Origin of the sequence: Pseudonocardia sp. P1 (assembly GCF_000178675.2) — a bacterium.
GTDB lineage: Bacteria > Actinomycetota > Actinomycetes > Mycobacteriales > Pseudonocardiaceae > Pseudonocardia.
On record NZ_ADUJ02000001.1, the window covers coordinates 4,186,187 to 4,243,857 of the forward strand.

The 57,671-nt window shown below is 74.5% G+C and carries 48 protein-coding genes and 1 riboswitch (2 of these 49 running past the window's edge); of the genes, 26 read left to right on the top strand and 22 right to left on the bottom strand.

The features are described from left to right. A protein-coding gene (locus PP1_RS19265) for a non-ribosomal peptide synthetase (protein ID WP_249266056.1) crosses the window boundary here: on the top strand, positions 1-2,105 show its 3' portion. Its footprint begins 6,946 nt before the window's first position; only the last 2,105 of its 9,051 coding nucleotides appear in the window; the start codon falls outside the window, past its left edge; its stop codon occupies positions 2,103-2,105. Beyond that, the gene (locus tag PP1_RS19270) at positions 2,102-3,505 is read left to right on the top strand and encodes a DHA2 family efflux MFS transporter permease subunit (RefSeq protein WP_010235504.1); all 1,404 of its coding nucleotides are present in this window, start codon (positions 2,102-2,104) and stop codon (positions 3,503-3,505) included. Before PP1_RS19265 ends, PP1_RS19270 begins: the two co-directional genes overlap by 4 nt. Here the strand turns inward: PP1_RS19270 and PP1_RS19275 are convergent. Continuing rightward, positions 3,489-4,472 (bottom strand): ABC transporter substrate-binding protein, encoded by a 984-nt coding sequence (locus PP1_RS19275; protein ID WP_075314774.1) that lies wholly within the window; start codon positions 4,470-4,472, stop codon positions 3,489-3,491. The genes PP1_RS19270 and PP1_RS19275 overlap by 17 nt on opposite strands. Before the next feature lie 153 nt (positions 4,473-4,625). Between PP1_RS19275 and PP1_RS19280 the strand changes: the two genes are divergently transcribed. From PP1_RS19280 to PP1_RS19295, 4 genes are read left to right on the top strand one after another with little or no spacing between them, the layout of a single operon-like run. Then, positions 4,626-5,666 (top strand): ABC transporter substrate-binding protein, encoded by a 1,041-nt coding sequence (locus PP1_RS19280; protein WP_010226770.1) that lies wholly within the window; start codon positions 4,626-4,628, stop codon positions 5,664-5,666. Next, positions 5,663-6,691 carry a FecCD family ABC transporter permease gene (locus PP1_RS19285; RefSeq protein ID WP_010226772.1) on the top strand — a complete coding sequence of 343 codons (1,029 nt, stop codon included), beginning with the start codon at positions 5,663-5,665 and terminating at the stop codon, positions 6,689-6,691. Before PP1_RS19280 ends, PP1_RS19285 begins: the two co-directional genes overlap by 4 nt. Next, on the top strand, positions 6,688-7,731 hold the full coding sequence (locus PP1_RS19290; RefSeq protein ID WP_010226774.1) for a FecCD family ABC transporter permease: 1,044 nt from the start codon (positions 6,688-6,690) through the stop codon (positions 7,729-7,731). Before PP1_RS19285 ends, PP1_RS19290 begins: the two co-directional genes overlap by 4 nt. Beyond that, positions 7,728-8,507: an ABC transporter ATP-binding protein gene (locus PP1_RS19295; RefSeq protein WP_010226777.1), complete on the top strand. Its 780-nt coding sequence runs from the start codon at positions 7,728-7,730 to the stop codon at positions 8,505-8,507. The genes PP1_RS19290 and PP1_RS19295 overlap by 4 nt, the downstream gene beginning before the upstream one ends. Positions 8,508-8,509: 2 nt before the next feature. Here PP1_RS19295 and PP1_RS19300 read toward each other — a convergent pair whose 3' ends face one another. Continuing rightward, entirely contained in the window at positions 8,510-9,931 is a 1,422-nt protein-coding gene (locus PP1_RS19300) for a short-chain fatty acyl-CoA regulator family protein (RefSeq protein ID WP_029239335.1), read from the bottom strand. 207 nt (positions 9,932-10,138) lie between these two features. On the opposite strand from PP1_RS19300, the gene aceA reads away from it, so the two are divergent. Continuing rightward, entirely contained in the window at positions 10,139-11,437 is a 1,299-nt protein-coding gene (gene aceA / locus PP1_RS19305) for an isocitrate lyase (RefSeq protein ID WP_010226781.1), read from the top strand. Beyond that, positions 11,434-12,558: a bifunctional 2-methylcitrate synthase/citrate synthase gene (locus PP1_RS19310; protein WP_010226783.1), complete on the top strand. Its 1,125-nt coding sequence runs from the start codon at positions 11,434-11,436 to the stop codon at positions 12,556-12,558. Before aceA ends, PP1_RS19310 begins: the two co-directional genes overlap by 4 nt. A 24-nt stretch (positions 12,559-12,582) precedes the next feature. Here the strand turns inward: PP1_RS19310 and PP1_RS19315 are convergent, their stop codons facing one another. Genes PP1_RS19315 through PP1_RS19325 form a run of 3 tightly spaced genes read right to left on the bottom strand, consistent with a single transcriptional unit; the run spans position 12,583 to position 15,460 of the window. Continuing rightward, positions 12,583-13,347 (bottom strand): ABC transporter ATP-binding protein, encoded by a 765-nt coding sequence (locus tag PP1_RS19315; RefSeq protein ID WP_010226785.1) that lies wholly within the window; start codon positions 13,345-13,347, stop codon positions 12,583-12,585. Next, positions 13,344-14,474: a FecCD family ABC transporter permease gene (locus tag PP1_RS19320; protein ID WP_010226787.1), complete on the bottom strand. Its 1,131-nt coding sequence runs from the start codon at positions 14,472-14,474 to the stop codon at positions 13,344-13,346. Before PP1_RS19320 ends, PP1_RS19315 begins: the two co-directional genes overlap by 4 nt. Then, the gene (locus PP1_RS19325; protein WP_029239336.1) at positions 14,471-15,460 is read right to left on the bottom strand and encodes an ABC transporter substrate-binding protein; all 990 of its coding nucleotides are present in this window, start codon (positions 15,458-15,460) and stop codon (positions 14,471-14,473) included. Before PP1_RS19325 ends, PP1_RS19320 begins: the two co-directional genes overlap by 4 nt. Positions 15,461-15,487: 27 nt before the next feature. Here PP1_RS19325 and PP1_RS19330 point away from each other — a divergent pair, with 27 nt between their 5' ends. Further along, positions 15,488-16,480: an LLM class flavin-dependent oxidoreductase gene (locus PP1_RS19330; protein WP_227012761.1), complete on the top strand. Its 993-nt coding sequence runs from the start codon at positions 15,488-15,490 to the stop codon at positions 16,478-16,480. Here the strand turns inward: PP1_RS19330 and PP1_RS19335 are convergent. From PP1_RS19335 to PP1_RS19355, 5 genes are all read right to left on the bottom strand, one after another. Further along, positions 16,438-17,565: a bifunctional 2-methylcitrate synthase/citrate synthase gene (locus PP1_RS19335; protein WP_010226793.1), complete on the bottom strand. Its 1,128-nt coding sequence runs from the start codon at positions 17,563-17,565 to the stop codon at positions 16,438-16,440. The genes PP1_RS19330 and PP1_RS19335 overlap by 43 nt on opposite strands. Further along, the gene (gene prpB, locus PP1_RS19340) at positions 17,562-18,470 is read right to left on the bottom strand and encodes a methylisocitrate lyase (RefSeq protein WP_010226795.1); all 909 of its coding nucleotides are present in this window, start codon (positions 18,468-18,470) and stop codon (positions 17,562-17,564) included. The genes PP1_RS19335 and prpB overlap by 4 nt, the downstream gene beginning before the upstream one ends. Next, on the bottom strand, positions 18,470-19,981 hold the full coding sequence (locus tag PP1_RS19345) for an MmgE/PrpD family protein (protein ID WP_010226797.1): 1,512 nt from the start codon (positions 19,979-19,981) through the stop codon (positions 18,470-18,472). The genes prpB and PP1_RS19345 overlap by 1 nt, the downstream gene beginning before the upstream one ends. A 253-nt stretch (positions 19,982-20,234) precedes the next feature. Further along, positions 20,235-21,311, bottom strand: coding sequence for a ribonucleotide-diphosphate reductase subunit beta (locus PP1_RS19350; protein WP_010226799.1), 1,077 nt, complete (start codon positions 21,309-21,311; stop codon positions 20,235-20,237). Next, on the bottom strand, positions 21,308-24,298 hold the full coding sequence (locus PP1_RS19355) for a ribonucleoside-diphosphate reductase subunit alpha (RefSeq protein WP_083697257.1): 2,991 nt from the start codon (positions 24,296-24,298) through the stop codon (positions 21,308-21,310). Before PP1_RS19355 ends, PP1_RS19350 begins: the two co-directional genes overlap by 4 nt. A gap of 114 nt (positions 24,299-24,412) precedes the next feature. Next, positions 24,413-24,683: riboswitch (cobalamin riboswitch) on the bottom strand. Between the two features lie 213 nt (positions 24,684-24,896). Here PP1_RS19355 and PP1_RS19360 point away from each other — a divergent pair. Beyond that, positions 24,897-25,643: a class I SAM-dependent methyltransferase gene (locus PP1_RS19360; protein WP_010234636.1), complete on the top strand. Its 747-nt coding sequence runs from the start codon at positions 24,897-24,899 to the stop codon at positions 25,641-25,643. A gap of 512 nt (positions 25,644-26,155) precedes the next feature. Here the strand turns inward: PP1_RS19360 and PP1_RS19365 are convergent. Both PP1_RS19365 and PP1_RS19370 read right to left on the bottom strand, forming a co-directional pair. Further along, positions 26,156-27,676 (bottom strand): ABC transporter substrate-binding protein, encoded by a 1,521-nt coding sequence (locus PP1_RS19365; RefSeq protein ID WP_010234639.1) that lies wholly within the window; start codon positions 27,674-27,676, stop codon positions 26,156-26,158. Then, positions 27,673-28,032: a hypothetical protein gene (locus tag PP1_RS19370; RefSeq protein WP_010234641.1), complete on the bottom strand. Its 360-nt coding sequence runs from the start codon at positions 28,030-28,032 to the stop codon at positions 27,673-27,675. Before PP1_RS19370 ends, PP1_RS19365 begins: the two co-directional genes overlap by 4 nt. Positions 28,033-28,147: 115 nt before the next feature. Here PP1_RS19370 and PP1_RS19375 point away from each other — a divergent pair, with 115 nt between their 5' ends. After that, entirely contained in the window at positions 28,148-28,510 is a 363-nt protein-coding gene (locus PP1_RS19375; protein WP_075297908.1) for a hypothetical protein, read from the top strand. Positions 28,511-28,513: 3 nt separating this feature from the next. On the opposite strand, the gene PP1_RS19380 is transcribed toward PP1_RS19375, so the two are convergent. The 4 genes from PP1_RS19380 to PP1_RS19395 all read right to left on the bottom strand — a co-directional run bounded on the left by PP1_RS19380 (position 28,514) and on the right by PP1_RS19395 (position 33,434). Further along, complete coding sequence (locus PP1_RS19380) at positions 28,514-29,950, bottom strand: ABC transporter ATP-binding protein (RefSeq protein WP_075314772.1); 1,437 nt, start codon at positions 29,948-29,950, stop codon at positions 28,514-28,516. Further along, entirely contained in the window at positions 29,947-30,741 is a 795-nt protein-coding gene (locus tag PP1_RS19385) for an ABC transporter permease subunit (protein ID WP_010227896.1), read from the bottom strand. Before PP1_RS19385 ends, PP1_RS19380 begins: the two co-directional genes overlap by 4 nt. Further along, entirely contained in the window at positions 30,738-31,703 is a 966-nt protein-coding gene (locus PP1_RS19390) for an ABC transporter permease (protein WP_010227895.1), read from the bottom strand. Before PP1_RS19390 ends, PP1_RS19385 begins: the two co-directional genes overlap by 4 nt. A 120-nt stretch (positions 31,704-31,823) precedes the next feature. Continuing rightward, positions 31,824-33,434, bottom strand: a complete 1,611-nt coding sequence (locus tag PP1_RS19395) for an ABC transporter substrate-binding protein (RefSeq protein WP_075314770.1) — start codon at positions 33,432-33,434, stop codon at positions 31,824-31,826. Positions 33,435-33,476: 42 nt separating this feature from the next. Here PP1_RS19395 and PP1_RS19400 point away from each other — a divergent pair, with 42 nt between their 5' ends. After that, on the top strand, positions 33,477-34,064 hold the full coding sequence (locus tag PP1_RS19400) for an NADPH-dependent FMN reductase (RefSeq protein ID WP_010229654.1): 588 nt from the start codon (positions 33,477-33,479) through the stop codon (positions 34,062-34,064). Positions 34,065-34,096: 32 nt separating this feature from the next. Here the strand turns inward: PP1_RS19400 and madC are convergent, their stop codons facing one another. The 4 genes from madC to PP1_RS19420 form a co-directional block, all read right to left on the bottom strand. After that, positions 34,097-35,641 carry a MadC family VWA domain-containing protein gene (madC, locus tag PP1_RS19405; protein ID WP_010229652.1) on the bottom strand — a complete coding sequence of 515 codons (1,545 nt, stop codon included), beginning with the start codon at positions 35,639-35,641 and terminating at the stop codon, positions 34,097-34,099. Beyond that, positions 35,638-36,696: a MadB family AAA-type ATPase gene (locus PP1_RS19410; RefSeq protein WP_010229651.1), complete on the bottom strand. Its 1,059-nt coding sequence runs from the start codon at positions 36,694-36,696 to the stop codon at positions 35,638-35,640. The genes madC and PP1_RS19410 overlap by 4 nt, the downstream gene beginning before the upstream one ends. 104 nt (positions 36,697-36,800) lie before the next feature. Next, positions 36,801-38,072 (bottom strand): NDMA-dependent methanol dehydrogenase, encoded by a 1,272-nt coding sequence (gene mdo, locus PP1_RS19415; RefSeq protein ID WP_010229649.1) that lies wholly within the window; start codon positions 38,070-38,072, stop codon positions 36,801-36,803. A 149-nt stretch (positions 38,073-38,221) separates the two neighbouring features. Next, positions 38,222-38,599, bottom strand: a complete 378-nt coding sequence (locus PP1_RS19420) for a DUF952 domain-containing protein (protein WP_029239511.1) — start codon at positions 38,597-38,599, stop codon at positions 38,222-38,224. Between the two features lie 158 nt (positions 38,600-38,757). Between PP1_RS19420 and mftA the strand changes: the two genes are divergently transcribed. The 6 genes from mftA to mftE are packed head-to-tail and all read left to right on the top strand — an operon-like array spanning position 38,758 to position 47,136. Then, positions 38,758-38,844: a mycofactocin precursor MftA gene (gene mftA / locus PP1_RS19425; protein WP_060574731.1), complete on the top strand. Its 87-nt coding sequence runs from the start codon at positions 38,758-38,760 to the stop codon at positions 38,842-38,844. Next, complete coding sequence (mftB, locus tag PP1_RS19430; protein ID WP_010229645.1) at positions 38,834-39,157, top strand: mycofactocin biosynthesis chaperone MftB; 324 nt, start codon at positions 38,834-38,836, stop codon at positions 39,155-39,157. Before mftA ends, mftB begins: the two co-directional genes overlap by 11 nt. Before the next feature lie 29 nt (positions 39,158-39,186). Then, positions 39,187-40,428: a mycofactocin radical SAM maturase gene (mftC, locus tag PP1_RS19435; RefSeq protein ID WP_010229643.1), complete on the top strand. Its 1,242-nt coding sequence runs from the start codon at positions 39,187-39,189 to the stop codon at positions 40,426-40,428. Between the two features lie 56 nt (positions 40,429-40,484). Further along, a complete protein-coding gene (locus tag PP1_RS19440; protein ID WP_249266055.1) occupies positions 40,485-44,852 on the top strand; it encodes a mycofactocin system FadH/OYE family oxidoreductase 2 in 4,368 nt (1,455 codons plus the stop codon). Between the two features lie 29 nt (positions 44,853-44,881). Then, positions 44,882-46,399, top strand: coding sequence for an MFS transporter (locus tag PP1_RS19445; RefSeq protein WP_010223827.1), 1,518 nt, complete (start codon positions 44,882-44,884; stop codon positions 46,397-46,399). Positions 46,400-46,416: 17 nt separating this feature from the next. After that, positions 46,417-47,136 carry a mycofactocin biosynthesis peptidyl-dipeptidase MftE gene (gene mftE, locus PP1_RS19450; RefSeq protein ID WP_010223829.1) on the top strand — a complete coding sequence of 240 codons (720 nt, stop codon included), beginning with the start codon at positions 46,417-46,419 and terminating at the stop codon, positions 47,134-47,136. 9 nt (positions 47,137-47,145) lie between these two features. Here the strand turns inward: mftE and PP1_RS19455 are convergent, their stop codons facing one another. Next, the gene (locus PP1_RS19455) at positions 47,146-48,273 is read right to left on the bottom strand and encodes an alkaline phosphatase family protein (RefSeq protein ID WP_010223831.1); all 1,128 of its coding nucleotides are present in this window, start codon (positions 48,271-48,273) and stop codon (positions 47,146-47,148) included. A gap of 80 nt (positions 48,274-48,353) precedes the next feature. On the opposite strand from PP1_RS19455, the gene mftF reads away from it, so the two are divergent. The 7 genes from mftF to PP1_RS19490 all read left to right on the top strand — a co-directional run bounded on the left by mftF (position 48,354) and on the right by PP1_RS19490 (position 56,351). Further along, positions 48,354-49,883 carry a mycofactocin biosynthesis glycosyltransferase MftF gene (gene mftF / locus PP1_RS19460; protein ID WP_075314768.1) on the top strand — a complete coding sequence of 510 codons (1,530 nt, stop codon included), beginning with the start codon at positions 48,354-48,356 and terminating at the stop codon, positions 49,881-49,883. A gap of 391 nt (positions 49,884-50,274) precedes the next feature. Further along, positions 50,275-50,793 (top strand): (2Fe-2S)-binding protein, encoded by a 519-nt coding sequence (locus tag PP1_RS19465; RefSeq protein ID WP_010232655.1) that lies wholly within the window; start codon positions 50,275-50,277, stop codon positions 50,791-50,793. A 1-nt stretch (position 50,794) separates the two neighbouring features. Beyond that, entirely contained in the window at positions 50,795-53,278 is a 2,484-nt protein-coding gene (locus PP1_RS19470; protein WP_010232656.1) for a xanthine dehydrogenase family protein molybdopterin-binding subunit, read from the top strand. Further along, positions 53,275-54,126: an FAD binding domain-containing protein gene (locus PP1_RS19475; protein ID WP_010232657.1), complete on the top strand. Its 852-nt coding sequence runs from the start codon at positions 53,275-53,277 to the stop codon at positions 54,124-54,126. The genes PP1_RS19470 and PP1_RS19475 overlap by 4 nt, the downstream gene beginning before the upstream one ends. Before the next feature lie 92 nt (positions 54,127-54,218). After that, positions 54,219-54,938, top strand: coding sequence for an SRPBCC family protein (locus tag PP1_RS19480; RefSeq protein ID WP_010232658.1), 720 nt, complete (start codon positions 54,219-54,221; stop codon positions 54,936-54,938). Between the two features lie 118 nt (positions 54,939-55,056). Further along, positions 55,057-56,046, top strand: coding sequence for a P1 family peptidase (locus PP1_RS19485; RefSeq protein ID WP_075314766.1), 990 nt, complete (start codon positions 55,057-55,059; stop codon positions 56,044-56,046). After that, positions 56,043-56,351, top strand: a complete 309-nt coding sequence (locus PP1_RS19490) for a hypothetical protein (RefSeq protein WP_010238827.1) — start codon at positions 56,043-56,045, stop codon at positions 56,349-56,351. The genes PP1_RS19485 and PP1_RS19490 overlap by 4 nt, the downstream gene beginning before the upstream one ends. 25 nt (positions 56,352-56,376) lie before the next feature. Here the strand turns inward: PP1_RS19490 and PP1_RS19495 are convergent, their stop codons facing one another. Further along, a complete protein-coding gene (locus PP1_RS19495) occupies positions 56,377-56,853 on the bottom strand; it encodes a PepSY domain-containing protein (RefSeq protein ID WP_075314764.1) in 477 nt (158 codons plus the stop codon). Between the two features lie 149 nt (positions 56,854-57,002). Here PP1_RS19495 and PP1_RS19500 point away from each other — a divergent pair, with 149 nt between their 5' ends. After that, positions 57,003-57,671, top strand: the 5' portion of a protein-coding gene (locus tag PP1_RS19500) for a hypothetical protein (RefSeq protein WP_029239276.1). It continues 771 nt past the right edge of the window; 669 of the gene's 1,440 nt are visible here — the first part of the coding sequence; the start codon lies at positions 57,003-57,005; the stop codon falls past the right edge of the window.

Genomic DNA, 57,671 nt, shown 5'->3' on the forward strand with positions numbered 1-57,671 from the left:
ACCGCACCGGCGAGCTGTACCTGGCCGGCGCCGGGCTGGCCCGCGGCTACCTGGGGCGGCCGGGGGAGACCGCGTCGTCGTTCGTCGCGAACCCGTTCGGTGCGCCCGGCGAGCGGATGTACCGCACCGGTGACCTGGTGCACCTGCGGGCGGACGGGCAGATCGCGTTCCTCGGCCGGGCCGACCACCAGGTGAAGATCCGCGGGTTCCGGATCGAGCTCGGCGAGATCGAGACCGTGCTCGGGTCCCAGGACGGTGTCCGCGCCGCCACCGTGGTCGTGCGTGACGACCGGCTGGTCGGCTACGTCGTGCCGGCCGGCGGCGCCGCCCCCGCCGTGGAGGCGCTGCGGGCCGCGCTCGCCGCGGAGCTGCCCGCGCACATGGTGCCCACCCACCTCGTGCTGCTCGACCGGCTGCCGCTGACACCGGCCGGGAAGCTGGACCGCGACGCCCTGCCCGCGCCGGACCGCGTCACGGCCGGGCCGTCCCGGGAGCCCGCGACCGAGGCCGAGCGGATCCTGCTCGGCGTGCTGCGGGACGTCCTCGACGACGACACGATCGGCCCCGACGACGACTTCCTCGCCGCCGGCGGCGACAGCATCGTCTCGCTGCAGGTGATCTCCCGGGCCCGCCGGGCCGGCCGGCTGCTGACCGCCCGCGACGTGTTCGACGGCGGCACGGCGGCCGGGATGGCGGCTCGCTCGGTCCCCGCCGCCGACACCCCCGCCGACACCGGCCCGGTCTCCGGGGACGCGCCGCTCACCCCGGTGATGCGCGACCTGCTCCGCCGGGGCGGCAGCGGCCGGCCCGGTGACCCGTCGGCCGGCTACTGCCAGTGGACGGAGACCGTCGTGCCCGCGGGCGGCGACGTGACGCTCTGGCACGCCGTGCTGGACGCGCTGCTGGTGCGGCACGACGCCCTCCGGGCGCACCTCGCCGTGCCGGACACCGGTGGTGAACCGGTGCTGCGGGTCCCCGGTCCGGGCGCCGTCACCGGCGCCGACGTGCTCGTCCGGACCGCGCTCGCGCCCGGCGACGACGCCAGGGCGGTCGCGGACCGGCGGATCGCCGCCGCACGGGACGGGCTCGACCCGTACCGCGGCCCGCTGCTGCGTGCCGAGTGGCTGGACGCCGGACCGGACCGGCCGGGCCGGCTGGTGCTCCTGGCACACCACCTCGTCGTCGACCCGGTGTCGTGGCGGGTGCTGCTCGACGACCTCGCGCAGGCCCACCGGGCCGTCGCGGCCGGCGCGACGCCCGCGCTGCCACCGGTCGGGCGGACCTGGGTCGGCTGGGCCCGGGCGCTGCACGCGGCCACCGACGCCCGCCGCGCGGAGCTCCCGCACTGGCGGGCGGTGACGGCCGCCGCCGACCCCGGCTGGGGTGAGGTCGCCCTCGACCCCGGCCGCGACACCGCCGCCACCGCGCGGCACCACGAGATCCGGCTCGACCCGGCGACGACGGCGGCCGTGCTGACGACGCTGCCGGTCGCGCACGGCACCGGACCCGACGCGGTGCTGCTCACCGCGCTGGCCCGGGCCGCGCACCGCTGGCGCGGCCGGACCGGCGAGCCGGAGCTGCTCGTGGACCTGCAGGGCCACGGCCGTCCGGCGACGGACCCGGACGGCACCGGCGCGCTCGACCTGTCCCGGACCGTCGGCTGGTTCACCACGGTCACCCCGGCGCTGGTCCGCCCCGGTACCGGGGGGCCGGCGGCGGTCGGTGCCCAGCTGCGGGCCGCCGGGGACGGCCTCGGCCACGGTCTGCTGCGGGACGCGCCGGACCGGCCGCTCGGCGACGCCGTCCGGCCCCGGGTGACGGTCAACTACCTGGGCCGGTTCACCGCGCCCACCGGTGCGGACGAGCCGTGGCGGGCCCCGGCCGACGCCGGCGCGCTCGGCTCCGGCGACCCGGCCGCGATGCCGTTCCCGCACGAGCTGGCGGTGAACGCGCTCGCGACCGCCGACGGCGGGGACGGCGCGCCCACCCTCGCCGTCCGGTTCACCTGGCCGGAGGCGCTGTTCGGTGCGGACCGGATCGCCGTGCTCGCCGGGCTCCTGCGCGACGAGCTGGTGGCCCTGGCCGGGGAGGGGACCGCCGGATGAGCGGCGCGGCCCCGGAGACCTCGGACCGGATCGACGCGCCGCTGGTGCGGGCCGCGTTCGTCCTGGTCCTGGGCACGTTCATGGCCACCCTGGACGCGACGATCGTCGCGGTCGGGGTGAGCACCCTGTCCGCTGAGTTCGACGCGAGCCCGGTCGAGATCCAGTGGGTGAGCACCGCGTACCTGCTCGCCGTGGTCGCGGCCGTCCCCACGTCGGGCTGGCTGGTCGACCGGTTCGGCGGTCGCCGGACCTGGATCGTGGCCGTGCTCTGCTTCGTCGTGGCGTCGGCGCTGTGCGCGCTGGCCTGGTCGCTGACGTCGCTGGTCGCGTTCCGGATCCTGCAGGGTCTGGCCGGTGGGCTGCTCCCGCCGACCGGGCAGGCGGTGCTGGCCCGCCTCGCCGGGCCCCGGCGGATCGGCCGGATGATCGCGATCGTCGGTGTCGTCCCGCTGCTCTCGCCGGTGCTCGGCCCGCTCGCCGGCGGGGCGATCCTCGGCGTCGCGAGCTGGCCGTGGCTGTTCTACGTGAACCTGCCGATCGGCCTCGCCGCGGCGGTGGCGGCCGTGCTGCTGGTGCCGCGCGACTCCGCGGCGGCCCGCGGGACGGCGTTCGACGTCCGCGGTGCGCTGCTGCTCCCACCCGGCCTCGCGGTGTTCGTCCTCGGCCTAACGGAGGTCGAGCGCACCGGCGGGGCGCTGCCCGGGGTGCCGGTGTGTCTCGCCGGGCTGGCCATGCTGGGGCTGTTCGTGCTGCACGGCCTCCGGTTCCGCGGCACCCCGCTGATCGACCCGCGGCTCTTCGCGCGCAGCCCGTTCGGTCCGGCCGCGCTCGCACTGGTGATCCTCGGGCTGTCGGTGTTCGGCGCGACCTTCCTGCTCCCGCTCTACCTGCAGTCCGGCCGCGGGCTCGACGCCTGGGAGACCGGCCTGCTTCTCGCGCCCCAGGGCATCGGGGCGCTCGCCGGGTCGCTGCTGGTCAATCGGCTCGTGGACCGGATCGCGCCGCGGAACCTGGTGCTCGCCGGGATCGCGATGGTCGCGCTGGGGACGGTGGTGTTCACGCAGCTCGACCGTGGCCCGGCCGACGCGCTGGTCGCCGCGTCGCTGCTGGTCCGGGGCGCCGGAGGAGCGCTGATCGGGGCACCGGTGATGGCGCTGGTCTACCGGACCATGGCGAAGGAGATGATCCCGCGCGCGGCGAGCGCCCTGAACCTGCTGAACACGCTCGGCGGGTCGGTCGGCACCGCGCTGGTGGCGGTGATCCTGCAGTCCCGGCTGGCGGCGCTCGGCCCGGGTGCGAGCGCCGCCGCGTTCGGGCAGACGTTCTGGTGGGTGCTCGGGTTCTGCCTGCTCGCCCTGGCGGGCGCGACCCGGCTGCCGGGGGTCAGGCCGTCCCGGTGAGGATCCGGTCGAGCTCGTCGAGGACGGCGAGCCCCTGGCCGTAGTGCGAGACGTAGTAGTTCGGCAGGGGGTGCAGGTTCCCGGCCCGCACCGCGCGCAGCGCCCGGAACGTCGGCGCCTGCAGCATCCGCGTGGTGTTGCCGTCGACGCCGCCGCGGGTGTCGGCGAGGTGCAGCAGCACGTCGCAGTCGTCGAGGACACCGACCTCCTCGTAGGACATCCGCTCCGACGCACCCGGCCTGCCCTCGGCGACCGCGGGCAGCCGCGCCCCGATCGCGCCCAGCACCACGCCGCTCCACGACTGCGGCAGGTCGACCAGCGCGGTGCCGGGCGGCCCGCCGCGGACCAGGCCGATCCGGATCCTGCCCAGCAGGTCGCGGTGGCGCTCACCGATCTCACGGGCGCGCTGCTCGTAGCGGCCGCGCAGCGCCTCCGCCTCGGCGCCGCGCCCGACGGCGTCGGCGGCGCGGACGGCCCGCTCCTGCCAGGTCCCGGGAGCGCCGCCGGCGGCGAACAGCAGGGTCGGGGCGACCGCGCCGAGGCGCTCGGGCAGGTCCTCGGCCAGGCCCGGCACCATCGTCCCGAGGATCAGGTCCGGGCGCTGCGCCACGATCGCCTCGTACGACAGCTCCTGCGGCTTGCCGACCTTGGGAAGGGCGTCGTAGGCGGACTGCAGGCCCGGCAGCACGCCACCGACGGTGGCCTCCGCGGTCGCGACGACGGTGAACCCGACGTCGAGCAGGGCGTAGGTCGTGTAGAAGTCCGTCGCCGCCACCCGCTGCGGGGCGACCGGGATCTCGACCGGGCCGGACGCGCCGTCGACCGTGCGGGTCGCCCCGGCGGGCGCCTGCCCGCCGGATCCGCAGGCGGACAGGGTGAGCAGGGCGGCCGAGCCGGCGGCGAGCCCCAGGAGGTCCCGGCGGCTGATCGGCCCGGCGGTGGCGTCGGGTGCGACGAGGAGCGGCATGTCCCGAGTAAAGCGAGCCTAACCTTGTCGGGCAAGGGTCCGCCTTCGGCGTGATCTTCCGGACTCTGCCCCCGCAGCTCTGGCGCGACCGGACAGTTGTCACATATGAACAACTTGTCATCTTTTATGCGGTTCGCTCGCAGTGGAGGTCCCGTGCGCACCCGACCCGTTCCGCGCCGTCTGGTCCCGGCCGCCCTGCTCTCCGCGGCGGCCCTCGTACTGTCAGGCTGCGGCGGCCCGCCCGCCCCGGAGGCGGCCGACCCGGCGGCGGCCGGGGCCGTCACCGAGACGAACTGCGGCCTTCCCGTCACCGTTCCCGGCCCGCCGGAGCGGATCTACGCCCTCTACCAGCCGGCGATCGAGACCGTCCACGCGCTGGGCCTGTCCGACAGGCTCGTCGGCACCGCCTACCTCGACGCGCAGGTGCTCGAGCCCTACGCCGAGGCCCAGGCCGGGGTGCCCTACGTGCCGGACCTCCCGACCCGCGAGGCCCTGCTGGCGGCGACCCCGGACTTCGTCATGTCCGGCTACAACAACGCGTTCGCGACCTCCGGGACCGAGGGCATCAGCACCCGGGCCGACCTCGCCGGGCTCGGTGTGCAGAGCTGGATCTCGGCGCCGCTGTGTCCCTCCGCGGACGGACTGTCCGACGAGGCGATCGACCCCGACCAGGTGTCGATGGAGACCGTCCACGAGGACCTCCGCGGTCTCGGCCGGGTGTTCGGCGTCGAGGAGCGGGCCGAGGAGCTCGTCGCCGACCTGCAGGCCCGGGCGACGGCCGTCGAGGAGCGGGTGGCGGGCAGGCCGCGCCCGTCGGTCGCGATCCTGCTCAACGACGACGACGGCAGCTACCGGGTCGCCTCCGGGATCGACTTCGGCACCAGGGTGCTGGAGATGGCCGGCGCCGAGAACGCCTTCGCCGACCTCCGCGAGCGGCGCCACGTCGCGGTGTCCAAGGAGGAGCTGATCGCCAGGGACCCGGACGTCATCCTCACCTCGACCTGCTGCGACGCCACGACGACCGTCGCCGACGGCGAGGCCGACGTGCAGAAGGTCCGCGACGACCCCGCGCTGTCCGGCAGCACCGCGGTGCGTGAGGGGAAGGTCTTCCCGTTCCTCTTCGCCGACCGTGCTGCCGGTATCCGCGGTCCGCACGCCGCCGAGCGGGTCGCGGACCTGGTCCACCCCGAGTGACGGCGACCGCCCCCGCTCCGGTGCTCCGGCCCCGGCCGGCCGCTCCGTGGGCGGTGCCGGGCGGGCTGCTCGTGGTCGCCGCCGCCACCGTGCTGTCGATGAAGGTCGGTGCCCGGCCGCTGTCCTGGGCGGAGCTGGCCGACGGGCTCCTGCGGTTCGGCGGCTCGCCGGCCGACATCGTCGTCCGGCACGTGCGGCTGCCGCGGACGCTCGCCGGCCTGATCACCGGCGCCTGCCTCGGCCTGGCGGGTGCCGTGGCACAGGGGATCACCCGCAACCCGCTCGCCGGGCCGGGCACGCTCGGGGTGAACGCCGGTGCGGCCGGGGCGATGATCCTCGTGATGGCGTCGGCGGGCATCGGCTCGCTGGCCGGCCACGTCTGGTTCGGCTTCCTGGGCGGTGCGCTGGCGGCGCTCGCCGTCTACGCGATCGGCGGGTCCGGGCGCGACGGCGCGACCCCGGTGAAACTGGCGCTGGCCGGAGCCGCGGTCAGTGCGCTGATCACGGCGGCGACGTCGGCGGTCGTGCTGCTCGACCGGGAGCTGTTCGCCCGGTTCCGGTACTGGATCGTCGGCTCGCTGGCCCGCGCCGATCTCCTCACGGTCGGGCAGGCCGTGCCGTTCGCCGTCGCCGGGGTGCTGCTCGCGGTCGCGCTGGTCCGGCGCCTCGACGCCGTCGCGCTCGGCGAGGACACCTCCCGCAGCCTCGGTGCCCGGCCCGGCCTCACCCGACTCACCGGGCTGGTGGCGGTCGTCGTCCTGGCCGGGACGGCGACGGCGGTCGCGGGGCCCGTGGCGTTCGTCGGGCTGGTCGCGCCGCACGCCGCGCGGGCGCTGGTGGGCACCGCCCACCGGTGGGTGCTGCCGGTGTCCGCGCTGCTCGCGGCGGGCCTCGTGCTGCTCGCCGACGTCGCGGGCCGGGTGGTGATCGCGCCCGAGGAGGTGCAGATCGGGGTGACCGCGGCCGTGCTCGGCGGCCCGGTGTTCCTGCACCTCGTGCGGACGCGGAAGGTGGCCGCCCTGTGAGCGCGCCGGGGACGCTCGTGTTCCGCCGTGGCCCGGTCTCCGCGCGGGTGGGTGTCCGCGGGCTGCTGCTCGGGGCAGCGGTCTGGCCGGCTGCGGTCGCCGTCGCGCTGTGGGCGACGACGGTCGGCGAGTACCCGATGCCGCTCGCGACCGTGCTCGACACGCTCGCCGGGAACGGCACGCTGCTCACCTACGACGTCGTCGTGAACCACCGGCTGCCCCGCGCGATCACCGGGGTGCTGGTCGGCGCGGCCTTCGGGATCGCAGGCGCCCTGTTCCAGCGGATCGCGCGCAACCCGCTGGTCAGTCCGGACGTGATCGGGATCAACGCGGGGGCGTCGGCCGGTGCGATCGTGATGATCATCGGGTTCGGGGCCTCCGCCGCCTGGGTGACCGGCGGGGCGCTCGCCGGGGCCGGGGTCGCCGCCGTCGCGGTGTACACGATCGCCTACCGGAACGGGTTCTCCGGCTACCGGCTCGTGCTGGTCGGGATCGGCGTCGCCGCGATCCTCAGCGCGGCGGCGACGTTCCTGCTCGGCCGGGCCGACGTCAATGCCGCCCACCAGGCGGCGATCTGGCTGGTGGGGAGCCTGTCCGGCCGGTCGTGGCCGGACGTCGTGCCGGTCGCGCTGGGCCTGTGCCTGCTGCTGCCACCGGTGCTGGGCCTGACCCGGCGGTTGCAGGTGCTGGAGCTGGGCGACGACCTCGCCCGGTCGCTCTCGCCCCGGATCGGCCGGGCCCGTGCCGTGCTGCTGGCCTGCGCCGTCGGACTGTCGGCGGTCGCGACCGCCTCGGCGGGGCCGGTCGGCTTCGTCGCGCTCGTCGCACCGCAGATCGTGCGACGGGTGCTGGCCGAGCGCAGTCCCGGCCTGCTGGCGTCGGCCGGGACGGGAGCTCTCGTCGTGGTGGCGGCCGACCTGGTGGCCCGCACCGCGTTCCTGCCCCGCGAGCTCCCGGTCGGGGTGCTGACCGCGCTCGTGGGTGCGCCCGTACTCATCGCACTGCTGGTGCGCAGCAACCGGATCGGAGCGAGCGGATGACGCTGACCGGCCAGGACCTCCGCCTCGGCTACACGGCCGCGACGATGGTCGTCGACGGCGAGTCCGTCACGATCCCCGACGGGCGGATCACCGTGATCGTCGGGCCGAACGCGTGCGGCAAGTCGACGCTGCTGCGCGGGCTCGCCGGGCTGATGCGCCCGCACGGCGGCCGGGTACTGCTCGACGGCGCCGAGCTCGCCGGGCTGCCCGCGACCGAGGTGGCCCGGCGGATCGGCGTGCTGCCCCAGCAGCCGGCCACCCCCGACGGGATCACCGTCGCCGATCTCGTCGGGCGCGGGCGGCACCCGCACCAGCGCTGGTTCCGGCAGTGGTCCGCCGACGACGAGCGCGCCGTCGCCGCCGCCCTGGCCGCGACCGGGCTGGACGACCTCGCCGACCGGCCCGTCGCCGAGCTCTCGGGCGGGCAGCGCCAGCGCGCCTGGATCGCGCTGGTGCTCGCCCAGGGCCCGGAGACGATGCTGCTCGACGAGCCGACGACGTTCCTCGATCTCGCCCACCAGCTCGACGTCCTGGAGCTGCTGCGCGGGGTCAACGCCGGGCAGGGGCGGACGGTCGTGATGGTGCTGCACGACCTGGAGCTCGCCGCGCGCTACGCGCACCACCTGATCGCGATGTCGGACGGGCGGATCGTCGCCGAGGGCGCCCCGTCCGACGTCGTCACCTCCGAGCTCGTGTCGTCGGTGTTCGGGGTGGACGCGCTCGTCATGCCGGACCCGCTCACCGGGACACCGCTGGTGCTGCCGCGCCCGCGCTGAGCTCAGCCGGTCGGGTACGGCACGAACGTGCTGCGGTCCTCCTGGATCGACGGGGCGTGGTCCAGCCGCGGGAACGCGCGCTGCGGGCACGCGTCCCGGCTGCACACCCGGCACCCGGCGCCGATCGGGGTGGCCGCGGCGGGGTCGTCGAGATCCAGCCCGGCGGAGTAGACGAGCCGGTGAGCGTGCCGGAGCTCGCAGCCCAGAGCGATCGCGAACGTCTTGCCCGGGCTGCCCCAGCGCCGCCGTGAGCCGTGCACGGTGCGGGCCACCCACAGGTAGCGGGCACCGTCCGGCATGGACGCGACCTGCACGTGGATCTCCCCTGGCGCGGTGAAGGCGTGGTACACGTTCCACAGCGGGCAGGTCCCGCCGCCCCGCGAGAAGTGGAACCCGCTGGCCGACTGTCGTTTCGACATGTTCCCCGCCCGGTCCACCCGCACGAACGAGAAGGGCACGCCCGGCTCGGACGGCCGCTGCAGGGTCGACAGGCGGTGGCAGATCGTCTCGAAACCCTGTCCGAAGTGGTCGGCGAGCCGCTGGACGTCGTACCGGAACTCCTCGGCCGTGGCCCGGAACTCTCCGTAGGGGAGCGTCAGCGCGGAGGCGAAGTAGCGGGCCAGCCCGATCCGGGTGAGGGTGCGGGTCGCCTCGTCGCCGGAGTCCTCGGCGGCGAGCGCGTCGATGACGTGGTCCTGTTCCAGGAAGCCGAGCTGGGTCGCCATCCGGAACGCCTGCTGGCCGGGCCGCAGGGTGGGCGACAGGCGCAGCACCCGGTGCGTGCGGTCGTAGCTGTGCAGCTCGCCGGCGCCCTCGGGATCGGTGTCGTCCAGGCCGGCGATGCTCACCCCGTGTCGGCCGCGCAGGCGCTCGGCCAGCGCCCGGCGGACCTCGCCGCGACGTACACCGATCTCCGCCGCGAGCTCCTCGCCCGCGTCGTCGAGGTCGGCGATGTGGTTGCGCCGCCGGTAGAAGAAGTCGCGCACCTGCTCGTGCGGGGACGCGGACCGGACCCGGTCGCTGCCGTCGCGCGGGGAGTCGGTCGCCGCGGCGAGGTGCTCGTCGGCCCGCCGCCACCGCCGGTACAGCTCCAGCACCGCGTCGGCGGCGGTCGGCATCTCGGCGGCGAGCCGCTCGATCTCGGTCGGCGACACCGCCCCGGCCGGTGTCGTCGTCTCGGCGAACACCTCGTGCAGCTCCGCGACGAGCCGCTCGGGGCGGCGCGCGGCGAAGAACGCGGCGTCGACCCCGAACACCTCGGTGATCCGCAGCAGGACGGGCACCGTGAGCGGGCGGGACCCGTGCTCGATCTGGTTCAGGTAGCTCGGCGAGATCCCCAGCGTGCGGGCGAGCGACGCCTGGCTCATCGACCGCGTCTCCCGCAGGCTTCGGAGCCGGGTTCCCGGGACACCTGTGGCAGCCATGCCCGGATGCTAGCGAAGATCGGTGTTCGCAAGATTCGCAGAATCGCCCCGGAAGATGTGCAGAAGTTGGCACGACGCCACCGTCGCTGATCACCGTTCGCACTCCGAAGCTGGTCACACCCCGTTCGAGAGCCGACGCGGCGTCCGGTCACCCCCGGCCGTCACGTGAGGCGACGCACGAACGAGACTTCGCAGAAGGAGCACGACATGACCGGGAGCACCCGGCAGGAGCGGATCGACGAGCTGACCCGGCAGTGGTCCGAGGACCCCCGCTGGGCGGGCGTCACCCGCGGTCACACCGCCGAGGACGTGGTGGCGCTGTCCGGCAGCGTCCGCGAGGAGCACACGCTGGCCCGGCTCGGCGCCGAGCGTCTCTGGGACCTGCTGCACGAGCGGGACTACGTGCACGCGCTGGGAGCCCTGACCGGCAACCAGGCGGTGCAGAGCGTCCGGGCGGGCCTGGAGGCGATCTACCTGTCCGGCTGGCAGGTCGCGGCCGACGCCAACCTGGCCGGCCAGACCTATCCGGACCAGAGCCTGTACCCGGCGAACTCGGTGCCGTCGGTGGTGCGCCGCATCAACAACGCGTTGCTGCGGGCCGACGAGATCACCACGCTCGAGCGGCGCGAGGACGTCGACCCGCACTGGCTCGCGCCGATCGTCGCCGACGCCGAGGCGGGCTTCGGCGGTCCGCTGAACGCCTTCGAGCTGATGAAGGGCATGATCGCCGCCGGTGCCGCGGGCGTGCACTGGGAGGACCAGCTCGCGTCGGAGAAGAAGTGCGGCCACCTCGGCGGCAAGGTGCTGGTCCCGACCTCGCAGCACGTCCGCACCCTGAACGCGGCCAGGCTGGCCGCCGACATCGCCGACGTGCCGTCGGTGATCGTGGCCCGGACCGATGCACAGGCCGCCAACCTGATCACCTCCGACGTCGACGAGCGCGACCGGCCGTACCTCACCGGGGAGCGCACCGCGGAGGGCTTCCACCGGGTGACCGGCGGCATCGACCCGTGCATCACCCGTGGCCTGGCCTACGCCCCGTACTCGGACCTGCTGTGGATGGAGACCTCGGTCCCGGACCTGGACCTGGCCCGCAAGTACGCCGAGGCGATCAAGGGTGAGTTCCCGGACCAGATGCTGGCCTACAACTGCTCGCCGTCGTTCAACTGGCGCAAGCACCTCGACGACGACACGATCGCCCGCTTCCAGCGCGAGCTGGGCGCGATGGGCTACGCGTTCCAGTTCATCACCCTGGCGGGCTTCCACGCGCTGAACCACTCGATGTTCGACCTGGCCAGTGGCTACGCCGTGAACGGCATGACCTCCTACGTCGAGCTGCAGGAGCGCGAGTTCGCGGCCGAGGCCGACGGCTACACCGCGGTCAAGCACCAGCGCGAGGTCGGGACGGGCTGGTTCGACGCGGTCTCCACCGCGGTCAACCCGGAGTCGTCGACGACGGCGCTGGCCGGGTCGACCGAGGCCGAGCAGTTCACCCGCGCCCGATGACCGGCGACCCCGGCATCCGCCGCGGACTGGTCGGTGTCGTCGCCGACTCGACCGCGATCTCCGACGTCGATCCCGGCCACAACGTGCTCCTCTACCGGGGCTACCCCGCGCAGGACCTGGTCGAGCGGCACGGGTTCCTGGAGGTCGCGCACCTGCTGTGGACCGGCGAGCTGCCGGACTCCGGCGAGCTCGCGGAACTGGACGGTCGCGAACGGTCGCTGCGGACGATCGAGCCCGCGCTGGAGCGGTTGCTGCTGTCACTGCCGCCGGCCTGCCATCCGATGGACGTGCTGCGCACGGCGGTCAGCTGGCTCGGCGCGGTCGACCCGGAGGCCGACGACCCGTCGCCGGAGGCCGGCCGGGAGAAGGCGATGCGGCTGCTGGCCGTGCTGCCCACCGTCGTCGCCCTGGAGCAGCGCCGCCGGCGGGGGCAGGAGCCGATCGCGCCGCGCGAGGACCTGCCGTACGCGGAGAACTTCTTCCACATGACCTTCGGGCAGGTGCCCGAGCCCGAGGTGGTGCGCGCCTTCGAGGTGTCGATGATGTTGTTCGCCGAGCACAGCTTCAACGCCTCCGCCTTCACGGCCCGGGTCGTGACCTCCACCCGCTCCGATCTCCACAGCGCCGTCGTCGGTGCGATCGGAGCGCTGAAGGGGTCGTTGCACGGCGGGGCGAACCAGGCCGTGATGGAGCAGTTCGCCGAGATCGGCGACCCGGACGACGTCGACGAGTGGCTGACCGCGCGGCTCGGTGCCGGTGACACGGTCATGGGCTTCGGCCACCGGGTCTACAAGCGTGGGGACTCCCGCGTGCCGACCCTGCACCGCGAACTGCGCCGGATCGCCGACCTGCGCGGCGGCCGGGACCTGCTGGCCTTCTACGAGGTGCTCGCCGGGGCGATGCTGCGGGACAAGGGGCTGCGTCCCAACCTCGACTACGCGGCCGGCCCTCTGTACCACCTCATGGGGTTCGACACCCCGCTGTTCACGCCGCTGTTCGTCATGTCGCGGATCAGCGGCTGGGCCGCGCACGTCGTCGAACAGGCCGGCGACAACGTCCTGATCCGCCCGGTTGCCGCCTACGACGGGAAGGCGAGGAGGGAGGTGCCCGCGGGCCGGTGACGTCCGGCCCGCCCCGGTGCGGGTTCAGGGCGAGAGGACGACGAGCGGGCAGCCCGCCGAGGGATGCTCCAGCACGGTCGCGGTGACGCCGTAGACGGCGCCGATCCGCTCCGGCGTGAGCACCTCGGCGGGCGTCCCCGTCGCCACCGCCCGGCCGCCGTCGAGCAGGCAGATCCGGTCGCAGTACCGCGCGGCGAGGTTCAGGTCGTGCAACGCGACGAGCGCTGGCAGCCCCAGCTCGCCGACCAGCTCCAGGAGTGCGAGCTGGTGCCGGACGTCGAGATGGTTGGTCGGCTCGTCCATCACCAGCAGCGACGGCCGTCCCACCAGCGCCCGCGCCACCAGTGCCCGCTGGCGTTCCCCGCCGGACAGCGTGGCGAGCCGGCGCCCGGCGAGCCGGGTGAGGTCGAGCAGCTCCAGTGCCGCTCCGACCAGGGCGTGGTCGACCGGGTCGTCGGCCTGCAGCGCCCGCTTGTGCGGGGACCGGCCCATCGCGACGATCTCGCGGACCGTCAGCGGGAAGTCGGTCGGCACGTCCTGCATCACCACACCGACCAGGCGGGCCACCCGTCGAGCGGGCCCCTCCCGGACGTCGGTGCCGTCGACCAGCACACGTCCGGACGCGGGCCGGTTGACCCGGTAGACGGTGCGCAGCAGCGAGGACTTGCCGCTGCCGTTCGGTCCGAGCAGCCCGACCGTCTCGCCGGCCCCCACCTCCAGCGACACGCCGTCGACCAGCGTCGCGGCGCCGGCGGTCACCGTCACGTCCTCGATGCGCAGCGGGGTCACCGGTGTTCCTCCCGCCGTCCGTCGCGGCGTAGCAGCCAGACGAAGAACGGTCCGCCGACCAGCGCGGTCACGATCCCGACCGGGATCTCCTCGGGGCTGATCACCGTGCGGGCCACGAGATCGGCGAGCACGGTGAACACCGCGCCGACCAGCACCGCGACCGGCAGCCCGCGGCGGTGCCCGGCGCCGACCATGAAGCGCACGACGTGCGGAAGCATCAGCCCCACGAACCCGATCACGCCGCTCACCGCGACGGTCACCCCCACCAGCACCGCGATCACGACGAACATCAGCTGCCGGAACCGGTGCACGTCCAGGCCGAGTGCCCCGGCGCTCTCGTCACCGGCGAGCAGCAGGTCGAGTTCGCGGGCCCGTCCCAGCAGCAGCACCAGGCCCGCGACCAGGACGACCGCGGGGCCGAGCAGCAGCTCCCAGCGGGCCGCGCCGAACCCGCCGAGGGTCCAGAACAGCACCTGCGAGGCGAGGGTGGGACTGGGTGCGGTGAGCACCAGCAGGCTGGTCAGCGCGGACAGCACCGACCCGACCGCGACACCACCGAGGATCAGCCGCAGCACGGTGATCCGGCCGGCCGAGCGGGCGATCGTCAGGACCACGGCCAGCGTCGCCAGTGCCCCGGCGAAGGCCGCGACGTTGAGCGTCAGCGCCCCGGCCCCGAGCAGCCCGAACCGCATCACGACGACGGCGCCGGTCGCGGCGCCCGAGGAGACCCCGATGACGCTCGGACCGGCGAGCGGGTTGCGGACCACCGCCTGCAGGACCATCCCGGCCACCGTGAGCGTCGCCCCGACGAGGGCGGCCAGCAGGACCCGGGGCAGCCGGGTGTCGGCGACGATGAGGTCCTGCGCACGGGACCAGTCCGGGGCGGGGACCAGGGCGGTCCCGCCGAGGCGGTGCGCGAGGATCCGCCAGGTCTGCGACCACGGCACCGCCACCGATCCGGTCGCGAGCGCCGCCCCGGTGACGGCGACGAGCAGCACCGCGAGCCCGGCGACGACCAGGGGCAGCGGGTACCGTCCCGCGGCCCGTGCGACGGGACCGGCGGCGGCGCCGCGCGGGAGGGCGCCGTCGGGCCGCAGGACGGCGACGAGCTCGGCGCGCCGGGTCACCGGAAGCGGTCGGGGTGCAGGTCCCGGGCCAGCTGTTCCACGGCGTCGACCGACCGCGGGCCGGGCTGGGCCTCGGACAGCGCGACGGTCGGGAACGCACCCGTGGAGAGGGCCGGGACCGCCGCGATCGCGGGTGTCGACCGCAGCGTGGCGATCTTCGACTCGACGCTGGGCTCGAGGTAGTCGTAGATCAGGATCACCGCGGGACGCCGCTGCGCGACCTGCTCCCAGGACACCTGGGGCCAGCGCTCGGCGACGTCGTCGAACACGTTGCGCCCGCCGGCCCGTTCGATCATCTCGGTGAGGATCGCCTTGCCGCCCGCGGTCCGCGGTGCGTCGGCGCCGCTGTTGTAGACGAACACCGGCACCGGCTCCACACTCCCGAGCTGCTCGCGCACGCGGTCCAGTCGTCCGCGCAGCTCGCCGACGCTCGCCTCCGCCCGGTCCGCCACGCCGAAGATCGCACCGATCCGGGTCATCTCGCCGAACAGGTCCTCGAAACCGGACCTGCCCTCGCGGCACGACTCGGAATTGAGGTGGGTGTCGATCCCCAGCTCGGCCAGCCGCGGCCGGGTGTGGCCGTTGGACTCGGAGAACCCGTCCGGGTATCCGGAGTAGACGAAGTCCGGCTCGGCGGCGACGAGCTGCTCCAGCGACGGCTGGCCCGGCGCCAGCACCGGGACCCCGGCGTAGGCCTCGGCGTACTTCTCGCCGATCGGCCGGTTCTTCAGGTACGACGTGCCGACCATCGCGTCCTGCAGACCCAGCTCGAGCATCAGCTCGGTGGCGTTCGAGGTGAGGGTGACCGCACGGGCCGGCGGGGCGGTGTAGGTCGTCGTGACACCGCAGTTGTCGTCGGTGACGGGGAAGCCCTCCGCCGTCCCTCCTCCCGGCGCGGGGGCGTCCTGCACGGCGGAGCCGCAGCCCGCGAGAAGCAGCACGGCGGACACGGCGACGGCCACGAGGGCCGGACGGGATCGGATCACCCGGACAATCTATGAAAGATTGATCAGGTGTCGAGGGTGAATTGGGGTGTCCTGACCCACGCTTCCGGCCCGCGGGACTCTGCGGCCGAGCTGTCCGACACCGTCCGGCTGGCCGTGCTCGCCGAGGAGCTGGGCTTCGGCTCGTTCTGGATCGCCCAGCACCATCTCGGTGCACAGCAGGGCCACGCGTCGTCCCCGCTCGTCGTGCTGGCCGCCGTCGCCGCCCGGACCGGGCGGATCCGGCTGGGGACCGCGGTCGTCGTCGGGCCGCTCGAGCAGCCACTACGGCTGGCGGAGGACGCCGCGACGGTGGACGCGCTGAGCGGTGGCCGCCTGGAGCTGGGCGTCGGTGCGGGATCCGACGCGGGGGCGGCGGACGCGTTCGGCGTGCGGCCCGAGGAGCGGCACGCCCGGCTCGCCGAGGTGCTGGACGTGCTGGTCCGCGCCGACGTCGTCCCATCGGTCCGGGGCCTGCGCGGGCGGACCTGGCTCGCGACGTCGTCCGAGGACGGGGTCGCGGTGGCCGCGGCCCGCGGCCTGGGCCTGCTATCGGGCAGGCGGTCCGGCCCGTCCGGGCCCGACGACGTCCGCTCCGCCCGGCTGCTCGCCCGCTTCCGCGCGCTGGGCGGGCGGCGGGTCGGGCTCTCCCGCCCCGTCGTGCCGGGTGCGTCCCGGGTGGCCGTACACGACCTGCTCGCGCCGCACGTCGCACGGTGGGGCCGCGATCCGGCGGCGCACCTGCGCGCGGGCAACGTGTACGCGGGGACCGAGCAGGAGGTGGCCGCCGGGCTGGCGGCCGACCCGTGCCTCCCCTACGCGACCGACCTGCTGTGCCACGTCCAGCCCGCCCGGCTGCCGTTCGCCGAGCTGGAACCCGTGGTGCGCCGCACGGCCGCGCTGGCCGACCGGGTACCGCCGGTGCCGGCCGGACCTGCCCGTGATCGACGGGCGGGCCCGGCCGGTGGGGGACCGGCTGGTCAGCCGGGGTCCGGGACCTCGCGGCGTGCCGAGCCCTCGTAGGCCGCCAGCGGGCGGATGAGGGAGTTCGCCGCGAGCTGCTCGGTGATGTGCGCGGTCCAGCCGGTGATCCGGGACATCACGAACAGCGGGGTGAACATCGGGATGTCGAACCCCATCAGGTGGTAGAGCGGGCCCGCCGGGTAGTCGAGATTCGGGTGCAGGCCCTTCTCCCGCAGCATCGCGGCGGCCAGCGCCGAGTGCGTCCCGAGCAGCTCCTGGGCTCCACGCAGCGCGACGACCTCCTCCAGCGCCGTCTGCAGGGTCGGCACCCGGGAGTCGCCGCGCTTGTACACCCGGTGCCCGAATCCCATGATCTTCTTCTTGTTCGCCAGCGCGTCGGCCAGCCACGCCTCGGCGGCGTCCGGGCCGTCGATCTCGGCCAGCATGTGCATGACGGCCTCGTTCGCCCCGCCGTGCAGCGGGCCCTTCAGCGCACCGATCCCCGCGACGACGGCGCTGTACAGGTCCGACAACGTCGAGGTCACCACCCGTGCGGTGAACGTCGAGGCGTTGAAGCTGTGCTCGGCGTAGAGGATCATCGAGACCTCGAACGCCCGGACCACCTCGGGCTCGGGGAGCTCGCCGAAGGTCATCTGGAAGAAGTTCGCCGCGTACCCCAGGTCCGGGTCCGGCGCGATCGGGTCCAGCCCGCGGCGACGGCGCTGGTCGAGTGCGACGACGGTGGGCAGTGCGGCGAGCAGCCGCAGCGACTTCGCCGAGTTCGCCCCGGCGTCGTCCTCCTGCGCGTCCTCCGACCCGAGCCAGCTCACGGCGGTGCGCAGGGTGTCCATCGGGTGGCAGCTGTCGGGCGTGGCGAGCAGCAGCGACCGCAGGCTGCGGTGCAGCGGCCGCAGCGCCTTCTCCCGTGCGTCGAGGTCGGCCAGCTGCGCGGCGTCCGGCAGCTCGCCGTGCCAGAGCAGGTGCGCGACCTCGAGGAAGCTCCCGCGTGCGCACAGGTCCTGCACCGGGTAGCCGCGGTAGAGCAGCGAGTTGGTGTCGGAGTCCACCTTGGAGATCGCCGTCGTGTCGGCGACGACTCCGGCGAGGCCCTTGTGGATCTGCGGAGGTGCGTCGGTGACGGTCATGCGGGGTCCTCCTCGTCGAGGTGGCCGGCGAGCGTGGCGTCGAACTCGCCGTAGGCGTCGTAGCGGATGAGCTCGTAGAGCCGGGCCCGGGTCTGCATGCGATCCACCACGCCGGCCTGGGTCCCGGTGCGGCGGATCTCGGCGAGGCCGGCCTCGGCGGCGCCCATGGCCAGCCGGAGCAGGGTCACCGGGTAGATGACGACGTTCACGCCGAGCTTCTCGAGCGTCGCGGCGTCCAGCAGCGGGGTGCGCCCGAACTCGGTCATGTTGGCCAGCAGCGGGACGTCCAGCGCGTCGCGGAACGCGGCGTACTCGTCCGGCGAGGTCAGCGCCTCGGCGAACACCATGTCCGCCCCGGCCTCGACGTAGGACCGCGCGCGGGCGACCGCCGCGTCCATGCCCTCCACCGCGCGGGCGTCGGTCCGGGCACAGAGGACGAACGCCTCGTCGCGCCTGCCCCGGACCGCGGCGCGGATCCGGGTGCACATGTCGTCGGTGGACACGAGTTCCTTGCCGGACAGGTGGCCGCAGCGCTTCTGGTCGATCTGGTCCTCGAGGTGGCAGCCGGAGACCCCGGCGTCCTCGAACGTCTGGATCGTCCGGGCCACGTTGGCCGGGCCGCCCCAGCCGGTGTCGGCATCGACGAGCGTGGGCAGGCCGGTGGCGCGGGCGATGGTGGCCGCCCGCCCGGCCACCTCGGTGGCGGTGGTCAGGCCGACGTCGGGCAGCCCGAGCTCCGCCGAGAGCACCGCGCCCGAGACGTAGACGCCGTCGAAGCCCTGTTCGGCGATCAGCTGGGCGGACAGCGCGTTGAACGCGCCCGGGAACTGCAGCAGCCGTCCGCTCGCCAGTGCCTCCCGCAGCGCGACCCGCCGCTCGTGCGCCGTCGTGGTCGTGCCGAGCATCAGAAGACTCCGCGGTCGGAATGGGTGGCGAGCGCCGTCGGGACGACCGTCAGCTCGCCCAGCTCGTCCGCGGTGAGCTCGGGCAGCCGCAGCGCGGCGTCGAGGAACCGGTCCTGCTCCACCCGGTCCACCAGGTCGCGGGCCAGGTCGCGGAACTTGCCCAGGTACTCGTCGCGGCCGAACGGGCGGGCGCCCAGCGGGTGCGCGTCGGCGACCGCGATCTCGTCGACGAGCGTCCGGCCGTCGTCGAGGGAGACCTCCACCCGGCCGCCGAACGCCTTCTCGTCCGGGTCCGCCGAGTGGTACCGGCGCGTCCACTCCGGATCCTCCACGGTGGAGACCGCGTGCCAGAGCCGGACGAGCTCGTCGTCGGTCGGGCGGTGCGGCGGGTAGGACCGCTCGTGGTGGAACCTGCCGTCGAGCAGCGCCACGGCGACGATGTAGGGGATCGAGTGGTCCAGGGTCTCCCGCGACGCCTTCGGGTCGTACTTCTGCGGATCGCCCGAGCCGGAGCCGATCACGTAGTGCGTGTGGTGGCTGGTGTGGATGACGATGCTGCGGACCCGTTCCGGGCCGCCCGCCTCCCGGATGCGAGGCCCGAGACGCCGGGCGAGGTCGATCAGCGCCTGACTCTGGTACTCCGCGGAGTGCTCCTTGGTGTAGGTCTGCAGGATCGCCCGGGGTGCCTCACCGCGCTCCGGCAGCGGCACCGTGTAGCCGGCGTCCGGACCGTCCAGCAGCCACGCGATCACCCCGTCCTCGCCCTCGTAGATCGGCGACGGCGCGCCCTCGCCGAGCATGGCGCGGTCCGCGGCCTCGATCGCGACCTTGCCGGCGAAGGCGGGCGCGAAGGCCTTCCACGACGAGATCTCGCCCTTGCGGGACTGCCGGGTCGCGGTCGTGGTGTGCAGGGCCTGCTGCACCGCCTGCCAGGTGATCTCGGTCGGCAGGTCGAGCAGCGCGCCGATCCCGGCGGCGACCGACGGGCCGAGGTGCGCCACGTGGTCGATCTTGTGCTGGTGCAGGCAGATGCCGGTCACCAGGGCGACCTGCACCTCGTAGGCCACGGCGACGGCACGGGTCAGAGCGGCACCGTCGGCGCCGACGTGTTGGGCGACGGCAAGTAGCGGGGGAATGTTGTCGCCGGGGTGGGAGTAGTCCGCGGCGAGGAACGTGTCGTGGTAGTCCAGCTCGCGCACCGCGACGCCGTTGGCCCACGCCGCCCACTCCGGCGAGACACGCTCTCGGGTGCCGAACACGACCGCGCCCGCACGGCCGGACGCCGCCGCGTGCCGCAGCGCCTGCGCCCGAGCCGCGACGACCGGGCGGCGGTCCAGCGACGCGGTCGCCACGCCGGCGTTGTCGATCAACCGGTTCACGACCATGTCGGCGACCTCGGCGGGCGGGGCGATCCCGTCCGCCGCGACCTCGGCGATCTTCCATGCGAGCTGGTCGGGCCGCGCGAGGTCCTCCTCGCTGCGATGGACGCGGACCTTGTGCTCGACTGTCATGCGAACTCCTCCCGGCGGAGCGGACGGGCCTTCGGAGGGCCAGGTGCGACGCCGGTGAGGACCGGCCCATCGAGCCTGGACCTGCGGCTGCTCCGGGGGCGAGGGGCCCACGACGGCGAAGTCCTGCGTACTTCCCGGGCCGTTCGGCGAATCCTGCGAAGACCCGGCCGGTCACCTCGCCGAGATGCAGCTCAGCGTCGCCCACGGGCCTCTGCCGGAACGCTGAGCTGCATCTCGGTGGGAGGGCCGGCCGTCAGTCCCACTCCAGGGAGCCGCCGGTGCGGTACTCGGTCACCCGCGTCTCGAAGAAGTTCTTCTCCTTCCGCAGGTCCATCGCCTCGCTCATCCACGGGAACGGGTTGTCGGCCTGGCCGAACAGCGGCGCCAGGCCGATCTGCTCGGCCCGCCGGTCGGTGATGAAACGCAGGTACTGCTCGCACGACTCGGCGGTCAGCCCGAGCATCCCCCGCGGCATGGTGTCGCGGGCGTAGGCGACCTCCAGCTCGCAGGCCTCGTGCAGCATCGCGCGGATCTCGGCGGCGAACTCCTCCGTCCACAGGTGTGGATTCTCGATCTTGATCTGGTTGATGCAGTCGATGCCGAAGTTCAGGTGGATCGACTCGTCGCGCAGGATGTACTGGTACTGCTCGGCGACGCCGACCATCTTGTTCCGGCGGCCCAGAGCGAGGATCTGCGCGAACCCGGTGTAGAACCACATCCCCTCGAACACGACGTAGAACGCGACGAGGTCGCGCAGGAACGCCCGGTCGTTCTCCGGGGTGCCGGTGCAGAAGTCCGGGTCGGACAGCGCCTGGGTGTAACGCAGCGCCCACGCGTCCTTGTCGGTGATCGACGGGACCTGCCGGTAGGCGTTGAACAGCTCGCCCTCGTCGAGACCGAGCGACTCGCAGACGTACTGGAAGGTGTGCGTGTGCACGGCCTCCTCGAACGACTGCCGCAGCAGGTACTGCCGGCACTCAGGGTTGGTGAGGTGCCGGTAGACGGCGAGCACGACGTTGTTCGCGACCAGCGACTCCGCCGTGGCGAAGAAGCCCAGGTTGCGGGTGAGCATCAGGCGCTCGTCGTCGGTCAGTCCGTCGCGGCTGCGCCACAGCGCGATGTCGGCCTGCATGGCGACCTCGGTCGGCATCCAGTGGTTCGAGCAGCCGGCCAGGTACTTGTCCCACGCCCAGTGGTACTTCAGCGGCAGGAGCTGGTTGACGTCCGCCCGCGCGTTGATCATGCGCTTGTCGTCGGCGTCGATCGGGGCCGCGCCGCGGTCGATCTCGCCGAGGCCGGTCGTGTCGGGGTCGTTCTCCACGGTGGTCACTGGCAGGCCTCGCAGTCGGGGTCGTCGATCGAGCAGGCGGCGGCGGGATCGAGGTCGAGCTCCGTCTCCGCGGTCGCGGTGGAGTCCGCCGGGCCGGTGGACGGCGCCCCGGTCGTCACCGGCCGGACCGCCGCCGGGTCGGGGGTGGCGGCCGTGCCGGGCACCGGCACGGCGGGGACCGTCGCGGCGGGCGAGGCCGCAGGCCCGGCAGGCCCGGACGTCCCGGTCGGGACCCCGGTCAGCCGCCCGTCGGTGCCCTTGAGGGTGGACTTCTCCACCGACGTCGCCGCCCTGGTCCGCAGGTAGTAGGTGGTCTTGAGACCGGAGCGCCAGGCCAGGCGGTACAGCTCGTCGAGCTTCCGCCCGCTCGGCCCGGCCAGGTACAGGTTCAGCGACTGGGCCTGGTCGAGCCACTTCTGCCGCCGCGACGCGGCCTCGACCAGCCAGCGCGGCTCGATCTCGAACGCCGTCGCGTACAGCTCCTTGAGGTCGCCGGGCACCCGGTCGATCTCGGCCAGTGAGCCGTCGAAGTACTTGAGGTCCGAGACCATCACCTCGTCCCACAGGCCGCGCTCCTTGAGGTCGCGGACCAGGTGCGGGTTGACCACGGTGAAGTCGCCGGACATGTTGGACTTCACGTACAGGTTGAGGTGGATCGGCTCGATCGACTGCCCGACCCCGCAGATGTTCGAGATCGTCGCCGTCGGGGCGATGGCGAGCACGTTGGAGTTGCGCATCCCCTGGGTGCGGACGGTCTCCCGCAACGACGCCCAGTCCAGTGTGGAGGACCGGTCGATCTCCAGCTCGCCCTCGCCGCGGGCGTCGGCCAGCAGGTCGAGCGAGTCGATCGGCAGGACGCCGCGGCTCCACAGCGAGCCCTCGAAGCTCGCGTAGCGACCACGCTCGGCCGCGAGGTCCGACGACGCGGCGATCGCGTGGTAGCTCAGGACCTCCGCGCTGACGTCGGCGAAGCCGACCGCGGCCTCGCTGCCGGGCGCGATCCGCTGCAGGAACAGCGCGTCGGAGAAGCCCATCATCCCCAGGCCGACCGGGCGGTGGCGCAGGTTGGACCGGCGGGCCTCCGGGATCGTGTAGAAGTTGATGTCCACGACGTTGTCCAGCATCCGGACCGCCGTGGTCACCGTGCGACGCAGCTTGTCCGCGTCCAGCCCGTCGCGTGTCACGTGCGCGGCCAGGTTGACCGAACCCAGGTTGCAGACGGCGACCTCGCCCCGGTCGTCGTCGTGCCCGGCCCGGGTGTTGAGCGTGATCTCCGTGCACAGGTTCGACGAGTGCACGACGCCGGCGTGCTGCTGCGGGCTGCGCAGGTTGCACGGGTCCTTGAACGTGACCCACGGGTGCCCGGTCTCGAACAGCATGGTCAGCATCCGCCGCCACAGGTCCACGGCGCGGACCGTCCGGTGGACGCGCAGCTCGCCCCGCTCGGCCGCTGCCTCGTACGCGCGGTACCGCTCGGCGAACTCGAGGCCGTAGAGATCGTGCAGGTCCGGCACCTCGTCCGGGGAGAACAGCGTCCACGTGGTGTCGGCCTCCACCCGGCGGAGGAACTCGTCGGGCACCCAGTTCGCGGTGTTCATGTCGTGGGTGCGACGGCGGTCGTCGCCGGTGTTCTTGCGGAGGTCGAGGAACTCCTCGATGTCGACGTGCCACGTCTCCAGGTAGGCGCACGCCGCGCCCTTGCGCTTGCCACCCTGGTTGACGGCGACGGCGGTGTCCCCGGCGATCTTGAGGAACGGCACGACGCCCTGCGAGACACCGTTGGTGCCGCGGATGTGCGCGCCGAGGCCACGGACCGGGGTCCAGTCGTTGCCCAGCCCGCCGGAGTACTTCGCGAGGAGCGCGTTGTTGCGGTAGCCGCCGAAGATCGAGTCGAGGTCGTCGTCGACGGTGGTGAGGAAGCACGACGACAGCTGCGGCCGGGTCGTGCCGGAGTTGAACAGCGTCGGGGTGGAGGCCATGAAGTCGAAGCTCGACAGCAGCTCGTAGAACTCGATCGCGCGGGCCTCGCGGTCGACCTCGCGGACGGCCAGTCCCATCGCGACCCGCAGGAAGAACGCCTGGGGCAGCTCGAACCGGGTGCCGTGCTCGTGCAGGAAGTACCGGTCGTACAGGGTCTGGAGGCCGAGGAAGCCGATCTGCAGGTCGCGCTCGGGGTGCAGCGCCGCCGTGACCCGGTCCAGGTCGAAGGTGGCCAGCTCGGCGTCGACCAGGCCGATCGCGATCGCGTGCCGCAGGTAGTCCTTCGTGTAGGACGCGTAGTCCCGGGCCATCGTGGCCTGGTCCGGGGTCTCCCGGGTGCCGGACAGGTGCGACACCGCCTCGGCGCGCAGCCGGTCCATGAGCAGCCGCGACGCGACGAGCGAGTAGTCCGGCTCCCGCTCGACGAGCGTCCGGGCCGCCATGACAAGCGCCTGCGAGAGCTCGTCGGCGGTGATGCCGTCGTAGACCGTGCGGTCCAGCTCGGCCAGCACGGGGGCGGCCTCGACGTCGTCGATCCCGTCGAGGGCCTCGGCCAGCACGGTCTCGACCCGGTCGCGGTCCAGCGGGGCCCGCGTGCCGTCCGGGCCGGTGACGTGGATCGTCGCGCTCGCCCCGCCGGCGTCGGGGCCGCTCGCACGTGCCTGCGCCTGCTGCTCGCGGTAGAGGACGTAGGAGCGGGCGACCTTGTGGTGCTCGCCGCGCATGAGCGCGAGCTCGACCTGGTCCTGGATCTGCTCGACCTGCACGACCGGCGTCGGGTGCCGGTGCAGCGCCGCGACGACCTGGCCGGTCAGCTCCTGGACGAGCGGGTGCAGCCGGGACGACGACGCCCCGGCGCCGCCCTCGACGGCCAGGAACGCCTTGGTCATCGCCACCGAGATCTTCGAGGCGTCGAAGCTCGTCTCGGAACCGTCGCGCCGGATCACGCGCAGCGCGGCCGGTGCGATGCCGTTCGGTGAGGCAGGGGGAGCGGTGGATGCGGTCACGGGCTCTCTCCTCGCGAGTCGCCGTCGGTCCGTGACCGCGCGCGAGGTGAGGAGACGGCATGGAGCACCGCACCCTGGCGCCCTCCCGCGAGGCCCCGGAGCAGCGCACACCGGGCGGTGCGCGCACCGGTGGCAGGTCTTCGGACTCACGGGTATCGGGCGCCTTCGGCGCCCGTGAGTGGTTATCGCGGCCTGAGCCGACTTTTCCACTCACGAGTGCCGCAGGCGCCCGGCCTACTGGCCGTCGCTTCCCGGGAGGATCTCCCAGTGCTCGTGACGGCGGTCGTTCCCGTTCACCGCTGCGGGGCAGTCCCGGATTCGCACCGGGTTCCCTCTTGCCTCACCGACCCGGGCGGGCCGGTGAACCACCAGCGCCGCGGACACTACATCTAGGGCTGCGCTCAGTTCGAGACCCCTAGGTGTCCGGATCTCGAGCCGATTCGTCACGCGCGGTGAACGTCGCAGGTCCGGTGCGGTCGGGCGCCTCGACACTCCACTCCGGCGGGTGACCGTCGTCGCGATCGGAGGCGGGTTCCCCTGTGGATGGAGGCCGAATAGCGTCGGGGCACAGGTGCATCCGCTACGCAGGAGGAGTTCCGTGGTCGTCGCCCCCGATCTCGACGCCGGGCACTGGCTGGCCCGGTGGGACGCCCAGCAGACCCGCTACGTGCCCGACCGCGAGGACCTGTTCGGGCTCGCCCTCGACGTCGTCGACGGGCTCGATGCCGGCCCGGGGCGGTTGCTCGACCTCGCCTGCGGCCCGGGGTCCCTGGCCTCGCGGGCGGCGGACCGCTTCCCCGGGGCCGAGATCGTCGGCGTGGACGTCGACCCGGTGATGCTCGAGCTCGCCCGCCGTACCACCGGGGACCGGGTCCGCTGGGTCGACGCCGACCTGTCCGGCCCGGAATGGACGGAGCAGGTGGGCGGCCCGTTCGACGCCGCCGTGTCGGCGACCGGACTGCACTGGCTGCAGGAGGGCGCCCTACCCGCACTCGCGGCGCAGCTCGCCGGGACCCTGCGGCCGGGCGGGGTGTTCGTGAACGTCGACACCCTCCTCGCCGATCCGGCGGCACCGCGCCTCGCCGCACTGACCCGGCGGCTGCGCGAACAGCGGACCGAGCGCGGTCTCGCCACCGGTGAGGACTTCCGCGCCTGGTGGGACGCCCTCGCCGACGAGCCCACGCTGGCCACGGAGTTCGCCGAGCGGGAGCGCCGGTTCGCCGATCACGTGGCAGGCGGGTCGACCCTCCCGGCCTGGGAGGACGCGCTGCGCGGAGCCGGCTTCGCCGAGGTGGGGACCCTGACCCAGACCTTCGACCGCCGGATGCTGGTCGCGATCCGCTGACCCGCCGGGCACCCGATCCGACCGACACAGCCGCACAGGGTGGTGGGCCACCGCACGGGACAGGTCCTGTGCGATTGCGACGCGGTGTGAGCGGCGTGCGCGGACGCTGTGCGGCTGTCGGGCCGGGACTGCGACGGCGCGGACACCGTGCCGCGCGGTCCCCATGCCCGGCAGCCGCACAGGTCGAGGCGCAGCCGCACAGGTCGACGGCCGCCGGTAGCGCTGCCGCACAGGGTGCCGGGCTCCCGCACGAGCTAGGTCCTCTGCGGTTGCCCCGCGAGGTGTGCGGTGAGGACGGATCCTGTGCGGCGACCGTGCCAGGTGCGCGGTGAGCGCGGCGCTCCCGAGGCATGTAGCCGCACAGGGTGCCGGGCTCCCGCACGGGCTCGGCCCTGCGCGGTGATCCCGCAGGATGCGCGACAAGGCCGGAAGCTGTGCGGCTTCGGGAGCAGGGCGGCTCGGGCCCGGGCGCAGGGCCGGGCGGTCGGCTGCGCCGCGTGTCGGGCCGGTGGTCAGGCGAGCCGGGCGCCGGCGAAGTTCGCCCAGGCGAAGGTGTTGGGTCGTGCCGGCTCCAGCCCGGCGACCCCGCCGGACACGCCGACGTTCCAGTCCCGCACGCCCCAGACCAGTCCGCCCGAGTCGGAGCGCAGGGTCTGCATGATGCGGCCGAAGCCGTCGGTGCGGGCGGCCTCGTCGTCGGTGCCGATGGCGCCGTAGTAGAGCCGGTCGATCTCCGGGTTGCGGTAGCCGGTGAAGTCGTAGGTGGGGGTGGAGGTGAGCATCCGGCGTCCGACGTAGTCGGGGATCGGCAGCGCACCGGTGCTGTTCTGGGAGAACACGCCCTGCTGCCGGATGGCCTTGAAGTAGTTCTCCGACGGCAGCGCACGGGGCGTCACCCGGAGCCCGATCCCGTCGAGCTGCCGCGCGACGACGGCGGTGGCGGCGTCGAAGTTCGGGTCGGCCCCGCTGGTCTGGAGCTCGACGGCCAGCCCCTGCGCGCCGGCGTCGGCCACGAGGGCCCGGGCGCGATCGACGTCCCGGGTGACCTGCGGGACGTCCGGGTAGTAGCGCAGCCCCTGCCCGAACATGTCGTTCCCGGGCCTGCCGCGCCCGAGCAGCGCGATCCGGACCAGCTCCTCGCGGTCGATGCCGAGCCGGACGGCCTCGCGCAGCCGCGGGTCGTCGAACGGCGGGCGGTCCACCCGGAGCACCAGGAACTGGTTCGCCGACGCAGGGGCCGACAGTGCCGAGGCCCGCGCGTCGCCGTCGAGCCGGGCCGCTCCCGCCGGGGTGAGGTCGTGCGCATAGTCGATCTGGCCGGAGAGCAGCGCGCCGATCCGGGCCTCCTCGTCGTCGACCGGGAGGAACTCGAGCTCGCCGATCGCCGGCCTGCCGTCCCAGTGGCCGTCGAACGCGGTGTAGAGCGCCGGGCCGCCCGGGGTGAAGGAGGCGAAGCGGAACGGGCCGGTGCCGACGGGGGCGTCGAACGTCGTGGCCCCCTGCTGGACGATCTCGGTGCCGGGTGCGCCCCAGGCCAGCGGGAACACGAAGTTCGGACGGTTCAGGACGAGCTCCAGCTCCCGCGGCGCCGTCGCCCGTGACGCGGTGAGGTCGAGATCGCGGAACAGCGCGGCGGCGATCCCGGTGGTCGCCGGGTCGGTGATGCGGCGCAGCGAGTACAGGACGTCGTCGGCGGTCAGCGGCCGGTCGTCGTGGAACCGGGCGTCGCGCAGCACGATCCGCCAGCGGGTGCCGGAGGGGTCGCTCTCCCAGGACTCGGCGAGCCGGGGCTCCGGCGTCATGTCCTGCGACCAGCCGGTGAGCGTGTCGAAGCACGCCTTCGCCCGCGCCTGGTCGACGTAGAGGGGCAGGACGTGCGGGTCGAGGGACTCGCGGGATCCGCCCGCGGCGAACGCGGCCCGCAGCCGGTCGGTCCCGGAGCCGGAACCGCCGCCGCAGCCGGCGAGGACGAGCCCGGCGGCGCCGAGTCCCGCGGCGAGGAAGCCGCGCCGGGTGAGTTCCGGGGGCCTCATCCCGCCGCCCGCAGACCGGGGGCGAAGACGTGCCCGTCCAGCTCGGCGGGCCGTTCGGCCACGCCCGGCCCGCCTGCGCGCACCCAGCGCGCGAGGGCGTCGGCGGCGTCGTGGTCGAGCACCCGCCGCAGCCAGACCGGCCGGGCGCCGGACCGGCGGGCCGAGGGGACCGGGCCGACCACGACGACGTCGGAGTCGGCGCACGGGCCCAGGCAGTCGCTGGTCCGGAGACGGGCGTGCCCGTCGGTGCCGGCGGTGATCCGGTCGAGGACGGCGGCGTGGTCGACGCCCGGGTGCTTCCGGCCGGAGCCGCAGCAGCACCCCCGGCAGACCGTGACGGCGGGGAGCGCGGACATGGCGGCGACATTACGTCACATATGACGAGGTGTTCAGTAATGAAGGACACGCCGACAGGAGTAGCGCCCGGTCCCACCGGGAATCCCGCCCGGACCACCGAGGAGAGGGATCGCGATGAGCCACCACGTACTGGACGCCGCGGGCGTGACCACGCCGGCGGTCGTCGTCGAGAAGCTGCACGACGCGGAGCGGGCGAGCACGGCGTGCGCGTCCGCGATGGTCGCGGGCGGCGGGATGGAACGGGAGGTGCTGCTCGCGCTCGACTGCGCGGACCTGTGCTCGGCCGCGGCGCGGGTCCTGGGCCGGCGGGCGGCGGACCGGGCCGTCGCCGAGACCGCGGCCGCCGCGGCACTGCGGGCCTGCGAGGCGAGCGCGGCCGCCTGCGGCGCGCACGCCGACCATCACGAGCACTGCCGGCTGCACGCCGAGACCACCACCGAGACCGCGGCGGTCCTGCGCGAGCACCTCGGTATCTGACCCCTACCCGGTCGTCGCCGGGGCGGGCGTGTCCACGACCCGCCCGTCCGCGAGCGCGAGGACCCGGTCCGCCGCGGTGACGGTCGCAGGGTCGTGGCTGATCAGCACGACGGCGAGACCGTCGTCGTGCCGGGCCCGCGCGAGCTCGGCGAGCAGCAGCGCGCGGTGCCGGCCGTCCAGTGCCGAGGTGGCCTCGTCCGTGACGAGCACCGACGGCCGCGCCAGCAGGGCTCTGGCGACCGAGGCCCGCTGCAGCTGGCCGCCGGACAGGCCGCCCGGACGCCGGCCGGTGTCCGCCGGCGCCAGTCCGAGCCGTCCGAGCAGCGCGGTCGCCTCCGCTCGTGCGTCGGCGCGGGGCAGCCCGCGCAGCAGCTCCGCGGGGCGGGCGACCTGGTCGAGCACCGGGCGGTGGTCGAGGAACGCCGACCGGTAGTCCTGGTGCACGTACTGGACGGCCCGGTGGTCCCCGGTCGCGCGGGTGCCCGTCACGAGGATCCCGCCGTCGCTCGGGACCAGCCCGGCCAGCGCCCGTCCCAGGGTGGTCTTGCCCGCCCCCGACGGCCCGACGACGGCGAGGCAGCCACCCCGCTCCACCGACAGCCCGACGCCCGCGAGCAGCGTGATCCCCCCGGCGGTCCGGACGGACAGGTCCGTCACCTCCAGCAACGGGTCACCGGGCGGCCGCTGCACGGACCCGGCCTCCGCCACCGGCGGCCCGAGCACCTCCCGGGCGGTGCCGCGCCGGGCGGGCCTGCCGCCGTCGAGCTCGAGCACGTCGTCGGCGAGCCTGCGGGCCGTGTCCAGATCGTGGGTGAGCAGCACCAGCGCGGTCCCGGCGCGGGCGAGCGCGGCCAGCTGCCCGGTCACGGCGCCGGTGGTGTCGGGGTCCAGGCCGGTGGTGGGTTCGTCCAGCACGACGACGTCGGGGCCGGTGACCAGCGTCTGCGCCAGCGCCATCCGCTGCTGCTGGCCACCCGAGAGCTGGTGCGGGAAGCGGCGGGCGAGCCCGGGCTCGGTGCCGAGCCCGGCCCGGTCCAGGGCCTGGACGACCGCGGCGGCGCGGGCCGCCCGGTGCGCACGGCCGTGGCCGTGGACGGTCGCGGCCAGCTCGTCGAGGACCGGTCCGGCCCGGCGGACCGGATCGAGGACGACGCCGGGGTGCTGCGGGAGGTGTCCCACCCGCCCGGCGCGGGCCCGGCGCAGCGCGCCGCCGGACAGTCCGAGGAGCTCGGTGCCCTGCACCCGCACCGAACCGGTCGGTTCCACCCCGGTCGCCGCCTCGCCGAGCAGGGCCAGGCCCAGGGTGGACTTCCCCGCGCCGGACGGGCCCACCACGGCCAGCACCCGGCCCGGGAGGAGGTCGAGATCGACGCCGTCCAGCAGCACTGTGCCGTCCGCGGTCCGGGCGCCGAGGCCGCACACTGCGAGCGCCGCGGTCATGCCACCGCTCCCGTCCGGTCGGCGATCCGGTCCACCAGCAGGCTCGTCCCCGCGGCCAGCGCGACCAGCAGCGTGGCGGGCACCAACAGGGCGGCCGGGGCGAGGAACAGCGACGCCGAGTTCTGCTCGATCACCACGGCCCAGTCCACCGTGTCCGGTGGCAGGCCGACCCCGAGGAAGCTCGCACTCGCCAGGAGGCCGAGGATCATCACGCCGCGGGTGCCGGCGTCCACCAGGACCGGCCCGGCGACGAACCGGCCGGTCTCCACCAGGTGGATCCGCCACCACGGCTCGCCGTTCTGCGCCATCGTCTCCAGCGCCACCCGGCGGGACGGCGCCCCGGCCGCGCTGCGGACCAGCCGCACGATCGCGGGAAGCTGCAGCACGGCCGCCGCCACCAGCAGCCAGCCGATGCCGCGCCGCCCGGTCCCGGCCAGGACCAGCAACACCACCAGCGACGGCAGCACGAGCAGCACGTCGAGCACGCGCTGGGTCGCGGTCGCGGCCCACCGGGCCCGGGTCGCGGCGAGGACCAGCCCGAGCGGCATCGCCACGAGGTACGACAGCAGCAGTGCCCCGGCGGTCAGCCCGACGACGGTCGTCCCTCCGGTCAGGGCGAGCGTGAGCACGTCGCGGCCGAGCGCGTCGGTGCCCAGCGGATGGCCGGGCCCGGGCGGCAGCAGCGCGCCCGCGCCGTCGTCGGCGGGGAGCAGGGGTGCGAGCAGCGGGCCCAGCAGCGCGCACGCCAGTGGCACACCGGCCAGCGCGAACCCGAGCGTCGCCCGGCTCACGGCGCCTCCTCCCGGACCGGGGTGAGTCGGGCGGTCAGCAGGTCGACCAGCAGGTTCAGCACGATCGTGACGACCGCGGCCAGCACCGCGTAGCCCTGCACCAGCGGCAGGTCACGGCTCTGCACCGCCTCGACGACACCGGCGCCGATCCCGGGCAGGGCGAAAAGCGACTCGATCACGACGACGCCGCCCAGGGTGCCCTCGACGATCCGCGCCAGCTGCTGCAGCGACGGCGCCACGCCACCCGGCAGCACGTGCCGCCACAGCACGACCCGCTCCGGCAGCCCGAGCCGGCGCAGGTGCGTGACGTGCGGTGACCGGTCGGTCTGCAGGACGCCCTGCCGGACCTGGCGGGACAGCCAGCCCAGCTGCGACGCGGCCAGCACGGCGACCGGTAGCACCAGGACCGACGGGGTGAGCAGCGCGCCCCCGCCCGCCGTCGCCGGGAGCCAGCCCAGCTGCAACGCGAACACCGCGACCAGCAACAGCCCGAGCGCGAACTGCGGCGCGGCCTGCAGCGCCGAGACCGCCGCGGTGGAGACCCGGTCGGCGGCGCTGCCCGGCCTGCGTCCCGCAGCGGCACCGACCAGCACGGCGAGCGGGACGGTGACGAGCAGCGACAGGCCGGTGAGCAGGACGGTGGAGCCGAGCCGGTCGGCGATCTCGTCGACGACGGCCCGGCCCGTCACCAGTGACGTGCCCAGATCGCCGGTGAGCGCGCCGCCGGCCCAGTCGGCGAAGCGGTCGACGGCCGGCCGGTCCGTCCCGAGCCGGGCGGACAGCTCCCGCACCTGGTCGTCGGTGGCGTCCGGGCCGAGGACGATCTCCGCGGTCTCGCCGGGGAGCATCGTGGTCAGCAGGAAGATCATGACCGTCGCGGCGGCCAGCTGGGCGGCGGCGACCCCGGCCCGGACGGCGACCGGACGGCCCCGGCGGGGCGGTGCGTACGGCGCGACGCTCACCCCGCGGCAGCCCTGTCGAACCGGCTCCACACGCCCGACGTCCTCCCCGCTCTCGCCTGATCACCTGAACAGGATCACGGGCGATGGCCGGGTGCAAGGACCGGTCCTGCCGGCCCGCGGTCAGCCCAGGCGGACGCGGTGGAAGCGGGCCCAGGTCCCGGTGTCCGGCCGGGCGGGCTCGACACCCGTCAGGTCGGCGGAGATGCCGACGTGCTCGTCGCCCACCGACCAGACCGTCGCCGCGTCGCGCACCAGCACCTGGGAGCGGCGCAGGGCGGTGTCGCGGGTGCGCTCGTCGGGTGTCCGGGCGGCGGTGACGAGCAGCTCCGTCACGTCGGCGCGGGCCGTCCCGGGCGTCGGTGCCTCCGGTGCTGCCGGGGCGTCGTCCGCGACCGGAACGGGGATCGGGTCCTGCCCGCCGGCGGCGACCGCGCGCAGGTACAGCGGGACCGGCTGGGCCGGCACCCGGCGGAACCGGATGCCCGGGACCGGCTCGGCACCCGCCGGATCCGGTTCGCGGGGTTCGGCGACCAGACCGATCGTCTCCAGCTGCTCGGCGACGACCGTCGCGGCCGGGCGGGAGAGCGGATCGAGCGGGTCGAACACCAGCCCGACGGTCGCTCCGTACGCCCCGGCCGCGGTGACGAGCTCCCGGGCCCGGTCGACGTCGCGGGCGACCGGCGGGACGCGGTCGGGATGGTGCGCGAGCCCGGTCCCGAACAGGTCGTCGCCGGGGGAGCCGAGATCGAGCAGGACCTTCCGCACCAGCTCGTCGCGGTCGATGCCGAGCCGCACCGCCTCCCGCAGCCGCGGATCGCCGAACGGGTCGGCGCCCTCCGGTGGCACGGCGAGCGCGGGACCGTCGTCGTCCGGACCGCCGAGATCGGCCCGCCCGGTGGCCCGCGCCGGGCCGGTGCCCAGCTCCAGGAACCGGGTGGCCGAGGCCGGGGTCGAGACGACGCCCGTCCCGGTGCGGCCGAGGATCCGCCGCACGCTGTGCGGGAAGAGGTCGTGGGCGTAGGCGACGTACCCGTCGAGCAGCGACTGGTAGCGGTTCTCCTCGTCGTCGTCCACGAGGAACTCGAGCTCGGGGGACAGGGCCGCGCCCAGCCAGTGCCCGTCGTGCCGGAGGAGGACGGCCGGGGTGTCCCCGACCCGGAACGCGCCGGTGCCGACCGGGGTCCCGCCGCGGCCGTCGCGGACGATCCCGGTCCCCGGCGCGCCCAGGACCAGCGGGAACTGGAAGTCCGGGGTCCGCAGGACGAACTCCAGCTCGGTCGGCGAGACCACCCGGCTCGCGGTGAGGTCGACGTTCGCCAGCAGCGGGGCCGCGGTCGCCCCGGTCGCGGGGGCGGCGATCCGGCGGAACGACGCGAGCGCGTCGGCCGCGGTGAGCGGCCTGCCGTCGTGCGCGGTCGCCTCCCGCATCCGGACCCGCCACCGCCTCCCGGTGCGGTCCGGCTCCACCGACGCGGCCAGGTGCGGCTCCGGCCGCATGTCCTGGCCCCACACCAGCAGCGTGTCCGCCACGGCCGCCGCACGCGCCCGGTCGACCGGCCGCCACACCTGGTGCGGGTCGGTCACCGGCAGCGGTCCGGCACCGGCGAACGCCACGGTCAGGCGCGGGGCGCCGGCGTCGGCCGGGGCGCCGCACGCGGCGAGGGCGGGGATCCCGGCCAGCGCCGCGGCGGCGCCGGTGGCACGCAGGAACGAGCGTCGGCTCAGGGGCACGGCACCAGGGTGCCGAACGCCCTCGCGGTTAGGGTGCCCGGGATGGACCTCCTGGCGATCTCCGGCAGCCCCTCCACCCCGTCGAAGACGGCTCTGCTCCTCGAGATCGCGGTCGCCCGGGCCGCGGGACACGACGACGTCGACGCCGGCCTGCTGCACCTGCGCGACCACGACGTCGTGTTCTCCGACGGCCGGGACCCCGCCGGCTACACCGGCGACACCCGTGCGGTGATCGACCGCGTCGTCGCCGCGGACGCCCTGGTCATCGGCACGCCGATGTACCGGGGCGGCTACACGGGCCGGTTGAAGAACCTGTTCGACGTGCTGCCCAACGACGCGCTCGCTGGCAAGCCGGTCGGCCTGGTCGCGACCGGCGGCACCGACCACCACTTCCTCGCGATCGAGCACGAGCTCAAACCGCTGGTCGGCTTCTTCCGCGCCTGGGCGGCGCCGGGTGCGGTGTACGCCAACAACACCCACTTCGCGGGCGGAGAGCTGACCGACGACGGCGTCCGAGACCGGCTGGCCGAGCTGGCGGACACCGTCGTGACCTTTGCCCGGCGGATGCCCCGCGACGCCGCCGGCGCCACCGGTCCGGACATCCCACGCCGGTCGCTCCGCGACTCGTGAGTGGAAAACACGGCCCTGACCCTGTTTTCCACTCACGGGCGCGACAGCGCGTGACCCAGCTCCCCCGCCCCGGCGAGCAGGTCGTCGGCGTCCTTCGCGACCAGCACGTGGTCGACGATCTCCGAGTACTCCTCCATCGCGCACGACGCCTGGTTCCAGTAGCGCCCGGGTTCCGGGGTGATCCAGCCGACCCGGAAGGCACGCCGTGCCAGGGTCCGCAGCTCCTCGGTGCCCGGGGGCAGGCCGTTGGAGCGGCCGTCGCCGACGAACAGCACGGCGGTGCGGTGGTCGACGGCGTCGGCGAAGTTCTCGTTCAGCTCGGTGAACACCCGGCCGTAGTCGCTGGTGGCGTCCAGGTCGATGCCCGGTGCCGCGAGGACCGCGGCCAGGGCGTGGTCGTCGTGCGCGCGCAGCAGGAGCTCGGTCACCTCGACCGGTGAGTCCACGTAGGCCAGCACCCGGCAGCGGAACGCCTGCCGGTGCAGTGTCCGCGCCAGCCGCAGCACGAACGCGGTGATCGACCGGACCGACAGCGAGACGTCCGCGATCACCAGCAGCCGGACCCGGTCCGGGACCTTCGCACGGTGCAGCAGGTGGAACGGCACGCCGTCGCTGCGCATGCTGCGCCGCACCGTGTGCCGCACGTCGAGCGGGCCGTGGGCGTGCTCGCGCGGGACCCGTCGTGGTGCGCCGCGCATGCGGTGCAGCAGCTCGTGGCAGGCCTGCTGCATGTCGGCGGAGTCCAGCCGGTCGGCGCCGTCGGTGCCGTCGATCGCGGGGTCGGGTCGTTCGCCCTCGCCGGCCTCGACCCGCTCGGCGAGCTGGGTCACGAACTCGGCGATGGCCTCGACGAGAGTGCCGAGCTGGACCTCCGAGAGCTCCTCGCCCTCGGGACCGTCGGTGTAGACGGCGTGTGGGTCGTACGCGGCGAGCCAGGCCAGGATCGCCTCCGGGTCGTCGAAGGAGATCTCGCCGGAGACCTGCGTCGTGGCCCCCGATGTCAGCTCCTTGCCGACCGCGGCGCCCGCTCGCTCGAGATCCACGGTGTAGGTCGTCCCGCGGCGGCCCCTGTCCTCCCCGGAGGACACCGAGAGCTCGGAGTCCGACCCGCCCAGCGACACGTCGTCGTCGTCGCGGTGCGGGTTGAAGCCCTTCTCCTGCTCGTCGGCGTCGAGCATGTCCCCGACATCGGCCACGTTCGGGTCGTAGTCGGCGTAGCGGCCGAGCGGGTCGTCGTCCTCGGTGAGATCCAGGTCGGTGGGCAGACCCTCGGCGCCCGGCCCGCGGAGTCCGGGCCCGCCGCTCGCGGACCCGTCGCCCGCGGGTTCGGGGAGCAGACCGAAGAAGGCGTCGAAGGCCCGCTCGAACCCGGCGCGCTCGTAGGAGTACTTGACGGTGACGGCGCGCAGCCCGGCCCGCAGCCGCGCGGTGTCGGTGGCGCCGATCATGGCCAGTACCCGCCGGACCTCGATCGCCTCGGCGGGGGAGACCGCCACCCGCTGGGCCCGCAGTACCCGGGTGAAGGCGGCGGAGAGCACCGAGAGGAGTCTCTCCGCGTGCCCGTCCGCCGTGCTCACCGGCGGCCCCGGCGGTTCCGGTCGGTCGCGGCCCGGCTCCCGGTGGAGGTGGCGCGACCCTTGCCGAACGCGCCGGACGTCGTGTCCGCGGGCCGCGACGAGCGGCTCACCCAGCCCGCGTCGTCGGCCGCCCCCACCTCGTCCGCGACCCCGGCGCCGTCGAGGCGCCGCACGGCCAGCTCGCGGTCGGAGCCGTACTTCAGCAGCGCCGCGAGCAGCGAGGACCGCACCTTCTCCAGCTCACCGCCGGATTCGAGGCCGAGCACGGCGGCGGCGCGGGAGGCGTCGACGACCTCGGAGATCGACGGGGACTTGCGCAGCGGGAACTCGCGCAGCCGCCGGGCCAGCTCGACCACGTCGGTGACGACGTCGGCGGCGACCTCGGGGGCGCGGCGGGACACGATCTCGGTCTCGCGCTCGGGGGTCGGGAAGCCGACCTGGTAGTGGAGGCAGCGTCGTTTCAGGGCGGGCGACAGCTCGCGGGTGTCGTTGGAGGTCAGCACGACCCACGGCGCCGAACGCGCGGTGAAGGTGCCGATCTCGGGGACGGTCACCTGCCGTTCGGCGAGCACCTCCAGCAGCAGCGCCTCCATCGACTCCTCGGTGCGGTCGACCTCGTCGACGAGCAGCACCACGGGCTCGGGGGAGAGCACGGCCTCGAGCAGCGGGCGGGCGGAGAGGAAGTGCTCCGTGTAGAGGCCGGTGTCCTCGGCCTGCAGCCGGGCCGACGCCTCGGCCATCGTCGCGGTGCCCGCGAGCAGCTCGCCGATCCGGTCGCGGAGCATCTGGACGTGCATGAGCTGCTTGCCGTAGTCCCACTCGTAGAGGGCGCGGCCGTCGTCGAGACCCTCGTAGCACTGCAACCGGATCAGCGTCCGGCCCGCCGCGGCGGCCAGCGACTTGGCCAGCTCGGTCTTGCCGACGCCGGCCGGGCCCTCCAGCAGGAGGGGCCGCTCCAGGGCGGTGGCCAGGTGCACCACCACCGCGAACTCGGGGTCGATGACGTAGTTCTCGCCGGCCAGGGCCTCGGTCAGCGTCTCGGGGCTCTCGAACACCGTTCTCCTCGCTGCACTGCGCAGAAGCGTCTCGTGACGGTCGGGACAGGCCGCCGCCGCGCCCGGGGGCTGATCCGGGCGCGGCGGCGGGTCCGAACCGCGTCCTAGTAGGACTTGTTGAAGGCGTGGTCGACCAGCGGCACCAGCGCGTCGACGGTGCACTCGCGGGGGTTACCCGGCGTGCAGTAGTCGCCCATCATGTGCTCGGCGATGCTGCGGATCGTCTTGTCGTCGGTGGGGATCGTGTCCCCGCGGCCGGCGTACTTGCCGGTGTTCATCCGGTTCTTGTCGTAGCTGTCGGACTGCAGCACGCCGAAGTTGTCCGGGATGCCGACGTCCTTGGACAGCCGGATGGCCTCCTCGACCGCGGCGTCGGCGGCCTGGACGGTGGTCATGTTCCGGGTGTCGACGCCCAGCGCGGTCGCGATCTTGGCGTACCGCTCGTAGCGCGAGGGCAGGTTGTACTCCCACACGCGGGGCAGGGCGATGGCGTTGTTCAGGCCGTGGTGGGTGTCGAAGAACGCCGACACCGCGTGCGACGTGGAGTGCACCAGGCCGAGGCCACCCGAGTTGAACGCCTGTGCGGCGATGTACTGGGCGTGCATCATCTTCGAGCGGGCCTGCAGGTTGCGCGGCTCGTAGGTCGCCTCGCGCAGGTACTGGCCGACCAGCTCGATCGAGTACAGCGCGTTGCCCAGCGACGGCTCGAAGTCCAGCCGCGACACGAACGGTTCGGAGCCGTGGGCCAGCACGTCGAACCCGCAGTACGCGGTGAAGTGCTGCGGGCAGCTGTAGTACAGCAGCGGGTCGTCGAGGGCCAGGGTGGTGACGACGGCGTCGTCGAACCCGACCCACTTCTTCGGGTTGTCCATGTCCGACGTGTTCGTGATGACGTACGCCCACGAGGTCTCGGACCCGGTCCCTGCGGTGGTGGAGACCGCGATGTGCGGCGGGTTCTCCATGTTCGTGGACTTCGAGAAACCCTCGAACTCGTTGATGTTCCGCCCGTCGTGCGCGATGACGACGCGCGCACCCTTGGCGGCGTCGTGCGACGAGCCGCCGCCGATCGAGATGATGCCGTCGCACTTCTCGCTCGTGTAGAGCGCGGCGGCGTCCATGCAGTTGTAGTCCTTGGGATTGGACTCGACCTGGTCGTAGACGACGACGTCGACGCCCTGGTACTCGACCTTGCCCTTGAGCTCCTCGATGATCCCGGAGCCGCGCAGCCCGGACGTGACGAACAGGACGCGCGTCATGCCGAGGTTCTTCGCCTCGACACCCAGGATGTCGTGCGCGCCGACCCCCAGGAGCGCCCGCGGGAACGGGTGGAACTCCTTGATCGGGAAGTCCCAGATCTGGTTGAGCTCGATGGCCATTGGCTCTCCTCGACGGCCTCGTTGGCGTTGCGGACGAGCACAACCATGGCTATTGCCAGCAATCTGCAACAGCTACGGATGGGTACCTGACCACCCGGCCGTTCGCCGGGGCAGGAGTCCCCTCCGGACGGAGGGGAGGGCGCCGTCGATCAGGGGATCTCGGGCGCGGTGAACCCGTCCGGCCCCGGCGGGTAGGGCACGACGGCGCGCACCGCGGACGCCGGGACGGCGCCGTACGCGTGCGGGAAGCGCATCGCCTCCGGGTCGCCCGGGACGCCGGGCTCCCACCGGACCTCGATGCCGGCGTCGGCGATCGCGGCGGGGGACAGGACGAGCAGGACGAGATCGGTCCGGCCCGGGAACAGCCGCTGTGCGGGCAGCGCGACCTGGTCGGGAGTGGACAGGTGGACGAAGCCCACCTCGTCGAGCGAGGCCGGGGCGATCTCGCCGACGAGCTCGTAGGAGGTGCGCTCGGCGGGGGTGCAGAGATGCAGCAGGGCAGGGGAGTCAGCGCCGTCGACCGTCATGACCGCCAGCATGCCTCCCCTCCGAACGGACGGGCGTCCGAGGAGGTCCTTGCATTCCGGCACCGGGTGCCAATAGCGTCGATCTCGCTGCCACCGCCGGCCGGCGGGGGCGGTTCGTCACCTCTCTCGCCGAGAGTCGATCCCTGCGGAGGTAGCCCATGAGCGAGCACCAGAACGAGGACGCCCTGGTCGAGGAGACCCTCGTCGAAGAGGTCTCCATCGACGGCATGTGCGGTGTCTACTAAGCCGCTCGACACCGCGGTACCGAGCCCGAGCTCGGACGGGGCCGCGGGGTCGTTCGACCCCGCGGCGCCGTACCGCCTCAGCGAGAGCGTCTCGCTGCGCCCCGAGCCCTTCGGTGCCCTGGTGTACGACTTCACGACCCGCAAGCTGTCGTTCCTGAAGACCGTCCAGCTGGTCGAGGTGGTGCGCGGGCTGGCCGACCAGCCCGACGCCCGGTCCGCCGTCGAGGCGGCCGGCGTGCCCGCCGCCCAGCACGAGGCCTACCTGAAGGCACTCGCCGGGCTGCTGCAGTCCCGGACCATCGTCGCCCGCTAGAGCCCGCCGACCACCACAAAGGGGTGCCCGTGAAGCTGGTCGACCACTTCCAGTACGGCCTCAACTCGCCCATCTGCCTGACCTGGGAGCTCACCTACGCGTGCAACCTCGCGTGTGTGCACTGCCTGTCGAGCTCCGGGCGCCGTGACCCGCGTGAACTGACCACCGCCGAGGCCAAGGCGGTGATCGACGAGCTGCAGCGGATGCAGGTCTTCTACATCAACATCGGCGGCGGCGAGCCGACCGTGCGCCCGGACTTCTGGGAGCTGCTCGACTACGCCATCGCGCACGACGTCGGGGTCAAGTTCTCCACCAACGGCGTCAAGCTCGACAAGGCCCGCGCCGCCCAGCTGGCCGCGACCGACTACGTCGACATCCAGATCTCGATGGACGGCGCGACCGCCGAGGTCAACGACTACGTCCGCGGCCCCGGTTCCTTCGACACCGCGATCACCGCGCTGGAGAACCTCGCCGAGGCGGGCTTCCAGGCGCCGAAGATCTCGGTCGTCATGACCCGGGAGAACGTCGACCAGCTCGACGACTTCAAGGCCATCGCCGACAAGTACGGCGCCCAGCTGCGGATCACCCGGCTGCGCCCGTCCGGCCGCGGTGCCGACGTCTGGGACGAGCTGCACCCGACCCAGGCCCAGCAGAAGCAGCTCTACGACTGGCTGGTCGCGCACGGCGACCAGGTCCTGACCGGTGACTCGTTCTTCCACCTCTCGGCCTACGGCGACGCCCTCCCCGGGCTGAACCTGTGCGGCGCGGGGCGCGTGGTCTGCCTGATCGACCCGGTCGGCGACGTCTACGCCTGCCCGTTCGCGATCCACGAGAACTTCCTGGCGGGCAACGTCCGCGACGAGGGCGGCTTCAAGGAGGTCTGGGAGCACTCGGACCTGTTCACCGAGCTGCGCCAGCCGCAGACCGGCGGGGCCTGCGCGTCGTGCCAGCACTACGACTCCTGCCAGGGCGGCTGCATGGCGGCCAAGTTCTTCACCGGGCTGCCGCTCGACGGCCCGGACCCGGAGTGTGTGCAGGGCTACGGCGAGCAGATGCTCGCGGCGCGCAACTCCGAGACCGTGATCCCGAAGTCCGACGTCGACCACTCCCGGTCGGCGCCGCGGAACTCCCGGGAGCCCAAGCAGCCGACGATGCTGTCCCTGGCCCCGCCGCCGCGCCGGCCGGACCGGGCGTGTGACGAGAGCCCGCTCGCCGGGTTCACGCCGACGCCGGAGTCCGAGCCGGCCGCCGCGCCGGTCGCGGGGAGCTGACCACGAGCCTGCTGACGGGGCCCGTCGACCTGCGCGGTCGGCGGGCCCCGTCGCGTGTGCTGTTCGGGCCGCACGAGACGAACCTCGGCAACACCGCCCGGGAGATCACCGACGACCACGTCGCCTACTACGCGGCCCGGGCCGCCGGGGGCGCCGGGCTGATCGTGGTCGAGCCGGCGTCGGTGCACGCCTCGGACCATCCCTACGCCTACGCGCCCGCGGCGTTCCCGGTCCCGGTCCCGGTCCCGGTCCCGGTCCCGGTCGATCCGGTGCCCGGGGCCCGACCGCGCTCTGCGCCGGGTCCCGCGTCGGCGTCCCCGTTCTCGTCCTCGTCCGGGCCGGATCCCGCCGAGATGCAGATCAGCGTCGGCGGCGGGCTCTACGCCGACACCGAACTGCTTCTCGGCGAGGGTGATCCGGGCACGGACGGTCCGGTGCCCGTCCCGGAGGCGGTGCCGGGCCCCGTAGCGGCGCGGCGAGGCCCGGGCCCGGTAGCGCCGAGTCACGATCCGGTTCGCGCGGGGCGGGGCGCTGTGCCGGCCGGGCCCGGGTGGGCCGCGGTCGTCGCGGCGTGCCGGCCGTACGGGGCGCTGGTGCTCGCCGGACTCGCCCACGCCGGTGGGCAGGGCACCTCCGCGCACTCCGGGCACCCGCTGTGGGCGCCGTCCGCGGTCCCGGACGTCGTGTCCCGGGAGACCCCGGTCGCGATGGACACCCCGGAGATCGACGCGGTCGTCCGCGGGTTCGCCGACGCCGCTCGGTCCGCTGTGGACAGTGGTGTGGACGGTGTGGAGATCTCCGCCGGGCAGCACTCGCTGCTCCGCCAGTTCTGCTCCGGGCTCACCGACCACCGCACCGACCGGTACGGCTCCGACCGGTCGTTGCTGCTGCGGGAGGTGCTCGCCGCGGTCCGCGACGCGATGGGGCCCGGACCGCTGCTGGCGCTGCGGCTGTGCGTCGACGAGCTCGCCCCGTGGGCGGGGATCACCCCGGACGACGGCGTCGCGCTCGCCCGTGCCGTCGCGCCGGCGGTGGACCTGCTCGTCCCGGTCGCCGGCAGCGGGCTGTCGCCCGGTGCGACGCGGCCGGACCTGCACACCCCCGAGGCGTTCCTGCGGGACCGGTGCGCCCGGGTGCGCAGAGCTGTGGAGGGGGTGGTGCCGGTCGTGCTGGCCGGGAGCGTCGCGTCGACGGAGCTCGCCGAGGACGTTCTGACCTGCGGTGACGCCGATCTCGTCGAGATGACGAGAGCGCAGATCGCCGATCCCGGGCTCGTCGCACTGGCCCGCGCGGGGACGCCGGAGCGGATCCGGCCGTGCCTGCTCACGAACGCGCTCGCCGCGGCGCGGGACCCGCGCAACCCGGTGGTCGGCGACGAGCTGGAACCCCGGTCCGGCCACGAACGCACCGAGCCGGACCCCCGCACCGGCCGAGCCGGGCCCCCGGCGACCGCGACGCCCCCCGCGACCGCGATGACCCCGGCGATCCCGGCGACCGGGACGCCCCCCGCGACCGGGACGACCGCGGGCGGCCCGGGGACGGCCGGCGGGCCGGGCGGGAACGGCCCGGCTCCGGGGCCGGAGAGCGAGCCCGCGCGGCGGGTGCTCGTCGTCGGGGGCGGGCCGGCCGGGCTCGAGGCGGCGCGGACCCTCGCGCTGCGCGGGCACCCCGTGACGCTGCACGAACGCTCGGACCGGCTCGGTGGCCTCCTGCACGCCGCCGCCGCGCTGCCCGGGCGGGAGCGGCTGGCGCTGCCGGTGGCGTGGTGGTCGGCCGAGCTGGACCGGCTCGGTGTCCGGGTCGAGCTCCGGTCCGGCCTGGACGACGACGCCGTCCGCGCGGCCGAGGCGCTCGGCGCCGCCGTGGTGCTGGCCACCGGCTCCCGCGCGGCGCCGCCGGAGTTCGACTCCGACGTCCCGGTCGTCGCCGCCGCCGATCTCGCCTCCGGCGCCGTCCTGCCGGTCCCGCGGGACGCGCCGGTCCTGGTGCGCGATCCGCTCGGGGACTGGACCGGACCGGGGGTCGCGGAGCTGCTCGCGGCGGCGGGCCACCCCGTCACCCTGTCCACACCGGACGCCGTCGCGGGGCACCAGCTCGGGCGTTGCGGGGACATGGCCCCGGCGAACACGCGGCTGGAGCGGGCCGGCGTGACCCGGGCCCTGTTCACCGAGCTCCGTGCCGTCCGTGACGGCGTCGCCGAGCTGGTCGACGTGCACACCGGCGCGGTCACCGCGGTGCCGTGCGCGGCCGTCGTCGACTGCGGGGCGCGGCTGCCGGACCGCAGCGTCCCGGACGCCCCCGGCCGCGCGACCGCCGGCGACCGGGTCGCCCCCCGCACCCTGACGGAGGCGGTCCGGGAGGGCCGCCGCGTCGCGTTCGCACGGGATCGGGGCGCACGTCCCGGCCCCCGCGAGGGCCGGGACGTGCTGATCGACGGGCGTCCGGCCGGGCGGGGCGGGGGAGGTGAGCGGGGTTCCGGGGGGCTCGGTGTGCCGTTGCGGCTCGGGCGGCGCGAGCTGCGGAACCGGATCGTCTTCACCGCCCACCTCACCGGTTTCGCCGAGGACGGGCTGCCGTCCGCCCGGCACGCCGCCTACTACGCGGCCCGGGCCGCGGGCGGCGCCGGACTGGTGATCACCGAGGAGCACGCCGTCCTCCCGGACGACCGGCCCTACGAGCGCCTGATCCGGGGGCACGACCCGTCGGTCCTCCCCGGCTACCGGCGGATCACCGACGCCGTGAAGGCGCACGGCGCGGTCGTGCTCGCCCAGCTCAACCACAACGGCGCGCAGGGCTCGGGGATGTACTCGCGGGAGGCCGTCGTCGGCCCGTCGGCGCTGCCCGACCCGATGTTCCGCGAGGTGCCCCGGGAGCTCGACGCCGCGGGGATCGCCGGGATCGTCGCCGGGTTCGCCGACGTCGCGGCCCGCTGCGTCGCCGGCGGGTTCGACGGCGTCGAGATCCAGTGCTCGCACGCCTCGCTGCTGCGCCTGTTCCTGTCCCCGGCGACGAACCGGCGGACCGACGCGTGGGGCGGCGACCGTGCCCGCCGGGCACGGATCGTGCTCGACGTCGTCGCCGCCGTCCGTGCGGCGATCGGCCCGGACCCGGTGCTGGGCCTGCGGATCGGCGCCGACGAGCGCGTCCCCGGCGGGATCTCCCCCGGCGACGGCGCCGACCTCGCCCGGCGGCTCGTCGCGACCGGCGCGGTCGACCACCTCACCACCTCGGTCGGCGTCGCGACCTCGACGCTGCACCTGATCGAGCCGTCGATGCACACACCGTCCGGGTACGCCGGGCACCTCGCCGCGACGCTGCGCCGCGCCGTCCGCGAGGCGGGGTCGGACGTCCCGGTCGTCGGCGTCGGCCGGTTCACCACGCCCGCCCAGGCCGCGGACGCGGTGGCGCGCGGCGAGTGCGACCTCGTCGGCGTCGCCCGCGGGCAGATCGCCGACCCGGACTTCGCCGCGAAGGCCCTGGCCGGACGCCCGGTGCGCCGCTGCGTCGGCTGCAACCAGGAGTGCATCGGCCGGGTCGGGCTCAACCTGCCTCTCGGGTGCGCGGTGAACCCCGCGGCCGGACGCGAGGGGGTGCGCCCGCGGCGCGCGAGGAGGGTGGGGGACCCGGCGCGGGTGCTCGTCGTCGGGGCGGGCCCGGCCGGTCTCTCCGCCGCGGGTGCGCTGGCCGGGCGGGGCCACCGTGTCCTGCTGGCCGAGCGCACCGACGCCCCCGGCGGCCGGCTGGCCCTCGCCGCGACCGCCCCCGGCCGCGGCGAGCTGGGCCACGTCGTCACCGACCTGCTCCGGGCGGCCCGGGACGCCGGGGCCGGGATCCGGTTCGGGACCACCGTGGACGCCGGGTTCGTCGCCGACCGGGGCCCGGACGCCGTCGTCCTCGCGACCGGCTCCCGGCCGTCCGTCCCGGCCTGGGACCCGGAGCGGCTGACCGTCCCGGTCGACGACGTCCTCGCCGGGGCCCGGCTGCCCGGCGGCCCGGTCCTCGTCGTCGACGAGCTGGGCTTCCACCACGCCACCTCGACCGCCGAGCTGCTGGCGGCCCGCGGGCACGACGTCGAGATCGTCACCGCCGCGCTGGTCGTCGGCCAGGACCTCGGGCTCACCCTCGACCGCGAGGGGTTCCGCCGCCGCGCGCACACCGCCGGGATCCGCTGCAGCACCGACCGTGCGGTGCTCGGCGTCTCCGGCGCCGGCGGGGGCGTGGCCGTCGAGCTGCTGCACCACCCGACCGTCCGGACCGAGCAGCGGGAGGTCGCGGCCGTCGTCACGGCGTCGTCGTCGGTGCCGTGTGGGACCCTGTGGACGGCGCTCACCGGCGGGCCCGTGCCGGTGTACCGCATCGGTGACGCCCTGGCCCCGCGGCGGATGGACGCCGCGATCCGGGAGGGAGACGCGGTCTTGACCTGAAGTCAGGTCCAGTTCCTAGCGTCGTCGCCATGCAGACCGATCCACGGACGACCCCCGACCGCGCCGGGCCACGGGAGTGGGTCGGCCTCGCCGTCCTCGCCCTGCCCCTCCTCGTGCTGGCGCTCGACGTCAGCGTCCTCTACCTCGCCGCGCCCGCCCTGACCGCGGACCTGCAGCCCTCGGCCACCCAGCAGCTGTGGATCCTCGACATCTACGGCTTCCTGATCGCCGGGTTCCTCATCACGATGGGCACGCTCGGCGACCGGATCGGCCGCCGCAGGCTGCTGCTGATCGGCGGCGCCGCGTTCGCCGTCGCCTCCGTGCTGGCCGCGTTCGCCCCGACCGCGGAGCTGCTGATCGCCGCCCGGGCCCTGCTGGGCGTCGCCGGGGCGACCCTGATGCCGTCCACCCTCGGGCTGATCTCGACGATGTTCCCCGACCCGGTCCAGCGCCGGTTCGCGGTCGCGGTGTGGATGACGACGTTCTCCGTCGGCGCCGCACTCGGGCCGCTGGTCGGCGGCGCCCTGGTCGAGGCGTTCTGGTGGGGGTCGGTGTTCCTGGTCGGCGTGCCCGCCATGCTGCTGCTGCTCGTGCTGGGGCCGCGCCTGCTGCCGGAGGAGCGCGGCTCCGGGGACGGCCGGATCGACGCCGTCAGCGTCGCGCTCTCGCTCGCGGCGATGTTGCCGCTCGTCCTCGCGGTCAAGAACCTCGCGGCCTACGGGCCGAGTGCGACCGTGCTCGTCGCGGCCGTCGCCGGCACGACGGCGGGGACGGTGTTCGTCCGCCGCCAGCGCCGGCTGGCCGACCCGCTGCTCGACGTCGCGCTGTTCACCCGGCCGGCCTTCACCGCGGCGGTGTCGGTGCTGCTGGTCTCGCTGCTCGCGGTCAACGGGTTGTTCTTCGTGCTCCCGCAGTACCTGCAGCTGGTGGCGGGGGCCTCCCCGCTGGTCGCCGGCGTGTGGATGCTGCCGCTGGCGCTCGCCACGGTGGCCGGGTCGCTGCTGACCCCGGCGCTGACCCGCCGCTTCGGGGTCTCCCCGGTCGTGGCGGCCTCGGCCGGGATCGCCGCCGCCGGTTCGCTGGTCGTCGGGCTGGCCGGTGCGGGCGCCGGCCCGGTCGCGCTCGTCGCGTCCGTCACCGGGACGGTGCTCGGCCTGAGCCCGATCGGGGTGATCGCCACCGACCTGGTGATCGGGTCGGTGCCGAGCGCGCGGGCCGGGTCGGCGGCGTCGATCTCGGAGACCGCGGGCGAGCTCGGGGTGGCGCTGGGCGTCGCGGTGACGGGCAGCGTGCTCACCGCCGTCTACACCGGACGCCTGGTGCTCCCCGGCGGGCTGCCGGCGGACGTGGCGGAGCGGGCCGGGGAGGGCATGGCCGGGGCGGTGACGGCCGCCGCGGACCTGCCGCCCGCGGCCGGGGAGGCCCTGCTCGCCGCCGCGCGCACGGCGTTCACCACCGGTGTCGGCGCCGTCGGACTGGTCGGCGCGGGACTGCTGGCGGGTGTCGTCGTACTGGCACTGACCGCGCTGCGCGGGGCCGGACGCTGACGGGGGACGCTGTCACCATGCTGCTCGCCGACCTGACCTGGACCGAGCTGACCGGCCGGGCGCCCACCGTCGTCGTCCCGGTGGGGTCGGTCGAGCAGCACGGGCCGCACCTCCCCCTGGGTACCGACACGCTCTTCGCGTCGGTACTCGCGGCCGCGCTGCACGACGCCGACCCGGAGCTCGTGCTCGCCCCCGCACTGGCCTACGGGGCGGCCGGTGAGCACGAGGGGTTCCCCGGCACGGTGTCGATCGGGGAGGAGGCGCTGCGCACCGTGCTGGTCGAGTACGGTCGCTCGGCCTGCCGGTGGGCGTCGCGGCTGGTGCTGGTCAACGGGCACGGCGGGAACGTCGCGGCGCTGCGGTCGGCCGTCACGCTCCTGCGCTACGAGGGCCGCGACGCGGCCTGGCTGCCGTGCTCCGCGCCCGTCCCGGGGGTCCCGCTCGACGCGCACGCCGGCCGGTACGAGACGTCGCTGCTGGAGCACGTCGATCCCGCGCTGGTCCGCCGGGAGCACGCGGCCGCCGGGGACACCCGGCCGCTGCGCGAGGTGATCGGCGAGCTGCGCGCGGGCGGCGTCGCCGCGGTCAGCCCGAACGGGGTGCTGGGCGACCCGTCGGGCGCGTCGGCCGCCGAGGGCGGGCGGGTGCTCACCGCGATCGTCGACGCGGCGTCGGCCGCGATCGACGCCTGGGACCCGGACCCGGAGACCGGGCGCCTGCGCGTCCCCGCCCGGTAGGCCCCGCGGTCAGGAGTGCACGAGCAGCGGGACCAGCTGCTCGTCCGCGGTGAAGGACCCGTGCTGTCCGGGGAACGACGACAGGTACGGCTCGGCCTCCGAGCGCACCACCGCGGCCGTCCCGCGCAGCGCCACGACGACGTCCCCGATCCGGTCCCGCACCCGCTCGCCGACCGGGCCGAACCAGCCCTCGGCGACCGCCTCGTCCCGGGACGCCACCCACGCGTCCTCGCCGAGGACCGCCCGCCAGGCGGCCAGCACGTCGCCGGCAGCGCCCGGCTCGGTGTAGACGTGCCGGGCCCGGGGATCACCCCCGAGCAGGGCGACGCCCGACCGCAGCTCGGGCCGCTCGTCGGCGTCGACGAGCCGGTCCACGGTGACCATCCCGTGGTCGCCGGTGACGGCCAGCAGCGTCCCGGCGGGCAATGCCTCGACCAGCATCCCGAGCAGCGCGTCGATCTGGCGCAGCTGCCAGCGCCAGGCCGGGGTGCCCGGGCCGTACACGTGCCCGAGGGCGTCGAGATCGGCGTGGTAGCCGTAGACCAGCCGCGGGCCCGGCCCGGCCGCGCCGTCCACGATCTCCGCGGCGAGGTCGCCCAGCGCCGCCACCCCGCGGTACTCCCCGCCGCGCAGCCCGGACCGGGTCAGCCCGGACGTGCGGAACGCCCGTGGCGACACCGTCCGCACCGCGACGCCCGCCGCCGCGGCCCGCTCCAGCGCGGTCGGCTCCGGCTGCACCCGCTCGGGGACGAGGTCGTCGCGGCGGTCCTTCCGGGCGACCGACCAGCCCAGCGCGTCGAGCAGCTCGCCGCCGACCCGGAACGACAGCCCCAGCGTCCCGTGCGCGCCCGGGGGCAGGCCGGTCCCGAGCGAGGTGAGGCTGATCGGTGTGGTCGACGGGAACCCGACGGTCAGGGGTCCCGCGTCGGCGAGGCCGGCGAGGACCGGGGCGTCGGCGGCGTGCGCGCGGAGCAGCTCGTGGCCCAGCCCGTCGACCAGCAGCAGGACGGCTGCCCGTGCGGGCGGCAGCGCGAACGCCGGCGGCCGTTCGTCGAGCGGCGAGCCGATCGCGTGCAGCAGGGCGGGGAGGACGTCGGCCAGCGTCGCGGTGCCGTAGCGGGGCAGGAGATCCGGCATGACGACGAGTGTGCCGCCCGGACGGGACCACGGTCCGGGGAGTATCGACTCGGTGGCGGCGGGGATGGAACGCTCGGCCGGTGACCACCGCCGCCCGCTCCGAGACCACGCCCCCCGGTGCCCCCGCCGAGGGGGGCGGGCCCGCGGACCGGCGTCTCCCGGACGGGTTCCGGGTGCTGCTCGACCGGCGGACCCGGCGGATCGACGGCGGCGCGGCGCTGCTCGGCGGCGCCCCGCCCCGGCTGGTGCACCTGTCGGCGCGGGCCCGGGAGCTGCTGCCCCCGCCGGGCGGGATCCTGGAGGTCGCCTCGCCGACGCACCGGGCGCTCGCCCGGACCCTGCTCGACGCGGGTCTCGCCCACCCCGTGGCCGGGGCCGGCCCGGCGTCCGGGGGGCACACGGCGGCCGCGGTGACCGTCGTCGTCCCCGTGAAGGACCGGCCGCTGGACCGGTTGCTCGCCGCGCTCGGTCCGGTCGGTGCAGGTCCGGGGGCACCCGGCGGGCTGGTCGTCGTCGACGACGGGTCGACGGAGCCCGGTCCGCTGCGGCGCGACGTCGAGGCCGCGGGCGGGCGGGTCGTCCGGCACGCCACGCCGCAGGGCCCCGCCGCCGCCCGCAACGCCGGCCTCGCGGCGGCCCGCACCCCGTTCGTCGTGTTCGTCGACTCCGACGTCGTCCCCGAGCCGGGCTGGCTGGAACCGCTGCTCGCGCACCTGGCCGATCCCGCGGTCGGGCTCGTCGCCCCGCGGATCGTCGCGCTCGACCCCGAGCGCGGCTCCGGCCTGCGCGGGACGGTCGGGCGCTACGAGGCCGTCCGGTCGTCGCTGGACCTGGGGCCGGACCCGGCGCTGGTCGTGCCCCGCTCGCGGGTCGCCTACGTGCCGAGCGCGGCGATGCTCGTGCGGGCCGAGGCGGTCGCGGGTGCCGGTGGTGCGTTCGATCCGGACATGCACGTCGCCGAGGACGTCGACCTGGTGCTGCGGCTGCACCGCGCGGGCTGGGCGATGCGCTTCGAACCGCAGTCACGGGTCGCCCACGACCACCGCACGCGTCCGGGGGAGTGGCTGCGCCGCAAGGCCTTCTACGGCACCGGCGCGGCCCCGCTGGCGCAGCGGCACCCGGGCGCGGTCCCGCCGGTGGTGCTCTCGCCCTGGACGGCCGCGGTGTGCCTGCTGCTGCTCGCCCAGCGTCGCGGGGCGACGGCCGTCGCGGGCGTCGTGACGGTGCTGGCCACCGAGCGGCTGTCCCGGAAGCTGACCCGGCTGGACCGTCCGCGGCGCAGCGCCGCCCGGCTCACCGGGCTCGGGCTGTGGGGGGCGCTGGCGCAGACGGCGTCGGCGCTGACCCGGCACTTCTGGCCGGTCGCCGCGCTCGCGCTGCCGTTCTCGGCGCGCGCCCGCCGGGCCGTGGCGGTGGCGGCGCTGGCGGAGGGCGTGGCGGACTGGTGGACGCACCGTGACCGCGACCCGCGCGTGCGGGTGCCGTTCGCCCTGCACCTGGTCGCACACCGGCTCGATGACCTGGCCTACGGGGCCGGTCTCTGGTGGGGCGCGTGGCGCAGGCGGACCACCGCTCCGCTGCGCCCGGCGGGCCCCGGATCCCGCCGGTGAGGCACCGGCTCCCGGGCCGGTGACCTAGGTTAGGCTGACCTGACTCGTCAAGACCGGACCACTCCGTCCGGGTTGGTCTGAACGAGTGATTTGTGTTGTGTCACGGATCCGTGTCTGCGGTCCGTTCCGATGATCCACCCCGCGGTTGCGGACAGTGGCTCCGAGTGGCCCCGGTCACGCACCCGACACGCCGCACGGCCGGCCGTCGGGCCCGCTCCGTTCTTCTTGCCACCCAGGAAGATCGGGAGTGTGATGTGGGCGCTGCCACACGACACGGTGTCGGCAGCCAGGCGCGCCACCGTCGGTCGCGACCGCAGCGGCGCACCTCGAACGAAGTCCCCGGTAGACCCCGCGCGGCCCAGTGCGGGTCGCGTACGAGGAGTGAGAGTTCATGACAGAGGTCCGGGTCACCGTCGACGGCGTGAACTACGCCGACGACGTCGAGCCCCGCATGTTGCTCGCGCAGTACCTGAGGGAGACGCTGGGCAAGACGGGGACGCTGATCGGCTGCGACACCAGCAACTGTGGTGCCTGCACCGTCCATCTGAACGGGCAGAGCGTGAAGTCCTGTTCGGTCCTCGCCGTCCAGGCCGACGGCAGCGAGGTCACCACCATCGAGGGCCTCGCCCGGGACGGGAACCTGCACCCGGTGCAGGAGGCGTTCCGCGAGTGCCACGGCCTGCAGTGCGGCTACTGCACGCCGGGAATGATCATGGCCGCGGTGGACCTGCTCGGGGACAACCCCGACCCGTCCGAGGACGAGGTCCGTGAGGGCATCGAGGGCAACCTCTGCCGCTGCACGGGCTACCAGAACATCGTGCGGGCGGTGCAGAGCGCGGCGCAGACCATGAAGCCGGGCGCCGCGCAGCCGGCCGGCCAGAGCGCCGCCCCGGTCGCGGGAGGGAACTGAGTTGACGACGACCGCCGAACCCACCACCACCGGCGAGATCGGCAGGGCCCGGGTCCGCAAGGAGGACCAGCGCCTGATCACCGGCCGGTCCCGCTACACCGACTCGATCACCCCGCCGGGGACCGTGCACATCGCCGTCGTCCGCTCGACGATCGCGCGCGCCACGATCACCTCCATCGACAAGTCCGAGGCCGAGAAGGCCCCGGGCGTCTTCGGCGTCTACACCGCGGCCGACCTGGGTGCCGAGGAGGTCGGCATGCCCTGCGCATGGCCGATCACCCCGGACCAGAAGGCCCCGCAGCGCCCCGCGCTCGCCGTCGGGCGGGTGAACTTCTCGGGTGAGGGCGTGGCCGTCGTCGTCGCACGGTCGGCCGCCGCGGCGCGGGACGCCGCCGAGCTCGTCGAGATCGACTACGAGCCGCTCGACCCGGTCCTCGACATGGAGGCCGCCGCCCAGGACGGCGCGGAGCTGGTGCACCCGGACCTCGGCACCAACGTCTCCGCCACCTGGGTCTTCGACTCCGGCGAGGTCGGCACCGGTGCGAGCGTCACCGATGCGATCACGACCGCCGAGGCCGACGACGACCAGATCGTCGTCCGCCGCCGGTTCCGCCAGCAGCGGCTCATCCCGGCGTTCATGGAGCCCCGCTCCTGCGTCGTGGACCCGACCGGCGAGCAGCTGACCATCTGGGCCGCGACCCAGGTACCGCACATCCTCCGCACCATGACCACGGTGACCCTCGGGGTCCCCGAGTCGAAGCTGCGCGTGATCGCCCCGGACGTCGGCGGCGGTTTCGGCGGCAAGATCGGTGTGCTGCCCGAGGAGATGCTCTGCGTGCTGCTCGCGCAGAAGCTGAACAAGCCGGTCAAGTGGACCGAGACCCGCAGCGAGTGCATGCTCACCGCGCACCACGCCCGGGACCAGATCCAGGACCTGGTGATGACCGCCAAGAAGGACGGCACCATCACCGGCTTCGACGTCCACCTCTACGCCGACATGGGCGCCTACCTGGGCCTGGTCGGGCCCGGTGTGCCGATCCTCGGCGCGTTCATGTTCAACGCGATCTACAAGATCCCGGCGCTGCGCTTCACCTGCTCCAACGTCTTCACCAACAAGACGCTCACCGACGCCTACCGCGGCGCCGGCCGTCCGGAGGCCACCTTCGGCATCGAGCGGATGATGGACGAGCTCGCCGTCGAGCTCGGCCGGGACCCGATGGAGCTCCGCGAGCAGAACTGGATCAAGCACGAGGAGTTCCCGTTCGACACCGTCGTGGGCCTGACCTACGACACCGGCAACTACGAGCAGGCCACGCAGCGCGCGATGGAGCTGTTCGACTACGCCGGTCTGCGCCGTGAGCAGGAGGAGCGGCGCAAGTCGGGCGACCCGGTGCAGCTGGGCATCGGCATCTCGACCTTCACCGAGATGTGCGGCCTCGCGCCGTCGCGCGTGCTCGGCTCGCTGGACTACGGCGCCGGCGGCTGGGAGGCCGCGAGCATCCGGATGCTGGCCACCGGCAAGGTCGAGGTCACCACCGGTGCCTCCGCCCACGGCCAGGGCCACGAGACGGCGTTCTCCCAGATCGTCGCGGACAAGCTGGGCGTCGGGTTCGACGACGTCGAGATCCTGCACGGGGACACCCAGGTCGCGCCGAAGGGCCTCGACACCTACGGCTCGCGCTCGCTGGTCGTCGGCGGTGTCGCGATCGTCAACGCGGCCGACAAGGTCATCGAGAAGGCCCGGAAGATCGCCGCGCACCTGCTCGAGGCGTCCGAGGACGACCTCGAGTTCGCGAACGGCCAGTTCACGGTCAAGGGCACCGACAAGGGCAAGGCCATCCAGGAGATCGCGTTCGCCACCTTCATGGCGCACGACTACCCGGAGGGCATGGAGCCGTCGCTGGACTCGGACGCCGTGTTCGACCCGGAGAACTTCTCCTTCCCGCACGGCACGCACCTGTGCGCCATGGAGGTCGACACCGACACCGGCCGGGTCACCCTGCGCAAGTACGTCTGCGTCGACGACATCGGGAACGTCATCAACCCGCTGATCGTCGAGGGCCAGGTGCACGGCGGCCTCGCCCAGGGCATCGCGCAGGCGCTGTTCGAGGAGGCGAACTACGACGACCAGGGCACCCTGGTGAACGCCACGTTCGTCGACTACACGCTGCCGTCGGCGGCGGACCTGCCGAGCTTCACCACCGAGACGGTGTCGACCCCGTCGACCACCAACCCGCTCGGGGTGAAGGGCGTCGGGGAGGCGGGCACCATCGCCTCCACCCCGGCGATCGTCAACGGCGTGCTCGACGCGATCCGGCACCTCGGTGTGGACGAGATCGAGATGCCGACGACGTCGCAGCGGGTCTGGCGCGCGCTGCAGGTCGCGAAGGGCCACGCGGCCCAGGAGACCCCGAGCGACACCCACTCGCCGGGTGCCGGCCTGGGTTCGATCGACCCGAACAACCCCAAGGGAGAGGTCCAGTGATCCCGGCGAAGTTCGACTACGTCCGGCCCGGCTCCGTCGAGGAGGCCGTGACCGCGCTGCAGCAGGCCGGCGAGGACGCCAAGATCCTGGCCGGCGGGCAGAGCCTGCTGCCGGTCCTGCGGCTGCGGATGGCGGCGCCGTCCACGGTCGTCGACCTCGGCGGGATCCCCGAGCTCAAGCGGATCGGCGAGGACGACCAGTACGTCATGGTCGGCGCGATGGCCACGCACCACGAGGTCATGCGCAACGACCTGGTCAAGAAGCACGTCGAGCTGATCTCGCAGGCCACCGAGACGGTCGCGGACCCGCAGGTCCGGCACCGCGGCACGCTGGGCGGCGCGCTCGCGCACGCCGACCCGGCGGGTGACCTGGGTGCCGCGGCGCTCGCCCTGGACGCCGAGTTCGTCATCCTCGGGCAGGGCGGGACCCGGCTGGTGCCTGCCACGGAGTTCTTCCAGGACTACTTCACCACCGCGATCGGCGAGGGCGAGATCCTCACCATGATCCGGTTCCCGAAGTACACCGGCTGGAAGACGCACTACGAGAAGTTCAACCGGGTCGCGCAGGCGTGGTCGATGGTGGCCGTCGCCGTCGCGCTCAAGGTGGACGGCGGCACCATCTCGGAGGCCCGGGTGGGTCTGACGAACATGGGCAACGTCCCGATCCGGGCGACCGGTGTCGAGCGGGCGCTGGTGGGGCAGGCGGCAGGTCCGGACGTCGCGAAGGCGGCAGCCGGACACGCCACCGAGGGCACCTCCGCTCCGAGTGACGCGGACGCCGCGGCCGACTACCGTGAGCACCTGGCGAAGGTGCTCACCGGGCGGGCCGTGCTGGCCGCCGCCGGCTGAGGACCGACGAAGCTCGGGAAGGGGCGCCTGTCCGGGACCTCCCGGACGGGCGCCCCTGTCGTTTCCCGCCTGACTGGAGGCAGTGAGAGAAGATGCAGCTGGAGAACAAGTTCACGATCGCGGCGCCGATCGAGGACGCCTGGAAGGCGCTCAACGACCCGGAGCTCATCGCGCCGTGCTTCCCGGGGGCCACCCTCACCGAGTACGAGGGTGACTCGTTCCAGGGCACGGTGAAGGTCAAGCTCGGCCCGATCTCGTTGACCTACAAGGGCAAGGGCACCTACGTCGAGCGCGACGACGCCAACCACAAGGTCGTCATCGACGCGTCCGGCCGCGACGCCCGCGGCAACGGCACCGCGAAGGCGATCGTGACCGGGACGATGGTCGCCGACGGCCCGGACAAGACCTCGGTCACGATGGTCACCGACATGACCGTCACCGGCCGGCCGGCGCAGTTCGGCCGCGGGGTCATCTCCGACGTCGCCGACAAGATCATCGGTCAGTTCTCGTCGTGCGTGGCGGACAAGCTGACCGGCGGCGGCGCGTCGTCGAACGGCGCGGGGCCGAAGCACGCGGCCGACGAGACCGGCCCGATCCCGGCCGTCCCGCCGGGCCCGGGTGAGCAGGCGAAGGCGGCCACGCCGGCGCCCGTGGCCCGCCCGCAGAGCAACCCGGTCGAGGCCATCGACCTGCTCGACTCGGCAGGCGCCCCGGTGCTCAAGCGGCTCGCGCCGGTGCTGGGCGGGCTCGGCCTGCTCGCGCTGATCTTCCTGATCGTCCGGCGGGCCCGTAGCGGCGGCTCGGAGGACTGAGTCCTCGCACGCCTCCGACGACGCACGCGGGCCGGTTCCCCCACGGGGACCGGCCCGCGCTGCGTCGGTACCCGGGTGTGCGGCTGCGCGGGGCCGGGCGTCCGGGGAGGATGGTGCGGTGCGCGCGGGAACGGGCAACGGACTGACCGACGTGACCGGGCTGCGGGTCGGGCACGCCGCCCTGACCGGGCCGGGCGCCCGGAGCGGCAGCACCGTGGTGCTCGCGCCGCCCGGCGGGGCGGTGGCCGGGGCGGACGTCCGCGGGGCCGCGCCCGGGACGCGCGAGACCGACCTGCTGCTGCCGACCGCCACCGTGCAGCGGGTGCACGCGATCACGTTGTCCGGCGGGAGCGCGTTCGGCCTCGACGCGGCGTCCGGTGTGATGGCCCGCCTGGAACGCGACGGCGAGGGCTTCCCGGTGCCGGGCGCGGTGGTCCCGATCGTCCCGGCGGCGGTGGTCTTCGACCTCGGACGCGGTGGTGACCCGGCCGCCCGGCCGACCGCGGAGACCGGCGCGGCCGCCTACGACGCCGCCCACGACGGCCCGGTCGGGCAGGGCTCGGTCGGTGCCGGGACGGGGGCCGTGGCGGGTGGCCTGCGCGGCGGGATCGGCACGGCGTCCGCGGTCCTCGGCTCCGGCGCGACCGTCGCCGCGCTGGTGGTGCTGAACTCGGCGGGGACGGCGGTGGACCCGGCGACCGGCGTCCCGTTCGGTGCCCGCTACGGGCTGCCCGGCGAGTTCCCCGGGGCCCCGGCCCCCGCGGACCGTGTCGCCGAGCTGTACGAGGGGCACGTCAACCCGCTCGGCACGGCGACCACGCTGGTGGTGCTCGCGACCGACGCCGCACTGGACAAGCCGGGCTGCGCCCGGCTCGCGACGATGGCGCACGACGGCCTCGCCCGCTCCATCCATCCCGTGCACACCCTCCGGGACGGCGACTGCGCGTTCGGCCTGGCGACCGGCACCGGCCCGGCACCCGACGTGGCCGGGACCTTCGAGCTGCAGGCCGCGGCGGCCGACGTCACGGCGCGGGCCGTCGTGCACGCCCTGCTCGCGGCGGATGCGGCACCGGACCGGCCGTCGTACTCGTCGCTGGTGGCCGGATGAGCGAGCCCAACCCCTGGCTGGGCCGGCCGCGCCCGGCCCGCCCGGAGCCGGTGCCCGACCCGGACGAGATCCGGCTGGTGGGCCCGCGTCGCCGGACGGCGGTGGCGCGGGCGGTGAACGACGTCGTCCGCGGGGTGCACGTGCGGGCGTTCGACCACGGCTGGACGGTGTCGACCGTCAGCGGCTACATCACGCTGTGCCACACGCTCGCCGAGCTGCTCGACGTCGTCGCGGCACCGGAGGACCGGGTGATGCTACGGGCGACCGCGCTGGCCGCCGCCGACCGGACGGCCGGGGCGTCCTGACGGTCCGCCCCGGCCGGGTGCCGGATCAGTCGTCGTCCCGGTCGTCGTCGTGGCGGTCGTCGCGGTCGACGTCGTGGTCGAGGACGGCGCCGGTCGCGGCGTCGACGTCGACGTCGTGCTCGGTGCCGCCGTCCCGGATCTCGATCTCCCAGTGGTCGCGGTCGTCGTGCCGGTCGTCGCGGTCGTCGCGGTCGTCGTCGGCGCGGTCGAACTCGACGTCGGTGACCCGGCCCGCCCCGGCGGCGTCGAGGGCGATGCGCTCCGCGGCCGCACGGTCGACGGCGGCGCCGGCCGGGGCCCGCTCCGCGGCGGGGACGGGGAGCTCGGGCGGGACGACACCCGTCGTCGGGGCGGGACCACCGGACGACGCCGGGGCGACCGCGGCGACCGGCTGCGCGGTGAGCTCGGTGGGTCCGCCGTGCCCGAGCGCGAGGGCGGTGCCCCCGCCGACGAGCAGCAGACCGGTGGCGGCGACGGCGGCGACGGTGAGCGGGGTACGCATCGTGGATCTTCCTCCGGGACGTTCTCGCTGGTCCGGGGCGGTGTGCCCCGGTGACTGGTGAGAACTCTGCCGACCGGCGCACCAAGAGCGCGCTGTGCGATCCCTAAGGCGTCGTTAGGGATCTGCGGGTCCGAACTACAGTCGTCCGGGTGTCGACCATCAGCCCGGACGAGGGAGTGGCGCGCCGGCTGAAGGCCCTGGCCTGCACGGCGCCGCTGCACGACCTCGACGCCCGCAAGGGCCGCCTCGAGTGGGACGCCGTCGGCTACCAGATGGCGGAGATCGGGCTGCAGGCGATCGACCAGGTCACGCTGGCCATGGACTTCGACCACGGCGCCGACCACTCGGAGGTCGTGCGGCGGCTGCTGCCCTTCGTCGCCGCCCAGGTGCCGGACGCGCCGCGGTCCGAGCACGCCAGGGTCGCGCAGTGGGTGATCGACAACCTGGTCAACGTCGGCAGCATCGACCGCGGGTTCGCCGTGGAGTACGGCGCCACCGACGCCGACGGCCGCTACGTGCGCCGCAGGTTCGACTTCAAGCTGCTCGTCGAGGTCGCCGCGCCGGACGGCGGGGTGTACCTGCGCGCGTCCGACGAGGCGATCAACGTGCTGGTCGGGGCGCTGGACACCGACGTGGAGTCCGCCCAGGAGGCGGCCGAGACCAAGCTGGAGACGCTGATCGTCCGGGGCAGGCTCGGCGACGCGCGCCTCGCCGCGGAGCAGGCCCGCTACCGCACCGTGCAGTACGCGGAGTCGCTGCGGCGCAAGCTCGAGGCCACCCGCCGCGACGTACGCTCGGTGGACTGGCTGGACGCCGTC

Excerpts from the sequence above, each read along its gene's own strand:
- PP1_RS19270 (WP_010235504.1), top strand. The coding sequence starts at position 2,102 with ATGAGCGGCGCGGCCCCGGAGACCTCGGACCGGATCGACGCGCCGCTG.
- PP1_RS19275 (WP_075314774.1), bottom strand. The coding sequence starts at position 4,472 with ATGCCGCTCCTCGTCGCACCCGACGCCACCGCCGGGCCGATCAGCCGC.
- PP1_RS19295 (WP_010226777.1), top strand. The coding sequence starts at position 7,728 with ATGACGCTGACCGGCCAGGACCTCCGCCTCGGCTACACGGCCGCGACG.
- PP1_RS19300 (WP_029239335.1), bottom strand. The coding sequence starts at position 9,931 with ATGGCTGCCACAGGTGTCCCGGGAACCCGGCTCCGAAGCCTGCGGGAG.
- aceA (WP_010226781.1), top strand. The coding sequence starts at position 10,139 with ATGACCGGGAGCACCCGGCAGGAGCGGATCGACGAGCTGACCCGGCAG.
- PP1_RS19310 (WP_010226783.1), top strand. The coding sequence starts at position 11,434 with ATGACCGGCGACCCCGGCATCCGCCGCGGACTGGTCGGTGTCGTCGCC.
- PP1_RS19335 (WP_010226793.1), bottom strand. The coding sequence starts at position 17,565 with ATGACCGTCACCGACGCACCTCCGCAGATCCACAAGGGCCTCGCCGGA.
- prpB (WP_010226795.1), bottom strand. The coding sequence starts at position 18,470 with ATGCTCGGCACGACCACGACGGCGCACGAGCGGCGGGTCGCGCTGCGG.
- PP1_RS19345 (WP_010226797.1), bottom strand. The coding sequence starts at position 19,981 with ATGACAGTCGAGCACAAGGTCCGCGTCCATCGCAGCGAGGAGGACCTC.
- PP1_RS19365 (WP_010234639.1), bottom strand. The coding sequence starts at position 27,676 with ATGAGGCCCCCGGAACTCACCCGGCGCGGCTTCCTCGCCGCGGGACTC.
- PP1_RS19370 (WP_010234641.1), bottom strand. The coding sequence starts at position 28,032 with ATGTCCGCGCTCCCCGCCGTCACGGTCTGCCGGGGGTGCTGCTGCGGC.
- PP1_RS19375 (WP_075297908.1), top strand. The coding sequence starts at position 28,148 with ATGAGCCACCACGTACTGGACGCCGCGGGCGTGACCACGCCGGCGGTC.
- PP1_RS19380 (WP_075314772.1), bottom strand. The coding sequence starts at position 29,950 with ATGACCGCGGCGCTCGCAGTGTGCGGCCTCGGCGCCCGGACCGCGGAC.
- PP1_RS19400 (WP_010229654.1), top strand. The coding sequence starts at position 33,477 with ATGGACCTCCTGGCGATCTCCGGCAGCCCCTCCACCCCGTCGAAGACG.
- mdo (WP_010229649.1), bottom strand. The coding sequence starts at position 38,072 with ATGGCCATCGAGCTCAACCAGATCTGGGACTTCCCGATCAAGGAGTTC.
- PP1_RS19420 (WP_029239511.1), bottom strand. The coding sequence starts at position 38,599 with ATGACGGTCGACGGCGCTGACTCCCCTGCCCTGCTGCATCTCTGCACC.
- mftA (WP_060574731.1), top strand. The coding sequence starts at position 38,758 with ATGAGCGAGCACCAGAACGAGGACGCCCTGGTCGAGGAGACCCTCGTC.
- PP1_RS19445 (WP_010223827.1), top strand. The coding sequence starts at position 44,882 with ATGCAGACCGATCCACGGACGACCCCCGACCGCGCCGGGCCACGGGAG.
- mftE (WP_010223829.1), top strand. The coding sequence starts at position 46,417 with ATGCTGCTCGCCGACCTGACCTGGACCGAGCTGACCGGCCGGGCGCCC.
- PP1_RS19455 (WP_010223831.1), bottom strand. The coding sequence starts at position 48,273 with ATGCCGGATCTCCTGCCCCGCTACGGCACCGCGACGCTGGCCGACGTC.
- PP1_RS19465 (WP_010232655.1), top strand. The coding sequence starts at position 50,275 with ATGACAGAGGTCCGGGTCACCGTCGACGGCGTGAACTACGCCGACGAC.
- PP1_RS19480 (WP_010232658.1), top strand. The coding sequence starts at position 54,219 with ATGCAGCTGGAGAACAAGTTCACGATCGCGGCGCCGATCGAGGACGCC.
- PP1_RS19490 (WP_010238827.1), top strand. The coding sequence starts at position 56,043 with ATGAGCGAGCCCAACCCCTGGCTGGGCCGGCCGCGCCCGGCCCGCCCG.
- PP1_RS19495 (WP_075314764.1), bottom strand. The coding sequence starts at position 56,853 with ATGCGTACCCCGCTCACCGTCGCCGCCGTCGCCGCCACCGGTCTGCTG.